A 57,671-nucleotide genomic window follows, 5' to 3' on the forward strand; every position below is an offset into this window, starting at 1 on the left:
AAAGCGTAAGGAGAGTTCAATGGCAGAGATAAAAAAAGCGAAGAATTTAGGCGAATGGCTAGACATGCGTCTTGGCACTAACAAGCTTGTTAAAGTGCTAATGACAGAATATTGGATCCCTAAAAACATTAATTTCCTATGGGCTATGGGGGTGATTTTATTGACCCTTTTTGGCGTGCTTGTGATCTCAGGGATTTTCTTGCTCATGTATTACAAGCCTGATGCGAAAATGGCGTTTGATAGCGTGAATTTCACCATCATGCAAGAAGTGGCTTATGGCTGGCTTTGGCGCCACATGCATGCCACGGCAGCGAGCATGATTTTTGTCATCATTTATATCCACATGTTTGTTGGCATCTATTATGGCTCTTACAAGAAGGGTCGTGAGATGATTTGGATTAGCGGGATGATTTTGTTTGTGGTCTTTAGCGCGGAAGCCTTTAGCGGGTATATGTTGCCTTGGGGACAGATGAGCTATTGGGCCGCAGCGGTTATCACTAATTTGTTTGGAGGCATTCCTTTCATTGGGGCTGATGTGGTGGAGTGGATTAGGGGCAATTATGTCGTGGCGGATTCCACTTTAACGCGCTTTTTCATGCTCCATGTGTTTTTACTGCCCATTGCGATCATTCTACTTGTTGGGGTGCATTTTTATTCTTTACGCATCCCGCATGTCAATAACCAAGAAGGCGAAGAGATTGACTTTGAATTGGAAGAAAAGAAATTCATTGAAGGCAAGAAGAAAGAATCCAAAGTCATTCCTTTTTGGCCGGTATTCTTGTCTAAAGATATTTTTGTGGTTTGCGCGTTCATGGTCTTTTTCTTTTACTTGGTGTGTTACCACTATGATTTTGCGATGGATCCTATCAACTTTGAAAGGGCTAACAGCCTTAAAACGCCGCCTCACATTTACCCTGAATGGTATTTCTTATGGAGCTATGAAGTCTTAAGGGGCTTTTTCTTTAGCGCTGATTTAGGGCTAATGGCCTTTGGCGTGGCGCAAGTGATCTTTTTCTTACTGCCCTTTTTGGACAGAAGCCCTGTGGTTGCTCCCGCGCACAAACGGCCGGCGTTTGAGGCGTGGTTTTGGCTTGTAATTATTGATATGATTGTTTTAACGATCTATGGTAAATTGCCTCCGCTTGGGATTGGTAAATACATTGGCTTAGCGGGTTCAATCACTTTTTTAGCCCTTTTCTTTGTGGTGTTGCCCATTATCACTATCGCCGAGAGCAAGAAGCAAGGGGGTGTTAGATGAAAGAATTTAAGATTCTAATCATCCTTATTGTGGTGATAGGCGTGATTTATTATGGGGTTGAGCCTTATGCGCATTCGGTGATGCACCCTAAAGTCGCTCCGGCAGATTTTGCTTTCAAGGATTTAGAGCCGATTGATTTAAAAAATGGCGATGCTAATAAGGGAAAACAGCTTGTAGCCGAAAATTGCACCGCTTGCCATGGCATTAAATCCCAAAACATTCCAGCCCCTATGGATAGCCTTAGTGCGAGCAACTCTTTTGGGGTTGTGCCACCGGATTTAAGCCATGTGGCGGGGGTTTTGAACGCGAATTTCTTAGCCCACTTCATCAAAGACCCCGTGAAAACGGCGAAATTGAGCCATAAATTCAACGATGAAAGGCCCTATCCTATGCCGGCGTTTTCTCAATTTAGCGATCAAGATTTGAGCGACATTGTGGCGTATCTCACTTCTATTTTGCCTAAAAGTTTGAGCGATAAGGAAGTGTTCGCGCAAAGCTGTCAAAGGTGCCATAGCCTGGATTATGCTAAAGATAAGGCCTTTAGCGATCCTAAAGATTTAGCCAATTATTTAGGCTCTCATGCGCCTGATTTGTCCATGATGATTAGGGCTAAGGGCGAACATGGCTTGAATGTTTTCATCAACGATCCGCAAAAGCTTTTGCCAGGCACGGCTATGCCTAGAGTGGGGTTGAGTGAAAAAGCTCAAAAACAAGTCATTTCTTATTTGGAAAAAGCGGGCGATAGGAAAAAGCATGAAAGGAATACTTTAGGGATTAAGATCATGATTTTCTTTGCGGTGCTGTCGTTCTTGGCTTACGCGTGGAAAAGAAAAGTTTGGAGCGAAGTGCATTGAATTAAAAAAAGGGGGGGGATGGTTTTATAATTTTTGATTCATGGTGGGTTACTTGAATGGCTTTTTCAAAATAATCTTTATTTTGGGATTTTATTATTACTAATAACCCCCTATAAGGTATTATGACTACAAAGCTTTTTGAGTGGTTTAACTAAATTCTAAAAGCTAGAGCCGGGGGCAAGGAATGTAAGGGGTTTTTTCTATGAGACTAATCATCAATTTCTTTACGCTAAAAATAAACTCGTGTTTTACAAGAAATAGATAAATGAACGCAAATATGCTAATGAGTGAGCGTTTTCAAAAATTCTAAGACATTCTGTTCTCTTAAAATGTGGTTAGGCGAAAAGAAGCTTTCAATCTGGTGGTGGTTAGAAAATTCCTTTTTATGCTCATAAGCCTTTCTGATGTAGGGGGCAAATCCAAAGGGGTTTTCTAAATCTTTTAAGGCGTTTTTCAAACTCTCTTCATCTTTATCTAAAGTATCAAAATACTTGAGTAAGACCTCTCTGGTTTCATAACTCAAAATATCTGAACCTTTAAAAAAAGTGATGTCTGCATTAGCGACTCCATATAGATAAATCGCATTGGGTTTAGGCAGGTTTGAATTCCACATGGGGCGAGAAGTTTGAATATTTTTTTCACCCTTATCGTTTTTAGAAAACTTGATTTCAATCCCCACCACATAATCAAAAATAAAAGCCAAAAAATCAGGGTAATTTTGCGAGCCAAAAGGCTGGTATAAAAAATGGCTTGTAAGGTTTGAAAAAGGGTTTTTAAGGGTGTGTGGGTGATTTTTTTCTAAAACTTGCTTTTTGAGTTGGTTAAAAGTGGTTTTGATTTCCTTATTAGGTTTTTCTTCAATATGGCTTAATTCTTCTGTTAAATCGCCGTTAATTTCGCTAAAGTGTTTTTTTAATTCATTCCTAAATTTGTTTTCAAACTGCTCCCCTGTGCTAGAACTTGCAAAAAACTTTCTTTTATTGGTAATTTCTTGGAACACTTTTTCAAGCATGCATTTCCTTTAATTTGCAATATTCTTCCACAAAATCATAAGTAGAAAACCCTAAAACTTGCGTGTTTTTATGAGCGAGTTTGTTAAAATCAATTTTATGGATAATCATTAAAGCTTCTTTGGAATGGGCTTTAATGAAAAAATATTGTCGGTTTTTAACCAGTAAATTTGCATTGGTGATCTTTTCGTTGTAGTCATAAAAGCCTTGTCTCACCACCGCAAAATCCCATTGGTATTTTTCTTTGTTGAAATATTTTAGGGTGTGTGGCGTGTTGTTATGAATGTAAGTGATAAAGTCATTATGGCGGATTTTTGGGGGTGCAATGATGCGCTCATCTTTAAGATTTAGGGCAATATTTTTATGCATATAGATTTGAAAAATGCATTTCACATCATAGGGTCGTTCATTAAAAATAAAAGCGTTTTTCTCCAAATCAGCATTTAAAACCAATTTTGCACGCTTATCAATGTGTTTTTGAATGGAATAGCGTTTGAACAAATTGGGCAAAATAAACGCTACGATAGGCGCTTCGTTTAAAGACTTGTTTAAAAAATTTAAGGCTAATTTCCCTCTATGCCCAAAAGGAGGGTTGCCAATAATAATACGCTTTTGGTTAAACTCAATCAATTCCAACAAATAATCTTTTTTTTGAATTCCTTGAGCTTTAGGGGCAATATCAAAGGCAAGACAATCAGCAATCCCTAATTCTTTTAACGCATCAACAAAGCTCCCACTCCCTGCACTTGGCTCTAAAAAATGGAATGCGTTTAAGTCTAGCCCTAGATTTTGAGCGGTGAGATCTTTTAGTAAATCCAAGCAAAATCGTGCGATTTTGGGGTTGGTGTAAAAAGCGTCTAAATTCTTTTGCAAGGTAGTATTACTAGCCATTTTAATCCCATTTTAATTGAAATCAAACCCGCCCGCTTCGCCTAAACTCATGCTTTCATAAGCCGCATCCACATAGCTGTTGCGGATCTCGCATTTTAAAACCTGCTCGCATTTCAAGCAACTCGTTACTTGCTTTTCTTCTTGGCATGCTTGTAATTTCAAAAGAGCGTCATTAAAACGCTCTTCATATTCTAATTTTTTAGCGCTATTTTGCATCATTCTCCCTTTAAATATTTTTCTAAAATCTGAGCTTCATGCGGGCTGGCTAAATAGCATTCGCTTTTTTCATGGTAGCTTTCCACGCTTTGTTCTAGCAAACGCTTTTTAACCCCCTTATCAAAATAAAACGCTTCCCCTTTAGCTTTTTCAACCATCAAGGCCAAAGGAAAGACTTCAAAAAGCTTTCGCAATTTCTTTTGCGGGTAGGAAAACATTCCGCCTTTTTTAATGAGCACATGATGGACATCAGCCACCATAGACCCCGAATACCGCAAGCGGTAATTTTCTGCAAAAAACCCCTCTAAAGCCTTTTTCAAGCCCAAAGAAAAATCCTTTTGATTGCCTCCGCTAGCGACGATTTTACCCTTATTTTCTAAAACGATGGTTTCTATAAAATGAAACTTGTTTTGGTAAAACGCGTAACGATAGACCTTGTCTAAAGCCACCACTAATTCAATTTTATGCCCAAAAACCACATAAAGGCTTGCAACTAAATTTTGCGCCTTATAATCCTTTTCATAAACCCCTATAATCGTGCCTACTAAGAAATTCGCCTCCATCACTGAGCTCCCATCTAGTGGGTCATAAGCGATCAGATAAGAGCCGTTTTCTTTAGTAACGGGCGTTTCTTTTTCTTCGCTAAAAACGCTTTTGATGTTTTCTAAACTCAAAAAATTTTCTTCTAAAAACTTATCTAGGGCTAAATCCGCTTTAATGGGTGTATCCCCGCTGCTGTTTTCTAATTTAGTGTAACTCCCAGCATCCGGCTTTTCTAAAATTTCTTGGGCTTTTTTAACCCCTTTTTCTAAAAGACTGATGATTTCTATAATGATGTTCGCATGCTTGCCTTTAAAATGTTTGTAATCCATAAAAACCCTTTTATGATTTGATTAAAGATGCTAATATTTTACTTGAAAACATTGAAAATAGGGAAGTATTTTGAAAGTAGCTCCGAGCCTTTTGAGCGCTGATTTTATGCATTTAGCCAAAGAGATAGAGAGCGTGAGTAACGCTGATTTTTTGCATGTGGATGTGATGGATGGGCATTATGTGCCTAATTTAACCATGGGGCCTTTGGTTTTAGAGAATGTTACTCAAATGAGCCAAGTGCCTTTAGACGTGCATTTAATGGTAGAAAACGCGAGCTTTTTTGTAGGATTATTTTCCCCTTTAAAACCGCAAATCATCAGCATTCATGCAGAAAATGAAAAACACCCCCATAGGGTGTTGCAACTCATTAAAAGTTCAGGCATCACGCCAGGCGTTGTTCTAAACCCCCACACGCATGAAGAAAGTATTAAATACTTGCTAGAAAGCGTGGGGCTAGTGCTTTTAATGAGCGTGAATCCGGGCTTTGGCGGGCAGAAGTTTTTAGATCTGGTGCTAGAAAAGTGTTTGAAAGTTAAAGAATTGATCAAACGCTACAACCCTAGCTGTCTTTTAGAAGTGGATGGGGGCGTGAATGATAAAAATATCTTTGAACTCCAACAAGCGGGCGTGGATGTGGTGGTTTCAGGGAGTTATATTTTTAAATCTAAAGATCGTAAGCTGGCTATTGAAGGCTTACAGAATGCCAATAAATCTCTTGCATAAAGATATTCAAGCCCTAATCGCTCGCTTAAAGCACCAGGATTTAAGCTTAAGCATGCTAGAAAAATCGCTCTCTCGCCTTATTTATGATGAAATCAATTTGGAATATTTAAAAGCGTGCGGGCTTAATTTCGTAGAAACGAGCGAAAATTTAATCACGCTCAAAAACCTTAAAACCCCCCTTAAAGATGAGGTTTTTTCCTTTATTGATTTAGAAACCACCGGCTCTTGCCCCATAAAACATGAGATTTTAGAAATTGGGGCCGTGCAAGTGAAGGGGGGGGAAATTATCAATCGTTTTGAAACCCTTGTGAAAGTCAAAAGCGTGCCTGATTATATCGCTGAGCTTACAGGAATCACCTATGAAGACACCCTAAACGCCCCAAGCGCGCATGAAGCTTTACAAGAATTGCGGCTTTTTTTAGGCAATAGCGTGTTTGTGGCCCACAACGCTAATTTTGATTACAACTTTTTAGGGCGTTATTTTGTAGAGAAATTGCACTGCCCTTTATTGAATTTAAAGCTTTGCACTTTGGATTTATCCAAACGCACCATTTTGTCCATGCGTTATTCTTTGAGCTTTTTAAAAGAGCTTTTAGGGTTTGGCATAGAAGTCAGCCACAGAGCCTATGCGGACGCTTTAGCGAGCTATAAGCTCTTTGAAATATGCCTATTAAACTTGCCTAGCCACATCAAAACGACAATGGATTTGATTGATTTTTCCAAATGCGCTAACACTTTGATCAAAAGACCCCCAAGATCCAGATACCAAGAGATCCCATCGCCGCTCCCTCTTTTTGAAAGGACAAAGGGTTTGTTCAATATCATAAAAGCGACCAGTTAAACGAAAGCTGTTTAATGGGGCTTAATAGGGCTAGGATTTTATTGTTTTTGTTCTTTGAGAATATCGCATGCTTCTTTTAATCCTAGCTTACAACTCTTTTCAAGGTTTTCTGTCGTTTGCTTTTCATCCTTTGCCACGCCTTTACCCTCATTATAAAACGCTGCTAGAGCGTAACACCCTTTAGCATCGTTCAATTCACAAGCTTTGGCAGAATATTCAAAAGCTTTTTTAAGATCCTTTGTTACGCCTTCACCATCACGATAAAACTCTCCTACAAGCGTGCATGTTAGAGCCTCGTTTAACTCGCAAGCTTTAGAATAATATCCAAAAGCTTTTTTAAGATCTTGCGTTACGCTTTCACCAAAAAAATAATCCCCTCCTAATTTAGAACACCCTTCACCATTATTCAACTCGCAAGCTTTAGAGTAATATTTGAAAGCTTTTTTAAAATTTTGTGTTACGCCTTCACCATTACGATAAATATCCCCTAAAATTTCACAGCCATCGCCATAGTTTAACTCGCAAGCTTTAGAATAATATTCTAGATCTTTTTTATCTTTTTTCAAACCCTTTATCATATCGTTATAAAAAGTTGCTGACAGCATACACCCTTCAACATTATTTAACTTACAAGATTTAGAGTAATATTCTAAAGCATTTTTAAGATCGTTTGCATTAAAATAAAACTCTGCTAAGTCCTTGCATTTTTCAGCATCGTTTGATTTGCAAGCTTTAGCAGTAGCGGTGTGTTCAAGAGCTTTTTCAATGCTTTCTCTTGCGTTTTCGCTCGCTATGGCTTTAGAATAAGCCTCTCTTAAGATCGTGCAACCATTAGCATCGTGTAATTTACAAGCTTTTTCAAAGTATTCCTTAGCCCTAGTGAAATCTTTATCCGTGTAAATAGTTATACCTGAAAATATAAGCTCTTTAGGATTGCTCTGCCATTAACCCCCCGCATAAACACAACGCCCCCAAACACAAAACCCTAAAAACCGCTTTTTTGACACCCCTTAACATGACGCATTCTCTTTTGTTAAAAATATAAGGTTCTATTATAATTGATATTGATAGCTAAAATCTTTTAATGTTTAAAAAACGGGGATTTGATTATTTTATTTTAAACTCATGAAAGGATAGGGACATTCGCGACACCCTACCCCACAATATCCAGCAAATGCTCTTCATGCCACAATTCAATTTCTTCTTCTTCCAAGCCAAACGCCTTAGCCCTTTGGCTGTTTGGATAGCGGTTTTTAGAGCCTTCTTTAGGATCTTTATCGCTAATGGCTTGCATGTTTTCTAACGCCCTTGTTTCTTGGGCTAATTCAAGCTTGCTTTGAAAGCTTTGCGCTAAATCCAGCATATCACTTCTTGCACCCTGTTGGATAGCAGAATTTAAAGGAGCGTTTTGGTTGATATAAGTTACATTGCCTAAAGCTGAAACACCCATGCTAACCTCCTTAGAATGTTTAAGTGTCCTTCAGACTAATAGTTCGGTATTTTGAGTAAATGACATTAGCTCCTTTGATGATTTTGACAAATTTTCGCTGCGTGTAGTCAATTTCGTAACTATTAAACGCATCTTTTTGCATTTTAATCAACATTTTGGCTAATTCCATAATAATTTCATCTTTAGGCGTGTTCTTTTGGCAAAAAACGATCAAATGCGATCCGGGAATATTTCTTACATGCATCCACAAATCATTCGCTCTTGCGTCTTGTAAAAGCTTGATATTCTCTTTTTGGTTTTTCCCTAAACCGATTTTAAAATCCTTATAATACAGCACTTCATACCCACTCATCGGGCGTTTGATTTTAGAATTTTTAAAGGGCATAAACATTTCTAAAACGCTTTCTTCTTGCGCTCCTTTAACATAGTTGATTTGATTTTCTTTAAAAGCGATTTTTTCTTTCAAATTCTCTTCTTCTAAATACAAGAATTGCGATTTTTGTTTCTTTTTTTTGCTGAGAGTGAATTTTTTATTGATAAAAGCGTTTAAGGGCATGCTCTTATCAATTTCAATCGCGCACTCCTTATCTTCAAAATCCTTTAAAACCACATGGCTTTCATGTTTATGGATTAAATGCTGGTAAGTGAGCAAGAGCTGGGCTTGAGTTTGCAATTCTTTCGCTTCCAATTGTAAATTTTTAGGATCTTCTAGTTTTTCTAATTTTTCTTTCAAGCGTTCTTTTTGGGCGTTTAATCGCTTGATGATTTGATTTTTTTTGTGTTCCAATTCTTTGTGTTGGTAAAATAAAAAATCTTTTTCTAAAATGCCTAACAATCCCTTAAAATCCAAATCCTCTTCTTGATGCTCGTAAATATTAGGAGGCAATGCCCCTAAAATATCGTTTTTAGCGACCCTGTCATTAAAACGAAAGGCCTCTATCACGCATTTTTCTTGATCTAAAATCATGAGATTGGCTTTTTTAGGGATCATCTCTAAACGCAAAATAAAATTTTCACTCTTATAAGCTAAATCTTTAGCGCCCTTGATTTCTAAAATCCGATCGTTATCAATGATGTTTGCTTGTAAAATTTTGGCGTTTTTAGTGAATTTATTCAAACAAAAATCTAACGCTAAAGTGTTTTTTAAAACGCTCTCTGGGGGTTTTTTGGACAAACCGATATAAGGCGCATTCAAATCTAAAACAAAGGCGTGTTTTTCTTTAGAAAAAGCCTCTAATAAAAAGCTAGACGCGCTCAAGCGTTTGAGGTTAAAATGCGTTTGGGTGTTTAAAAATTCGCTGAATTTCTTTAAAAGAAAAAATTTCATTCTTGCGCCTTTAATTTTTCTTTAGCGAAAGAAATCGCGCTCTCTATGTTTTCGCTCCCCCCTATCATGCGCGCGATTTCTAAAACCCTTTCTTCGTTACTAAGGGTTTTTGCAAGGCTTTTGTGGTTTTCTTTGAAGACTAAAATATGGTTTTTAGCGAGCGCTGGGATATGGACTTGGTGCGAAATGGCAAAGATTTGCGAATGGCTGCTTAAGGTTTCAAGGGCTTTAGAGACCGCCAAACTCTCTTCGCCGCTCAAGTTGGAATCCATTTCATCTAACACCAACACGCCTTTAAAATCCTTTAAAAACTCCATTTCTAAAAGCATGAACGCCAACCTCAAACGGCTGTATTCTCCAGAGCTTAAAGTTTCTAATTGGGAATTTTGTAAATGTAAAACGAGTTTTTGAGCGCCTTTTTCACTCATGGGGGCTTCTTCTAAGATCAAACTAGGGCTTTTTAAGAACAAATCTTTAGCCTTATCGCTTAAAAGGGCGTTAAAACCGGCTAAATACTCTTTCCTAAAGCCGCCTATTTCTTCGCACAATTTCAAGCATTCGGCTTTCAATCGCTCTATTTCTTTGTGGTAAGTTTCGCAATGATGGTCGATTTCTTTTAAGTTGTGCAGTTCGTTTTTAACATGCGCTAATCGTTCTTTAGCATGCGCAATGCTCCCGTAATCCTTAATGATCCCGCTCAGCATGCCAAGCCTTTCTAACACCTTTTCAATATCCAAACGCTCGCACTCTTCTAATTTAGCCTGCTCTTTTTCCAACAGAGCGCTCGCCTCTAATAAAGCGCTTTTTAAAAATTCAGCGCTATGGCCCACGCTCTCTAAAGCATGCGTGATTTTGTGGGTATTTTCTAGCACATCTAACGCCAGGGCGATTTTATCGTTCAATTTCTCCTTACTAGAGAGCAATTTTTTCTGCTCCAAAAGGCGTTCGTATTCGTCTTCTTTTAAATCCAGCCTCTCTAATTTCATTTTTTCAAAATTCAAACGCTCTTCTAAATCCTTTTGAAAACGCTTTTTATCCTCTAACGATCGCCTTTCTTTTTCCAGCTTCTCTAAATGGGTGAATTTTGTTTCAAGCGCGCCTAAAAGGGGGCTAAACGCCTTGTTTTTGTTTTGGATATAGCCATCTAATAAGGAGAGCATTAAAATATCGTTGAGTTCATTCTGGCTGAATCTGTCGTTGGATAGGCGTTTAATAAGCCCTTTTAATAACGCTTTGAGCGTGTTTTTAGACAGGCTTGTTTGGTTTAAGAAATAGCGCGTTTTTTCTTTTTTAATCACGCTAATGACTAAGGGTTCATGCTCATCTTCTCTAAAAATGCCATATTCTTCCGTGTCTAAAAAAGGCGCGATCAATTCCACTTCAATGTTTGCAGCGTTGCTCTCTTTAAGCCCAAACGCCCCTAAAAGGCTCGCAATAAGGACGCTTTTCCCCACCCCACTAGCCCCACTAATCGCGCTCAAGCCATCTTTAAACTCCAAATCCAGCTTTTCAAAAACAGCGTTTTGACGCACTTTTAAGCGTGTGATTTGAGCGTTATTGAAATCTCGCATGTTTTTTACCCTTTTTTATCTTTTTTTGCTAGGGCTTTCCCCCCATAATAGCTTTTCTTTAAGCACCTTAAAATAATCCCTTGAATTTTTTTGTAAGAGCTTGGTGGTGGTGGGGCTTTTTTGAACGTGTAGTTTTTGGTTAGCTTTCAAATCGTAGGTGGCTTGCCCATCAATGACTACAAGAGCGTCCTCATGAGCGCAAAAACTCAAGCAAAATTCCGCTCCTAGCACTAAAGGGCGTTGCGTTAAAGAAAAATCGCACAAGGGCGTTAAAATATAGCTCTGGCTTAAAGCATGCACAATCGGCCCATGAGCGCTCAAATTATAAGCGGTTGAGCCTAGGGGCGTGGCAATGATAAGCCCATCGCCTTTATAAGTGTTAAAGGGCGTATGGCCCGCGCATGCTTTGATGTCTAAAACCCCTAAAGCTTTTTTTTTAGCGATCACGATTTCATTGATCGCATAAAAAGAAGTGTTTCCAATACGGCCCTCCAAAGCCAAATGCTCTTCTAATTTGATCCTGTTTTGCTTGAGATCTTGTAAGAAATCTTTCAACCCGTTCAATTCAACCGCGCTCAAAAACCCTAAATTCCCAATCCTAACCCCAAAACATGGCTTATTGTAAGCATGCGTCATTCTTAAGGCGCCTAAAATCGTGCCATCGCCCCCTAAACACAAAAACGCGTAAGCTTTTTCTATCAATCGTTCGTCTTTTGCCCCATCAAGGCTATCAATCATAAAGCTTTCAAACCCCTCATCTTCTAAAAGCTTTAAAACCCATTCTTTAGCCTGCTCTAGCTCTTCAAAAAGAGCGTTTTGATAATGAGTGGGCCGCACAAACACGCCGATAGTTTGAAGTGAATCTTTCATGCGTATATTGTAGCTTAAAGCTTGAAACAAAATTTTAAAAAAGGAGGTTTTAATTGCTTTTTTATCATCTTATGTAAAGTTCATGAAAAGTTTTTATTTTTATTAATGTTTCATTCTTTAATCGTTTTTAATTATTTTTTGGGTATTCTTTTTAAAAATGTAAGCATTATGTTAAGGAATCATCCATGAAAAAATTTTTTTTTCAATCTTTATTAGCTTTGATTGTTTCTATGAACGCGCTATTAGCCATGGATGGCAATGGCGTTTTTTTAGGGGCGGGTTATTTGCAAGGGCAAGCACAAATGCATGCGGATATTAATTCTCAAAAACAAGCCACTAACGCTACGATTAAGGGCTTTGATGTGCTTTTAGGGTATCAATTTTTCTTTGAAAAACACTTTGGCTTACGCCTTTATGGGTTTTTTGACTACGCTCATGCCAATTCTATTAGGCTTAAAAACCCTAATTATAACAGCGAAGTGGCGCAATTGGCGGGTCAAGTTCTTGGGAAACAAGAAATCAATCGCTTAACGAGCCTTGCTGATCCCAAAACCTTTGAGCCAAACATGCTCACTTATGGGGGGGCTATGGATTTAATGGTTAATGTCATCAATAACGGCATCATGAGTTTGGGGGCTTTTGGTGGGGTGCAATTAGCCGGCAATTCATGGCTTATGGCGACGCCAAGTTTTGAGGGCATTTTGGTGGAGCAAGCTTTGGTGAGCAAAAAAGCCACTTCTTTCCAATTTTTATTCAATGTGGGGGCTCGCTTAAGGATCTTAAAGCATTCTAGCATTGAAGCGGGCGTGAAATTCCCCATGTTAAAGAAAAACCCCTACATCACTGCAAAAAATTTGGATATAGGGTTTAGACGCGTGTATTCGTGGTATGTGAATTACGTGTTCACTTTCTAGGGGCGTATCCCTAGAGCGCTAGCACGCCCTCAATGATTTGAATCAACTCTTCTTTTCTTTTTTCTAAGCTTTTGGGCGTCCATTCTGTGTATTGCACAACATCTATGGTCATCTTATAGCAAGTCATCACCTTAAAAGGTTTTTCCCTACCTCGCTTGTCCTTACCTAGCTTGACAGCGTTTCCCATATAGATTTCTTTTTTCTCTTTGAAATCCAAATTTGAAGCTTGAGCGTTTTTCGTGCCTCCTAAAAGCGTGAGGTTGGCTAAAGAATGCGTGTATAATCCTCTTTCTTCTTCGCTAAAGTCTTTAACCCACTGGCTTGAAGAACCAGGTTGTTGAGGTAAAATGTGTTCGATATGATAATCGTCCTTTTGAATGCGTTTAGGTTTAGGATCGTCGCTCATGGAATATTCCACTAAAATGAGAATGGGTTTGAGCCATGAATTTTTTTTAGGAGTTTTACCAGTGTAGTAGAATTTCGTGTATAAGTTGCTGTCTTTTAGATTGTCCTTAAAGCGTTGTAATACATTATAGTCATCTAAATATTTTTTCACAATAGAAGTGATGTAATCCATGCTTTTCTTTTCTTTTAAGGCAATAATAATGTTGCAACAAGTTTGTTCGATTTGAGATTTTGTCCGCCCTGCAACCCAATGTTGGTAGTAAAACTTGACCAACAACTCCTTTAAAGCCTCTATGTCTTGATCGCTATAGCGGTGTAACAAACTAGCGCACAAAATAACATACAAATAATCATCGTCTTTATACGAGAGCAAATGGGCATGCCGATCTTGCATTTCCAATACTTCACCATAAGCATTGTAAAAATCCTCTACGCCCTTAAGGTATTCTAAGGGGGTTTTGTTAAGATTGTTAAACCAAGTAACGAGCCTTTTTTGCATTTTTTCTCTAGAAGTTTTCGATTCGAGATAGGTTAAATACCAACTGAATAAGGTTTCTATTGTTAAATCATTGTCTGAACATTTTTGGCTTAAGGCGTTCCAACGAGACACAAGCTTTTTTTGATCCTCTTCTTTAGCGAGTTCTTTTAACAGCTCTCCCTTAAAAATATCTGTCGCATTCAAAGGCAAACCCCTAGCGTTTAAAACATTAAAAATCCTTAACGCCTTGTCTATGTTTGGGCAAATGATGGTGATAAATTTAACATTAGAATACAGCCACTCAATGAAATCGTTAATGTCTTCAATTTCTTTTTTCCTGAGATAGTCTTTTAAACAGATCGCATTTTTTAGGTAATTGTTCTCATTATTTTTATTCTTGCTTGCTTGAGAGTCGTTGAAATGTTCTAATGCATACGCAAAATCATCTTCAGCGTTAGACCCTATAGTGTTAAAACTCAGTCGTTTTCTTTCTGTATGCCTATCTTTCCAACCCTCTTGTAAACGTTCTAGATGCTTAGGATCTTCTAATAAACAATCATTATAAAGATCGGCTAAAACTTTTGCTAGCAGAATGAAAGTGCTTAAGCGTTGCTGTCCATCTACAATATCATAGGTTTCGGTTTTGGAATGAGGATCGGATTTGACTAAGACTAATGAACCGCAAAAATAATCGCTTTCTCTGTCATCTTCATAATTAAAAAACAAATCGTCTAAAAGCTTTTCGCAGTTTTCTTTTGTCCATTGATAAGGGCGTTGGTAGATAGGGATTTGATAATAGAGTTCTTCTTTCAAAGTATTTTTTAAATACCACTCATAGCTATCAATTTTTGCCATAAAAACCCCTTGTATTGATTAGGGTAGATTATAACATTAAAAAGTGTTTTTTTTTTTTTGAAATATTTCTACGCATTAAAACGCATGGTTTTTGTTAGAACAGACAGAAAAGAACCCCTAATTTAGGGGTTTTTGGGGTTTATTTCTTAAAATTTTCCATGGATTTTTTCATATCAATCACATAGCGGAAATTCCCTTGCCCGTTTAAGAGTTTGTCCCAAGTCGCATCAATTTCTTGACCGGTAACTAGCTCAATCTCAGGGTAAATGCCATGCTTGATGGAAAAATCCATCATTTCTTGGGTTTCTTTCACGCCCCCAATCCAAGAGCCATAAACCTTATGATTGCCTGAAAACAGCACCAAATCGCCAAAATCCAAATTCCTTTGCGGATCTTTTGGAGGGATACCCACAATCGCCACTTCACCGCCATATTTTAATAATTTAGTGTAAGCGAGCAAGTCATATTGCGTGGGAATGCTAGAAACGATTAAATCAAATTTTTCTTTGCATTCTCCCACGCTTGTATAAAAGTTAGTCGCGCCTAGTTTTTGAGCCATTTGTTTTTTCTTGTCGTTCCTTGCGAACACGCTCACTTGCGCTCCCATAGCCACGGCGTATTTTAAAGCCATATGCCCCAACCCACCAAAGCCAGCGATACCCACTTTAGAGCCTTTAGTAACTTTAGAAAATTTTAAAGGCGAATACACGGTAATGCCCGCGCAAAGCAAGGGGGCTGCTTTATCCAATGGGGCTTCTTTAGGGATAGAAATCACAAAGTTTTCGCTCACCACGATATTGTTAGAATACCCGCCATAAGTAGGCTCATTATTGTGGAAAGAATCTTCCCAGCTGTAAGTGTAAATGGTTTTGTTGTTTTCGCACCATTGTTCTTGGTGTTCATGTTTACAGGTATGACACTCACCGCAAGAATTTACCATGCAACCCACTCCAGCGTGATCGCCTACTTTAAACTTCGTTACCTTAGAGCCAACCGCACGCACTACCCCAGCAATTTCATGCCCAGGCACCATAGGATAAATTCCAGGCAACCAATCGCTATGAGCGAAGTGAATATCCGTATGACAAATTCCTGAAAAATGGGTGTCAATGACAACATCGTATTCGCCCATGGCATGGCGGCTATGCTCCCATTCGTGGAACTTCCCGTCTTTGCTGTCTATCGCAAAACCTTTAAAAGGCACTCGTTGGTTGTTACAATTGCAAGCGTTATGCATGAAAACTCCTTAAAACATCAAAGTATCATTCAGTCTTATTTGTAGTTTTAACAACAAGGAAAAAGGGGATTTTTGTGTGTTTCTGTAACCGTCAAACAGGTTCAAAAGAAGAGTGTTTGTGTGTTTCTGTAACCGTCAAAAATTTAACAAAAACTATTAAAGGCTAAATGTGAAAGGATTTTAAGGGATTTATGCTTAAAGCTTTCTTAAGCTAAAGGAAAATCTTTACCCTAAAGCGGCCTTTAAAACCCTTGCTAAAGCTTATTTTTAAAGCTCCTTTAAAACCTCTAAAGGCGATTTGAACGCCAGATTGAACGCTTTAGCGATGCCTTCTTGGGTGATATAGCCGTTATAAGCACTCAAGCCTCCAAGCGTGTTCGCCACGATTTTAGTGTTGGCTGTTAAAAAACCTTTTAAGCCATGCTCTAAATAATACAATAAATACGGCGCGCTCGCATGGCTATAAGCCGTAGAACTCGTTTTAGCAACAATCCCTGGCATGTTCGGCACGCCATAATGCAACAAATCCTCTTCCACATACACCGGGTTAGAATGGCTTGTCTGGCGTATGGTCTCTATGCACCCCCCTAAATCGCAAGCCACATCAATGACTACCCCTTGTTTTTGCATGTATTTTAAATGCCTTCTTAAGATCACTTTAGGGGTTTGGCTCGCTGTAACTAACACCGCTCCCACTAGCCCCACCGCTCCACTTAAAGCGTGAATGATATTGGCTTCATTCACGCTTAAGACTTCTAAATCATACAAATGATAATAGGGGTGGTTTTGCAATTTAGCGTAGTCTAATTCTAAAATCGTTACTTTAGCCCCCATTTGGCTTAAAACTTTCGCGCTCTCCATACCAACCACACCGCCCCCAACCACAACGATTTTAGCCCTTTGTGCACCCGACAAACCCCCTAGCATGACCCCCTTACCCATAAAGCCCTTAACATGCTCTAAAGCCAATAAATAATGCTGGACTAAATGCGCGGCCAACCTCCCAGCCACCACGCTCATAGGCGCTAAAATAGGGTAGTCGTTTTTAGGCCCGGCAATGGTTTCAGTGCAAATGGAAGTGATTTTTTTATCTATAAACATTTCGCACAAGCTTTTTTGATACGCTAGATCCAAGTAACTAAACAGAGTCGCTTTTTCTTTTAGCAAAGGGTATTCATGCTCTAAAGGCTCTTTGCATTTGACCACCAAATCCTGCCCCCATGCCGTTTTAGAATCCACGATTTTAGCCCCCACGCTTTCATACGCTTCGTTACTATAACCGCTATTAGCGCCCGCGCTATTTTGAACTAAAACCTCCACGCCCTTTTGAGCGATTAGCGCCACATCATCAGGCACTAAAGCCACTCGGGATTCCAAATCCATGCTTTCTTTGACTAGCCCAATAGTCATGTTAATCCTTTAAGTAGTAGTGTCAGTTATGATTATATTCGCTCAATAAGACTATTTGAGTGTTTTTCTGTCAAAAACTTGAATGGTTTTACTCTTTTACACAATGAAATTGTCTTATTTGTTATCCATTTGCTTATTAATAATTGATTGTTAATTTTAGTTTAGAATGGAAAATATGAGTGGGGATTTAAAAAGGAGTTATAAAATGATTTTAGTAGGATTAGAAGCGGAATTAGGAGCGTCAAAAAGAGGCACCGATAAAGGGGTTAGGCGTTTGAGAGAGGTTTTAAGCGAAACGCATGGCGATTTAATTAAAGGCATGCAAACGATCACTCAAGAGCGGTGCGTGCTTTATAAGGAGTTTAGATACGCTAAGAATTTTGAAGATTACTACCTTTTTTGTAAAGAAAATCTGATCCCTTGCATGCAAGAAGTGTTTGAGAAAAAAGAATTCCCTTTGATTTTAAGCTCAGAGCATGCGAACATGTTTGGGATTTTCCAAGCCTTTAGAAGCGTTCATAAAGACAAAAAAATAGGGATTTTGTATTTAGACGCGCATGCGGATATCCACACGGCTTATGACAGCGATACAAAGCACATTCACGGCATGCCTTTAGGCATGGTTTTAAATCGTGTCCATAGCGGGGTTAATCGCATGAGCGAGAGCGAAGAAAAGGCATGGCAAAAGCTCTGCTCTTTGGGGTTAGAAAAGGGAGCGTTAGAAATTGATCCTAAATGTTTGGTGTATTTTGGGGTAAGAAGCACAGAAAAAAGCGAAAGAGATGTGATTAAGGAATTAGAAATCCCTTTATTTAGCGTGGGCGCGATAAGAGAAAACATGCAAGGAGTGGTTCAAAAAACCAAAGAATTGTTAAAAGCGGTGGATATTATTTACCTTAGCTTGGATTTAGACATTATGGATGGCAAGCTTTTCACTTCTACCGGCGTGCGTGAAAATAACGGGCTGAGTTTTGATGAATTAAGGCAATTACTGGGCTTGCTTTTAGAAAGTTTTAAAGACCGATTAGGGGCCGTTGAGGTAACCGAATACAACCCCACGGTGAACGCTAAACACAATAATGAAGAAGAAAAGCAGGTTTTAGAAATCTTGGATCTCATCATCAAGCGCTGTAAAATTAAAGACAAGGAGCGATCTTTTGCAATGAGTCGCTGATCGCTTTTTAAACCAAACGATAAAAGGTTGAAAAAAGGGGCAGTGTTTAGATGGAAAATTAAACCGCTTTGAGCGTCAAAGAATGTCTTGTGTGTTTTGAGAACGCATGCAAGCTATCTGTGTGTCAAAAATGGGTATTTTCTACTAAAACCAAGCGAAATCAAAAAAAAAAAAAAAAGATTTTCATGGGATTAATAAAATTTTAAGAATTTTTATGATAAAATTCTGCACATTATTAAGTTTTTTTTGTTTTTATTACTTAATAGGCGTTCGTTATCAGTGTGATTTTACTTGAAAAATTTAAATCATTTTTTAATCCAAAATACAAGGAGTTGGTGTTGCATAAAAAAGTTCTGTTGGCTTTAACTGCCAGCTTGATTTGCCAAGAGTCTTTGTTCGCTAAGGAGAAAGACTACACTTTGGGCAAGGTTTCTACTGCCGGCAAAAAGGATAAATCTGATTATTCTGGGCAGGTCAATTTGGGTTATAGCGGGATTACCGCGCCTAAGAGTTGGCAAGATGAAGAAGTGAAAAAATACACAGGAAGCCGCACGGTGATCTCTAACAAAGCGCTCACCCAACAAGCTAACCAAAGCATTGAAGAAGCTTTACAGAATGTCCCCGGTCTGCAAATTAGGAATGCGACAGGTGTAGGGGCTATGCCCACTATCCAAATCCGTGGCTTTGGAGCTGGAGGTTCAGGGCATAGCGATGCGACGCTGATGTTAGTCAATGGTATTCCTGTTTATATGGCCCCCTACGCCCACATTGAGCTAGACATTTTCCCTGTTACCTTCCAAGCCATTGATCGCATTGATGTGATCAAGGGTGGAGGCAGCGTGCAATACGGGCCTAACACTTATGGGGGTATTGTCAATATCATCACTAAGCCTATCCCTACTCAATGGGAAAACCAAGCGGCTGAAAGGATCACTTATTGGGCTAAGGCTAGAAACGCCGGGTTTGCCGCTCCCCCTGATAAAACCGGCGATCCTTCTTTTATCAAGTCTTTAGGCAACAACCTCCTCTATAACACCTATGTGAGAAGCGGAGGGATGATCAATAAGCATGTGGGTATCCAAGCGCAAGCTAACTGGGTTAGAGGACAAGGCTTTAGGGACAATAGCCCCTCTAATATTTCAAACTATTGGCTAGATGGGGTCTATGACATCAATGAAAGCAATGGGATTAAAGCCTATTACCAATACTACGATTTTGCTATCGCCCAACCAGGATCACTCAGCGAGCAAGATTACAAAATAAACCGCTTCGCTAATTTGCGCCCCTTAAACCAAAAAGGCGGGCGCTCACAACGCTTTGGGGCTGTGTATGAAAACCGCTTCGGGGATTTAGACAGAGTGGGCGGGACTTTTAGCTTCACCTACTATGGGCAGTTGATGACTAGGGACTTTCAAGTGAGCTCTAGTTATAATAGCGCTAACATGGTTACTTGCTTTAGCGAAGCGGCATGCAGGGCGGCGGGACTCCCGGCAGGGTATAACTTGGCTGTGCCTTATTATGCCACTAACTACAATGGCTGGGCAGAAGTAGAAAACCCTGTGCGTTCCATTAACAACGCTTTTGAGCCTAAAGTGAATCTGATCGTCAATACCGGTAAAGTCAAGCAAACCTTTATCATGGGCTTGCGTTTCATGACCACCACCTTTTTACAACGCCAATACTTAAACACCAATGAATGCGCCACCAAAACGAGCGGTGAGGGGGCAGGATTCTTGTGTGAGGGCGCTAATGTGATGAGCGGTTGGAAACCCCACATCAAGCATGGCGTTTATAGAAACTGGAATAACTGGCGTAACAATTACACAGCAGTCTATTTGAGCGATCGCATTGAAGCTTGGGACGGGCGCTTTTTTATCGTGCCTGGTTTGCGCTACGCTTTTGTGCAATACAACAACGAAAATGCGGCCAACTGGATGCAAATCCCTGAGAAGGATTTAAGAAAAATCAAGCACATGAACAATTGGATGCCTTCAACCAACATTGGCTTTATCCCTGTGCAAGGCGATCACAATGTGCTTACCTACTTCAACTACCAACGCTCTTTCGTCCCGCCTCAATTAGACGTTTTGAGCTATGGAGGAGCGGAGTATTTCACCCAACACTTTGACACGGTGGAAGCAGGAGCGCGCTACACCTATAAAGATAAATTCAGCTTCAATGCAGACTACTTCAGGATTTGGGCGCGCGATTTTGCCACCGGGCAGTATTCAGTCTATACAAGCGGTCCCATGAAAGGCAATGTGCGCCCCATTAACGGCTATTCTCAAGGCGTGGAGCTGGAATTATATTACAGGCCCATTAGAGGGTTGCAATTCCATGCCGCTTTCAACTACATTGACACTCGTGTAACTAGCCATGGCCCTTTAACAGACTTGAACGGGGATGTGCTAAAAGGGACTAGCTATAACAAGCATTTCCCTTTTGTAAGCCCTTTCCAGTTCATTTTTGACGCTCGTTACAACTGGCGTAAAACCACCATTGGTATTTCTAGCTATTTTTATAGCCGTGCTTATAGCGGGATTAGCAACAGCGCAGCAGGAGGCTATTATGGGATGCAATATTATAGTGGGGGGAACAACTATGAAAGCGTTCTTAATAGCGGTTATCAATGCGAAGCTTGGTGTATGACCCAGCATGAAGGGCTCTTGCCTTGGTATTGGGTGTGGAATATCCAAGTGAGCCAAATTTTCTGGGAAAACGGACGACACAGAGTTACAGGAAGCTTGCAAATCAATAACATCTTCAACATGAAGTATTATTTTACAGGGATTGGCTCTAGCCCTGCAGGCTTGCAACCCGCACCTGGAAGATCGGTTACAGCGTATTTGAACTACACTTTCTAAAGGCTTTAAAAGGAGGGGGTTATTGCGCTATGATGAGCCGCTCAAATTAGCCGCTTATCGGTTTCACTAATTTCACTAATATTGTGGAGCATTCATTTAAGAGCGCTCCAAATAAGTTTCTTTGAGGCTGGCCTTAGCCCTTTGCCAATCAGGCAAATACAAACTCAGCAAATCCCTAAAATATTCGTTATGGTGGCGTGCTTTGAAATGCAATAATTCATGCACAACCACATATTCAATGCCCTTTCTAGGCGCTTTAGCCAATTCCAAATTAAAAAGTAGGGTGCGTTTAGCAATATTACAACTCCCCCATATCCGTTTCATTTTTTGGATCTTAAAGCTTTGTATGCTTTCGTTTAAAATCTTTTCGTATTGGTTGATATAGGTTTGTATTTTTTCTCTTAAAACTTGTCTGTAATAGTTTTCTAACACTTTTAAGCGGTTTTCTAAGCTTGTTTTTTTCTGGACATGCAAGATTAAATATTTAGGGCTTTGGAGGACGAAGTGTTTTTTTATAGTGTGTTCAATCTTTAACAAATAGCGTTTCCCAAAAAGATAATGGCTTTCTCTCTCTAGTATTTCCCTTTGGCTCTGTCTGTTTTGGTTTAAAAAATTTTGTTGCTGTTCTTTTATCCAAGGGAGTCTTTTAATCAAAGAAAGTCTAAGGCTCTCATCATTTAGAGCTAGGGGGCAAGACACATGCACAGAGCCATCAGGCGGGCAAACGCTAATGTGTAAATGCTTAATATCCTTTTTTTCTATAGCGATGTTGGTATTATTTAAAGTCAAACAATAAGCGTTCATTAGTGATACTCCTTTATGTGTTTGGCTAAATTAAAGACATTTTCTAACAAAACCTCATCGTTTATGATTTTTCTTAAAGCGATTTTAAGGTTTTTTTCTTTTTGATTATGCCCCACCCAACCATCTTTTTTATTACCCCTAATGCATGCGTCTATTTCTAGGGCTAAGGCTTCATTTTCGTCTAAATTATCATAGAGGGTTTTTAAAGCGTTAGTGTTGATCTTTTTAGGGTAATTTCTATCTTCTTTATCAATAACTTTTTTGGCTAAGTCGTGGATTTGTTGCAAGTATTCTAAATAGGTTAATTTCTTTTCTCTAAACTGGAGAATCAAATCGTTTAAAAGCGAAGATAATTTTTCGTAATACTTAGGATCGCTCGCTTCTTTTTCTATAATGCGTTTTCTGGTGTTGTTAGCGATGCTTTCTGCCATAGAGCTTTCATTTTTAAATACTTGAGATAACGCCTTATTAAAATCATCAATATCCATTTGGGCTAAAACTTCGCACAGCCCTTGATCTTCTATTTGGAATAACACTTCGCTATCCGTGGTTTTAATGTAAGCGTCTAAGATCCGGCGCATGTCCTCGCTATAGCTTTTTAAATCCACGCTATCCCCACTACTCAAGCCAATCGCTTTTTGTAAATGCCTGTAAAATCCCGCTTCTTGTTTGATTTGTTGCGTTTCTTCTTTAGAATGAATGGGCTTTTCTAAATTATTCAATTCCACAAACATTCTTAAAAACGCGCCAACGAGCTGGTAAAACAACCGCCTTTTTTGAGCGTTTTTTCTAAATCGCTCCCACAAAAATAAGCGATATAATCCTCTTCATCTTTTGGCTCTTTCACGCCTTCGCAAAGCGATTTTAACTGATCTCTAGTTTCTTCTAATTTTTTCTTAATCTTTTGGGATTTATCAGAGATAAACCCTTGAATGTCTTCTCTTTCATAGTTTTCAAACGCTTTATTAGTGTAATCGCTGTGCGCTTCTTGTAGGCTATCAAACAAATCCTTATAGTCTATGATACAGCCAAAATCCTTATCTTCGCTATCTAATCTATTCACCCTGCACACCGCTTGAAAAAGCCCATGATCTTGCATTTTCTTATCCATGTATAAATAAGTGAGGCTTGGTGCATCAAAACCGGTCAATAGCTTATCCACCACGATCAATAGCTTCATTCTATTAGGCTCATTAATAAAACGCTCTTTAACTTTTTCTTCAAACTCTTTAATTTTGTTAAGGGCTTTTTTCTCATCTTTTTCATCAAAAAAGTTTTGCAGCATTTTGCAATAAGCGCGGTATTGATAACTCTCTTCGCTCTCATCGCTCCCACAATCTTTCAGATCAGCGATACTGGGTTCATAGCTTGTGATCACAGCCACCTTATCCTTTAATTCTGTTTCCAAAAAGAGTTCAAAATACCGGCATGCGTTATACACGCTTTCAGCCACCAGCATGGCATTCCCCTTTTCACTCCTTAATCGTGGGAGTTTTGCCATATCCAATACAATATCTTGCACAATGCGAGCTAATCTGTCTTTAGTGGAAAAAACTTTTTGCAAATTAGCCCATTTCTTTTTAAGCTCTGTTTTAGCCGTATCATTCAAGTTTTGGGTTTTTAATTCAAAATATTCGTCTAGCTTTTCAGGACTACTGACATATTGATCCACGCTTCTGGCTTCATAATTTAAATCTAGCACCACCCTATCGCTAACGGATTCATTAAATTTATAGCAATGGATATAATTCCCAAACACTTCCTGGCTTGTCTTTTTCTCTTGCTTCAACAAAGGCGTGCCGCTAAAGCCTATAAAAATCGCATTAGGGAGCAGGCTTTTCATGGCTTTATGCAATTTAGCGCTTTGGGTTCTGTGGCATTCATCCACTAAAACAACCCATTCTTTTAAAATAGGTTGCTTTTTTAAGTCTTCTAAGTCGTTGTCATCAAATTTATGGACAAGCGTTCCAACCAAAAATTCCTTATTTTCAAACAGCACGCTCAATAAATCCTTCTTGCTGTCTGCGCGATAATAACTCTTCTCGCCTGTTCCCAAAAACACGCCTTGAATTTGAGCGTCTAACTCCCTCCTGTCCGTAACGATTAAAATCCTTGGCTGTTTGATATTTCCTCTTAGCCATTGAGTGAGCCACACCATAGTCAAGCTCTTGCCGCTGCCTTGCGTGTGCCAGATAATCCCCCCTTCTTTTCTTTGGATAAATTCTTGCGTTTTCTTAATTGCAAAATACTGATGGAACCGGGCGCATTTCTTTTGCCCCTTATCAAAAATCAAAAAATCATGGATAAATTCTAAAAACCTTTCTTTTTCTAAAAAGCATTCAATCGTCTCAAACAAATTTTTTAAAACGCCCTCTTCTTTCCAAGAAAGGTAGTATTTTTCTTTAGTCTCTATGACGCCATATTTTAGCCCTTGACTTTCATTACCCGCCATAACCAATTGGATCGTTTTAAAAAAATCTCTAATAAATTCTTTCTTCTGGTTGTCTAAATTTTGTCTGATACCGCTTTCTACGCTCACGCTGGATTTTTTCAATTCTAGCACCCCTAAAGCGATCCCATTAACGTAAAGCACTATGTCCGGCCGTTTTGCGTTTGGCCCTTTAACGCTCACTTCTTCAGCCACGCTAAATTCATTTTTAGAAACATCTTTCCAATCAATGAGATAAGTCGTTTGAGTGTTTTCATTCTGGCTTATTTTAGTTCCCACGCCATAAATCAAAAGGTTGTAAAATGTTTGATTCGCTTCGTATAAATCGTTTTTTAAAGCGTCATGGATTTTATGCTCAATTTTATGCCACCTTTCATCACTGATTTTTTGATTTTTAATTAGCCATGCCTTCAAGCTTTCTTTATTAATGTTTTCGTTATCGATCTTTGTTAAATCCCCTAAATACGCATAGCCCATGGTTTTAAAAGTTTCTATGACTTGTTTTTGAACTTCTTTTTCTGTTTTCATCATAAACCCCTTAAGAACGCTTTTTATCGCTTTATATTATAATCCTAAAAACAAAATAGGGTGGTTAAAATGGCGATCAAAAAAAGCGAATTGTATAGCTCTTTATGGGCTGGAGCGGATAGCTTAAGGGGCGGAATGGATGCGAGCGAGTATAAAAACTATGTTTTGAACCTGCTTTTTTTAAAATACATCAGCGATAAGGCCAGAAACAATAACTTTAGCGAAATAGAAGTGCCAGAAGGGTGTTTTTATGAAGACATTCTCGCTTTAGAGGGCGATAAGGAAATAGGCGACAAGCTCAATAAAATCATCGCCAAGATCGCAGAGCGAAACGATTTAAAAGGCGTGATTGACAGCGTGGATTTTAACGATAACACTAAGCTAGGCGAGGGTAAAGCGATGATGGACGCCCTTTCTAATTTGGTCAAAATCTTTGCGGATTTAAGTTTAGGTGCGCATGGGGCTTTAGACGATGATTTGTTGGGCGATGCTTACGAATACTTAATGCGCCATTTTGCCAGCGAATCCGGTAAATCCAAAGGGCAGTTTTACACCCCTAGCGAAGTTTCGCTTTTATTATCCCTTTTGCTTGGCATTGATGAAAATACCAGACAGGATAAAAGCATCTATGATCCCACTTGCGGGAGCGGTTCGTTATTGTTAAAAGCTTCTAGTTTGGCCGGCAAAAACGGCTTAACTATCTATGGTCAAGAAAAAGACATTTCCACGACAGCCCTTTGTAAAATGAATATGATTTTACACCATAGCGCTGATGCTGATATTGCTAAAGGGGGTTCTAGCACCCTTTCTAACCCCCTTTTTATTAAAAATGGCATGCTGCAAACCTTTGATTATGTTGTGGCTAACCCTCCCTTTAGTTTGAAAAATTGGACTGACGGGCAAGCATAGACCCTAAAAGCAAGCAAGTCATTAACGATAGCTTCAATCGTTTTGAAGACGGCACGCCCCCTGAAAAAAATGGCGATTTCGCTTTTTTGCTCCATATCATCAAATCCTTAAAAAACACAGGCAAAGGGGCAGTGATTTTACCCCATGGGGTGCTATTTAGGGGGAACGCTGAGGGAGTAATTAGAAAAAATCTTTTATTAAAAGGCTACATTAAAGGCGTGATAGGCCTAGCCCCTAATCTTTTTTATGGCACTTCCATTCCTGCATGCGTCATTGTTTTAGACAAAGAAAACGCGCGTGCCAGAAAGGGCGTTTTTATGATCGATGCGAGCAAGGATTTTAAAAAAGACGGCAATAAAAACCGCTTGAGGGATCAAGATGTCCAAAAAATGATAGACACTTTTAACGCTTACAAAGAAATCCCTTATTATTCCAAAATGGTGAGCCTAGAAGAAATCAGCGCTAACGACTATAACTTGAATATCCCACGCTACATTGCCTCTAAGCAAGAATTGGAAAAAGACTTGTTCGCTTTAATCAACAGCCACAAGGCCAGTTATTTGCCCAAAAACGAAATAAAAGCCTACGACCCTTATTTTCAAGTGTTTAAAGAGCTTAAAAACACGCTGTTTAAAAAGAGCGATAAAGAGGGTTATTACGCCTTAAAAACAGAATGCGAAAACATTAAAGAATTAATCACCCAAAGCTCAGAATTCCAAACCTTCCACGCTTCTGTTTTGAGCGCTTTTGACCGATTGGAACTATTTACAACTTTTAATGATTTAGAGCCAGGTTTTAACCCAAAAACCCTCATAGAGAGCGTTTGTTCAAAAGTTTTAAAAGAATTTGAAAAGGGTGAAATTTTAGACAAATACGGCGTGTATCAGCTCTTTAAAGATTACTACAACGAAGTCTTGCAAGACGATTGGTTTCTCATCTCATTCAATGGCTTTGAAAGCGCTAAAGAATTAAGGAAATTAAACCCCCTAAAAGACAAAAACAAAAAAGCCAATTATTTAGAGGAGCCGGATTTTGTCATTCAAAAAACCTACTATAAAAGCGATCTAATCCCTAAAAACTTGATCAAACAACACTTTTTTGAAAAAGAAACAAAAGAATTAGAAGAATTAGAAAACACCCTCAATGAAAAAGAGGCCCTTTTAGATGAATTGATAGAAGAGCATTCTAACGAAGAAGGGCTTTTTTACGAATTGAAAATCAACGAAAGCGTTTTGAAAAAAGAGCTAAAAAACGCCACCGATTCAGAAGATAAAAAAATCCTAAAAACCGCTTTAGAATGGCTAGAGACTAAAAACAAGGCACTAAAAATGAAAAATAAAGCTTATGAGGAGCTGGAATTAAAAGCGTTCCACCAGTATAAAAACCTTGAAATCAATGAAATTAAAGATCTCATCATCAAAGACAAATGGCTTAAGAGCCTAAAAAACGCCCTAGAAAACAAGATCCAAAAACGCATCAACGCTTTTACAAGTGCTCTTAATGGAATCATTTCAAGCTATTCTAACAGCTTGCTAGAACTAGACAAAGAAGTCAAAGAGAGCGAATCAAAAGTTTTAGAGCATTTGAAAGATTTGGGGTTAATGGGGTGATAAAACGCATGGACGCATTAATGCTGCCCTTAAATTGGCAAAGAGTGAGGCTTGGGGATGTTGCCGAAATTAAAAGGGGGGCATCGCCTAGACCTATTGAAAATCCTAAATGGTTTTGCACTAATTCTAATGTAGGGTGGGTAAGAATTTCAGATATTTCAAAAAATAGCCGTTTTCTATACAAAACAGCCCAAAAACTTTCTAAAAAAGGCATTGAAAAAAGTAGGTTTATTAAACAAAATAGTTTGATTATGAGCATGTGTGCGACAATTGGTAAGCCTATTATCACTAAAATTGATACTTGTATTCATGATGGTTTTGTAGTTTTTGAAAATCCAAAGATAGACTTAAATTACTTATATTATTTTTTATGTTATATAGAAAAAGAATGGCTAGAAAGTGGGCAACAAGGCTCACAAGTAAATTTAAATGTAGATTTAATTAAAAATAAAGAAGTTTTTTACCCTAAAGATTTAAACGAACAAATCGCTATCGCTAACGTTTTAAGCGATGTGGATCGTTATCTTTATTCTTTAGACGCCCTCATTCTTAAAAAAGAGGGCGTTAAAAAAGCTTTAAGCTTTGAACTATTGAGCCAAAGAAAACGCTTGAAAGGCTTCAATCAAGCTTGGCAAAAAGTAAGGCTTGGGGATATATGTTATTTAAAAAATGGTTTTTCTTTTAAAAGTGATTTATTCAAAAATATGGGAATTCCTATTATACGGATTTCAAATATCTCTAGTGTAGATAATTGTATCAATACGAATGATTTAGTTTTTTATGACCCTATTTTAATAGATAATGATTATATTCTAAAGCAAGGCGACTTAATTTTAGCTATGTCTGGTGCAACAACTGGAAAATCTTGTCTTTACAATTTGAACAAAATTGCCTATCTAAATCAGCGTGTAGGAGTCTTTAGAGCAAAAACTTCATTTTGCTATGATTTTCTTGTCCAATTTGTTTTTTCCGAACTTTTTACCTCACGATTAAAACTTATACTTACAGCCGGAGCTCAGCCAAATATAAGTTCTTTTGATATTGAAGATTTTGAAATCCTTTTACCCCCCCTAAACGAACAAGCCGCTATCGCTAACATTTTAAGCGGTTTGGATCATGAAATCATCAGCCTTAAAAACAAAAAACGCCAATTTGAAAACATCAAAAAAGCTTTAAACCACGATTTAATGAGCGCTAAAATCAGGGTTTTAAAAAAATAAACGCCCCAAAAGTCAAGGACAAACCCGCTTTTTAAAGGAAACCCCTAAGCTTTTAAACTTAAGGGAACGCTCTTGAAAAAATCAGCGTTTCACAGAAACGATCACTTTAAGCCCCAAAAAAGCAAACTCAAAGTATAATGATCTCCAAGAGCGTTTGTTATGTGTCTTAGGCATAACATGCTCCTTTTAAGGTAGTTTGCCCCATATCGTAACTATGGGGCGTGATGAAATCCTACAACAAACCCCCTTAAAACTCCATCTAATCAAAAACAAGGCGTTTTTAAAACATCAAAGAATGAGCGTTATTAAGCGGTATTGTTTAAAACTAATGCTTCAAACAATCTTCAAACAAATATTGATGCTCGCCAGGTAAAGCGTCAAATAAGGCTTTGGCTAAATCTTGCATTTCTTTTAAGGCTTTATTGCTGCTTCTTAAAGTCAATAAATTTTGCAAGCTCCTAGCGTTAATGCTATAGGCTAAATGCGTTTTATAGCTTTCAGGCATGGCGTATTTGGCTAAATCGTTTTTAATGTTATGCTCGCTCAATAAAACCCTTAAATTTTCCAAAGCTAAAACGCTCATTGCATTCACTTTTTCATTATCCACAAAAACTAAAAACTCTCTAGCTCTTTCTAAATTCGTTTCATTAAGGGGTAAAAAGCTCTCCACTTCTTTCAATTCCCTTAAAGTGTAACGGCTTGACTTCACGCTCAAGCTCGCTATTCGATGCCGGCTCAATTCTTGCAACGCCCCCCTACTCAAGCCCTTGATTTCAAAATTGTAATAAAGATGCTCTAAAGTGGAAGAATGCCTAAAAATATTCCCCACCCTGTGGATGAGTTCCTTATCCTTACAACCGCCATCATCGCTGTATTCAAAGCTCTGCCAGCAAGTGCGGATCGCTTGGCTTGCAATGTCTAAAGGGGTGTAATGCTTACAAATCACTTCCATTATTTGACTCCTAATATCGCTTTTTATTCCACGGTAACGCTTTTAGCTAAGTTTCTTGGGTGATCCACATCGTGATTTAGGCGCATAGCGATTTCTAAGGCTAAAAGCTGCATCGCTAAATTCATGCGGAAAAATTCTTCCATGTAGCTTTCGCTCTCTTCTAATTGGATAAAATCATCAGCGATTTCTAAAATTTCAGAGCTTAACACGCAAATCGTAGAATCCCTAGCGCTCAATTCTTCAATATTGCTTTTGGTTTTATCAAATAACAAGTGTTTAGACAATAGAGCAATGGTAAAAAGGTTAGAATCCACTAACGCAATAGGCCCATGCTTCATTTCCGCGCTCGCATACCCCTCAGCGTGCAAATAGCTGATTTCTTTAAGTTTCAACGCCCCTTCTAAAGCGAGCGGGTAAAACACATCGCGCCCGATATAAAAAAAACCATGCCCATGCAAGTAGCGTTTGGATAAGCGCTTGATTTTTTCATGCAATTTAGGCTCTACTTTCATCGCCTTCACGCTATTGAGCATGTTTTTAGCTTGGATTCTTTCTTCTTCTTTAGAGATGGTCCCTAGTTGTTTGCCTAGATACACGCTCAAAAGCCATAAAAGCATCACTTGCGAAGAAAACGCCTTAGTGGATGCCACGCTCCGCTCCACCCCCGCTCTAATTAAAAGCGTGTGATCACTAATGCGGCTCATCATGCTAAAAGGGGCGTTACACAAACTAATGGTTTTAAGCCCTTGGGCTTTGGCTAATTTTAAAGCCTCCAAAGTGTCAGCGGTTTCCCCGCTTTGAGAAATCGCTATAAAAAGCTCGTTAGGGTTGCTTTTAAAATGGGCGTAGCGGTATTCGCTCGCTAAAATGGCCCTCGCTCTTATTTTGGCTAATCTTTCAAACAAATACACGCTCGCCAAACTCGCATGGTAACTGCTCCCGCAAGAACACAGCGTGATTTCATTCACATTTTCTAAAAATTCAGGATCGATCTCGCAATACACATTCAAGGCTTCCAAACGCCCCTCTAAACACTCCAACAAACTGCTGTGCTGCTCATAAATCTCTTTTTCTAAATAATTCCTAAAATCCCCTTTAGAATGATCTTTATCCTCAAAAGCGTAATCTTTCATGTTTTCAATGTGTTTTAAATCTTTAAAATTTTCTAAAGAAATCCACCCCACGCTGTTTTCTTCTAAAATGACAAATTGATCCACTTTAGGGGCTAACACGCTCAAACTGGACGCAAAAAACACCCCCTCTTTGCCCTTACCCACGACTAAAGGCGAAGAAGATTTAGCGTAAAACAAGCTCTCTTTAGCCCTTTTATGGAGCATTAAAATCGCATAACTCCCTTTCAAAAGGCTGATGCTTTTTTCAAAGGCTTTCAATAAATCGCTCTCGCTTTTAAGCGTTTCTTCTAATAAATGCGCAATCACTTCCGTGTCCGTTTGGCTTAAAAACGCATGCCCTTTATTTTCTAATTCTTTTTTCAAACTCGCGTAATTTTCAATGATGCCATTATGCACTAAGGCTAAATTTTCTGTAAAATGCGGGTGGGCGTTTGCGCTGCTTGGCTTGCCATGCGTTGCCCATCTCGTATGAGCGATGCTCACGCCAAAATTTAAAAACTCTTTATTTTTAAGTTCTGTTCTAAGGTTTTCTAATTTCCCCTGAGTTTTAAACACTTCCAAACGATTAGCGCTCAATACGGCTAAGCCAGCGCTGTCATAACCTCTGTATTCCAATTCCTTTAAACCCTCTAAAAGGATGGATTTTTTCTCGCTATCCCCTATATAACCTACAATCCCACACATTTAAAACACCAATAACCCTTTTTTGATTTTATTTAAAGCGTTGATAAGCTCCTTCAATCGCTCCACTTCTTCGCTTAATTGCGTAAAAAACGCTTCATTCACGCCCTTTGGCATGTCCATGCTCCCTCTTTTAATCTCAATAAAATCCCCCAAACTCAAATTCGCTAATTTTAAAAGCATTTCAATTTCATTTTGCGAATCTTCAATATCCGCTAAAATCTTGCGTATTTTTTCAAACATGTGATCGCCTTTAATTTAAAATGCTCCATGATACCCCATGATAGCTAAACTATCAAACTATCAATGATGTTTTCTAAAATCTGTTTGACTTTGGCATGGTTTTCTTTAAATTCTTTATACGCGTTAATCCCCACATGATTACTCACGCAAAAAATCCCTTTAGCCTTCAAAGAAAACGCCTTAGCCACGCTTAAGACGCTAAAAAACTCCATGTTTTCTAACAAAACGCCATTTTGAGCCATTTTTTTAGCAAACATTTCATTGGTGTGGATATAGTTACTGCTATTCACGCCCACCCTTTCAAACAGAGCTTCTTCTTTAGTTTCTATGTGAATGGAATTGTCCAAAGGCGTGTAGCTGTTTAAATGGCTAAAACTCTCTTCAATTTGATAGCCTTGAACGCTTTCAAACACGCTCAAAAGCTCCGTTTCTGGGCTATAACTCCCCGCGCTCCCTATAAAAATAAGGCTTTCTGTATCAGGGTTCTTTAAACACATTCTCGTTAAATTAATCGTGCTCTCTATCAAGCCCACGCCAATAGGCACCGCCCCTTTTAAAGTTTCATTCCTTCCCGCGCAAAGCAGCATGAAAATCCTTTTCATCCATTAGCTTATTATAAAGCAAGCATTATAGACAAACCCTTAAAAGAAACACCTTAATTTTAAGGCTTCATTCACATTTCATTCACATGCTATTCCTTTTTCATTCACCACTTATTCACGCTATAATAACGCCATGGATACCAACAACAATATTGAAAAAGAAATCTTGGCACTAGTCAAACAAAAAGTTAGCCTCATAGAGTATGAAAATTACTTTAGCCAACTCAAATACAACCCTAATGCGAGCAAGAGCGATATTGCCTTTTTTTATGCCCCCAACCAAGTCTTATGCACCACGATTACGGCTAAATACGGCGCGTTGCTTAAAGAAATTTTAAGCCAGAATAAAGTCGGCATGCATTTAGCCCATAGCGTGGATGTGCGTATTGAAGTAGCGCCTAAAATCCAGGTTAATGCCCAATCTAATATCAATTACAAAGCGGTAAAAACGAGCGTCAAAGACTCTTACACTTTTGAAAATTTTGTCGTAGGCTCATGCAACAACACCGTTTATGAAATCGCTAAAAAAGTCGCCCAAAGCGATACGCCCCCTTATAACCCGGTGCTTTTTTATGGCGGCACAGGGTTAGGCAAAACGCACATTTTAAACGCTATCGGTAACCATGCCCTAGAAAAGCATAAAAAAGTCGTGTTAGTCACTTCAGAAGATTTTTTGACAGACTTTTTAAAGCATTTAGACAACAAAACCATGGATTCTTTTAAAAAAAAATACCGCCATTGCGACTTTTTCTTGTTAGATGACGCCCAATTTTTGCAAGGAAAACCCAAGCTAGAAGAAGAATTTTTCCACACCTTTAACGAATTGCACGCCAACAGCAAACAAATCGTATTGATTTCAGACCGATCGCCTAAAAACATCGCCGGCTTAGAAGATCGCTTAAAATCGCGCTTTGAATGGGGGATAACCGCCAAAGTCATGCCCCCTGATTTAGAAACCAAACTTTCCATTGTCAAACAAAAATGCCAGCTCAATAAAATCACTTTGCCTGAAGAGGTGATGGAATACATCGCCCAACACATCAGCGACAATATCCGCCAAATGGAAGGCGCGATCATTAAAATCAGCGTGAACGCGAGCTTAATGAACGCTTCCATTGATTTGAATCTCGCTAAAACCGTTTTAGAAGATTTGCAAAAAGATCATGCTGAAGGCTCAAGCTTGGAAAATATCTTACTCGCTGTCGCGCAAAGCTTGAATCTCAAATCCAGCGAAATCAAAGTCTCTTCGCGCCAAAAAAATGTCGCTCTGGCGAGAAAATTAGTCGTGTATTTCGCCAGGCTTTATACCCCTAACCCCACGCTTTCGCTCGCTCAATTTTTGGATTTAAAGGATCATTCAAGCATTTCTAAAATGTATTCTGGCGTTAAAAAAATGCTTGAAGAAGAAAAAAGCCCTTTTATTTTAAGCCTTAGAGAAGAAATCAAAAACCGCTTGAACGAATTGAACGACAAAAAAACCGCTTTCAAATTGAGTGAATAAAAAAAGGCTTATCAAAAAGCGTTTCATTCACTTTTTTTCAAATCCCACAACCCCCCTAAAAACGCGCATCCCTGAAACTTTTTAATTTTTCATTCCATCCATTCACGCCCCTACTACTGTTACTAATTATTATTAATTAAAGTGTTACCTATCTATAACCTATTTATGACTTTTAATAAACCTTTTTTTAAGATATAATCCAAAAATCTAAAATAAAAAGGAATAAGCATGAAAAAATCCCTTTGTCTGTCTTTCTTTCTGACTTTCTCCAACCCTCTTCAAGCCCTTGTAATCGAGCTTTTAGAAGAGATCAAAACTTCGCCGCATAAAGGCACTTTTAAGGCTAAAGTCCTTGATTCTAAAGAACCAAAACAAGTTTTAGGCGTTTATAATATCTCCCCACACAAAAAACTCACGCTCACTATCACCCACATATCCACTGCAATTGTCTATCAACCCCTTGATGAAAAACTTTCTTCAGAAACGACCTTAAGCCCTAACCGCCCTACTATCCCTAGAAACACCCAAATCGTTTTTTCTTCAAAGGAATTGAAAGAATCGCACTCAAACCCAATACCTTCTTTAAACGCGCCCATGCAAAAGCCACAAAATAAACCCAGCTCATCGCAACAATCCCCTCAAAACTTTTCTTACCCAGAGTCCAAACTAGGCTCTAAAAATTCTAAAAACAGCCTTTTACAGCCTTTAGTAACTCCTAGCAAAATAAACCCCACTAACGAAGTTAAAACGCCAACAAACGACACTAATCCCCCTTTAAAGCATTCTTCACAAGATCAAGAAAACAACCTTTTTGTAGCGCCACCCACCGAAAAAACGCTCCCTAACAGCACTTCTAACGCTGATGCGAGTGAAAACAATGAAAGCAACGAAAATAATAGGGACAATGTGGAAAAACAAGCCATTAGAGATCCTAATATTAAAGAATTTGCGTGCGGGAAGTGGGTTTATGATGATGAAAATTTACAAGCCTATCGCCCAAGCATTTTAAAACGCGTTGATGAAGACAAACAAACTGCGACAGATATTACCCCTTGCGATTACAGCACCGCTGAAAATAAAAGCGGTAAGATCATTACCCCTTATACTAAAATCTCTGTTCATAAAACAGAGCCTTTAGAAGAGCCGCAAACTTTTGAAGCTAAAAACAATTTCGCCATTCTCCAAGCCAGAAGCTCTACAGAAAAGTGTAAAAGGGCTAGAGCAAGAAAAGACGGCACGACTAGACAATGCTATCTGATAGAAGAGCCTTTAAAACAAGCATGGGAGAGCGAGTATGAAATCACCACGCAATTAGTAAAAGCCGTATATGAACGCCCCAAACAAGACGATCAAATAGAGCCGACTTTTTATGAAACCAGCGAATTGGCTTATTCTTCCACACGAAAAAGCGAAATAACGCGCAATGAATTGAATTTGAATGAAAAATTCATGGAATTTGTGGAAGTGTATGAGGGGCATTATTTAAACGATATAGTCAAAGAGAGCAGCGAATACAAAGAATGGGTTAAAAACCATGTGCGCTTTAAAGAAGGGGTGTGCATGGCTTTAGAAATAGAAGAGCAGCCACGAGCCAAAAGCACGCCTTTGAGTATTGAAAACTCTCGTGTTGTGTGTGTCAAAAAGGGGAATTATTTATTCAACGAAGTTTAAAATGGTGGCTTGAGGCGGAATCGAACCACCGACACGAAGATTTTCAGTCTTCTGCTCTACCGACTGAGCTATCAAGCCAAGCAAAAAACAATTATTACATAAAAAAGGTAAAATAAAGCTTAATTTTTAAAAAAATGACTAAAAAGATATAATTCACTCAAAATCAAACAAGGATTAAAATGAAATTGATTTCATGGAATGTGAACGGGTTAAGGGCTTGCATGACTAAGGGCTTTATGGATTTTTTTAATAGCGTTGATGCGGATGTTTTTTGCATTCAAGAATCTAAAATGCAGCAAGAACAAAACACCTTTGAATTTAAAGGGTATTTTGATTTTTGGAATTGCGCGATTAAAAAGGGCTATTCTGGGGTGGTAACTTTCACTAAAAAAGAGCCTTTAAGCGTGAGCTATGGTATTAATATAGAAGAGCATGACAAAGAAGGGCGCGTGGTAACTTGCGAATTTGAGTCGTTTTATTTGGTGAATGTTTATACCCCTAATTCCCAACAAGCCCTATCCAGGCTTAGTTACCGCATGAGTTGGGAAGTGGAATTTAAGAAATTTTTAAAAGCTTTAGAATTAAAAAAACCGGTCATTGTGTGCGGGGATTTGAATGTGGCCCACAATGAAATTGATTTAGAAAACCCCAAAACCAACCGAAAAAACGCCGGCTTTAGCGATGAAGAGAGAGAAAAATTCAACGAGCTTTTGAACGCCGGTTTCATTGACACTTTCCGTTATTTTTACCCCAACAAAGAAAAGGCTTATACCTGGTGGAGTTACATGCAACAAGCAAGGGATAAAGACATTGGTTGGCGCATTGATTATTTTCTATGCTCTAATCCTTTAAAAACGCGCTTAAAAGACGCTTTAATCTATAAAGACATTTTAGGGAGCGATCATTGCCCGGTAGGGTTGGAATTAGTTTAAAGGTAGAAAGTGTGCGAAATAAAGACAGAAAAAAGCCTCACAAAGGGTGAGTCGTATTCAAAAGCGAAAGGCCATTTGATCCCCACTTCAATACTAGCGTCATGGTGGAATAGCACGGTTTGGAATTTAAACCCCACTAAACCCAACATCCTGAAATTTGAAGTTTTGAGCGAAAACCCTTGAATGCTGCGCCAATCGTCAATGATGAAATTCGCGCTGTGTTTGGAAATCGTCCATGTGTTTTCGGCAACTTGCATGCCATAGAAGAGGGAAAAAACATACAAGGGGTTTTTATTGTATTCCATGATCAAATCCCCTCCAAAGCCGTAAGTGAACATGTTCGCTTGAGCGCCCGTTCTTTTATTAAGAATGACATTCCCGTAATCCATAAAAAAGTAATAGCGCGAATAAAACCAGTAATTAGTGGGGTTAATCTCCCAGCCTAAAGAAAAGCTCGCCCCTTCAATCGTGCGTTTGAGATCGTTGTATTTTTTCATGATCATTTTCCCCACCTGGTATTGAGAAGCCACATAAAAACGGCTTTTAGCTTGCGTAAGGGTAGGGCTTAAAAAACAAACACTTAAAAATAAAGGGGTTACTTTTTTAAATAAATCCTTTGAAAAAAATTTCACACTTTAATACTTCCTGTTGAGCGGAGAATTGAGATTGTCTTGGTGGTTAGTGGCTCGTTGCAAAACGTTATTCGTTCTTTTTTGCGAAGGATCAGCGTTTTCTTCATTATTGATTTCATCAATTTTATTTTCGTTATTGATCAAATCATTCACTTCTTTGGTGACTTTTTCATCTTCTTCTTCATGTTCAATTTTTTTTATATCTTTATTAGGTTGATTGTTTTGAGTGGTTTTAGTGTTATTTTGGTGCGATTGGGACGATTTTTTAACCTCATCTTTGCACGCGCTCAACAGGCTTAAAACAAAAGAGATAGCGATAAAATGAGTGATTTTAGATTTCATCAATTAAATTTCCTTAAGTCAATGTATAATTTGATTATCTTATCATAAAAATGATTAAGGATTGGCTAGGGTAAGAACAAATTGCAAGAAACAGATGACTTATTAAAAACATTGAATGTGAAATCGCTTTTAGAAGCCTTGCTTGTTTATACGCCAAAAGGCTATAAAGATTTGAATTTATTAGAGCGTTTTGAAATGGGCTTGAGCGGCGTTTTAGAAGTGGGTATTTTAGAGAAAAGAAACTACGCCAAAGTTTTAAAGATTTTTGCCTATTCCAAACGATTTTACAAAAATTTAGAGCTTGTTTTTTTCAATTACAGCGCGTTCCATTACAGCCAGTTTAAAACCGGCGAGAGTTTATTCATTTATGGTAAATTAGAGCAAAGCTCTTTTAATCAAGCTTATATCATTAACACGCCTAAAATCCTTACCGAATTTGGCAAGATTTCTTTAATTTTTAAAAAAGTTAAAAATCATAAAAAAATACAAGAAAATTTACAAAAACTCATTTCTTTAGAAAATTTAAAAAAGGAAGGCGTTAAAGAGAATATCGCGCATTTATTGTTAGAAATCTTTTTCCCCACGCCGCATTTTGTCAAGGATTTTGAAACGAATAAAAATTTTCCTTCGCAACATTTAAATGCACTAAAATACATTGAAATGTTTTTTTATATGAAAAATTTAGAGCGCAAGAAATTACAATTCAACGCTAAAATCGCATGCCCTGATAACAGCGAACGCTTGGATAATTTTATCGCTTCTTTACCCTTTAAGCTCACGCGCGATCAACAAAACGCCATTAAAGAAATCCAAAGCGATCTCACTAGCCCCATAGCGTGCAAGCGTTTGATTATAGGCGATGTGGGGTGCGGGAAAACGATGGTGATTTTAGCGAGCATGGTATTAGCCTACCCTAATAAAACCCTTTTAATGGCGCCCACTTCCATTCTCGCTAAACAGCTTTATAACGAAGCCTTAAAATTTTTACCCCCTTATTTTGAAGTGGAATTATTGCTTGGCGGGAGCCATAGAAAGCGTTCTAATTGTTTGTTTGAAAAAATCACGCATGTGGTTATAGGCACGCAAGCGTTGTTGTTTGATAAGCGCGATTTAGATGAATTTGCTTTAGTGATCACTGATGAACAGCATAGATTTGGCACCAAGCAGCGCTACCAATTAGAAAAAATGGCAAGCAGTAAGGGCAATAAACCCCATTCTTTGCAATTTTCCGCTACCCCCATTCCTCGCACTCTGGCTTTAGCCAAAAGCGCGTTTGTGAAAACGACCATGATTAGAGAAATCCCTTACCCTAAAGAAATTGAAACTCTAGTCTTGCATAAAAGAGATTTTAAAATAGTGATGGAAAAAATTAGCGAAGAAATCGCTAAAAACCACCAAGTCATTGTCGTTTATCCGCTTGTGAATGAGAGCGAAAAAATCCCGTATTTATCGCTCAGTGAGGGGGCGAGTTTCTGGCAAAAACGCTTTAAAAACGTTTATACCACTTCAGGGCAAGATAAAAATAAAGAAGAAGTGATTGAAGAATTTAGAGAGTTTGGGAGCATTCTTTTAGCGACCACGCTCATTGAGGTGGGCATTTCTTTACCACGATTGAGCGTGATGGTGATTTTAGCGCCCGAAAGGTTAGGCTTAGCGACTTTGCACCAGTTAAGGGGGCGCGTGTCTCGTAACGGCTTGAAAGGCTATTGTTTTTTATGTACGATCCAAGAAGAAAACGAACGATTAGAAAAGTTTGCTGATGAATTGGACGGCTTTAAAATCGCTGAATTGGATTTAGAATACAGAAAAAGCGGGGATTTACTTCAGGGCGGAGAGCAGAGCGGGAATAGTTTTGAATACATTGACTTAGCCAAAGATGAAAATATTATCGCTGAAGTGAAACAGGATTTTTTAAAGGCCGCTAGCGTTTCACGGGGAACATTTGAAAATTGAAAATTAAGGTGGAATTGGGTAATTTAAATCATTTAAAATAAAGGATAGAGATGCAAAATAAAGAAATGGATCAAGAAAAAAGCGTTAATGAAAAAAATGTAGAGGTTTTTAATCGTTATTTTCCCGGTTGCTTGAGTATGGAAAATGACAACCAACTCACGCTGGATACAAGAAAATTAAAAGCGTTACTAGGGGATTTTAGCGAGATAAAAGAAGAGGGCTATGGGTTGGATTTTGTGGGTAAGAAAATCGCCTTAAATCAAGCTTTTAAGAAAAATCATAAGATTTTAAAGCCCTTAAACGAATCCACGAGCAAGCACGTTCTCATCAAGGGCGATAATTTAGACGCTCTCAAAATCTTAAGACAAAGCTATAGTGAAAAAATCAAAATGATTTACATTGATCCGCCTTACAACACGAAAAACAATAGTTTTATCTATGGCGATGATTTCTCGCAATCCAATGAAGAGGTTTTAAAACAATTGGATTATTCTAAAGAAAAGCTGGATTATATCAAGAATCTTTTTGGGTCAAAATGCCATAGCGGGTGGCTTAGTTTCATGTATCCCAGATTGCTGCTCGCTAGAGATTTGCTCAAACAAGACGGCGTGATTTTCATCAGCATTGACGATAACGAGTGCGCCCAACTCAAACTTTTATGCGATGAAATTTTTGGGGAGGGGAATTTTTGTGGAAATATGATATGGCTTAAAGGTAATGCTCAAAATGATGCGCAATATTTTCAAAACAATTATGAAAATATTCTTGCTTATGCAAAACATATTGAAGCGCTCAGTCTTAATCGCATGGCTTCAAAAAAAGAAGTCAAAGTATTTTGTGAAAATGATAAATACTATTATGAAGGGGCTGGGCTTTCTATGGGGGGTGGTGATGGTGGAAGTTTAGAAAATCGTCCTAATCTTGGTTATACATTTTATTATAACCCTCTAACAAAAAATATTAAACCTATTATGGATTATGATAGAGAAGATGCCAAAAAACACACAGATATTTACAAGGATAATATAGATTTAATTGAAAAGGGTTATATCCCTATAAGACCCCCAAAAATGGGTGTTGGAAATGGGTGTTGGAAATGGGCGTTGGAAAAAAGCCTCAATGAGTTAGATAGAATTTTGATTAAAAAAGGTAAAAATGGTTATAGTGTTTTAAGGAAAGAATGGGTAAATAAAAAGCAAGTCAAACAAAATGAAAACGGCGAATTTTATGCTATTTTAGACAAGTCATCGCCCGCAAGAAATGTGATAGAAAATATCGGCGGTGGTAATGGGACAAAAGAAGTTAATGATCTTTTTAATCAAAAGGTTTTCAATAACCCAAAACCTCTAAAACTCATCAACCGACTGATTGAATTATCCACAAACGAGGGCGATACCATCTTAGATTTTTTCGCCGGGAGCGGGACAACTGCACATGCGGTGTTAGAGAGTAATAAGAGCGATTATCAAAAATTAAGTGATGGGGGTTATTTAATGGCTTGAACGCCGCATTTAAAGAGAGGCGCTTCATTCTCGTCCAGTTAGATGAAAAAATTGATCCCAAGAAAGACAAAAGCACGCATGATTTTTGTTTGAACACCTTAAAATCTGAATCCCCAAGCATTTTTGACATCACCGAAGAAAGGATTAAAAGAGCGGGGGCTAAAATCAAAGAAGCTTGCCCCAATTTAGATGTGGGGTTTAGAGCGTTTGAAATCATTGATGATGGAACGCATGTTAATGATAAAAATCTCAGTCAAGCCCATCAAAAGGATTTGTTCGCTTATTCTAACCCTGACAAAATGGAAACTCAAACGATTTTAATCAAGCTTTTAGGCTGCGAGGGTTTGGAGCTAACCACCCCTATAATTTGCTTGATTGAAAACGCCTTGTATCTGGCTGAAAATACGGCTTTCATTGTGGGGGATATAGAAATGAGTGAGGTTTTAGAAAACTTGAAAGATAAAGGGGTGGAAAAAATCAGCATGTATATGCCCGCTATCAGTAACGACAGGCTGTGTTTGGAATTGGGCAGTAATTTGTTTGATTTGAAATTAGAGAGCGGCGATTTAAAGATTAGGGGGTAGAGGTGAAAATCAAATTCAAACGATTGGATTATCAGGAGCAATGCCGGGACCAAATTTTAGGGGTGTTTAAAGGAATTGATTTGAGAGAGCCAGAAAATGACGCTCAAAGGATTGCTAACCCTGTTTTTGAAATAGGGGCGATCAAAGATGTTTTATTAGAAAATATTGAGGATTTACGATCGAAACAAAAAATAACCCAAGGAAGCGTGGGGATTGAGAAGTCGTTAAACTGCGATATTTTAATGGAAACAGGCACCGGGAAGACCTTTTGCTTTTTGGAATGCGTTTATGCCTTGCACAAAAACTACCATTTGTCAAAATTTATCGTTTTAGTGCCAAGCAACGCCATTAAATTAGGGGTTTTAAAGAGCGTTGAAATCACCAGAGAATTTTTTAAAAGCGAGTATTCTAACACGCATTTAGAAAGCTATGAAGATGCAGAAAGATTCATTTTAGCGAGCAACCATAAATGCTGCGTGTTGGTGATGACTGATGCTGCCTTTAATAAAGAGAAAAACACTATCAATCAATCATGCTTAGAAAACACGAATTTATTCAATGGCGCAAAAAGTTACATGCAAGCTTTAGCGAGTATGCGCCCTATCGTAATCATGGACGAACCGCACCGATTTTTAGGCGATAAAACAAAAAAATATTTGGAACAATTAAACGCTTTAATCACGCTCAGGTTTGGGGCGACTTTTAAAGATGATTATAATAATTTGATTTATGCGCTAGACAGCAAAAAAGCGTTTGATTGTGCCCTAGTGAAAAGCATTAGCGTGGCGTCTGTGGGGGAGAGTGATGAGTGTTTTTTAGAGCTTAAAGAGGCTAACAAAAAACAAAATGAAGCGACGATCAATTACACGAATTTAGAAAATAAAACTCAAAGCGTCAAAGTCAAAACGCATGATAATTTAGGCGTGCTAACTCATATCAGCGCTTTAGAAGATTACATTGTAGAAAACATCACTAAAAAAGAGGTGCGTTTTCTCAATGGCGTTAATTTGTTGCTGGATCAAAAAGAGCCTTTTTCTTATTTTGTAGAGGGCGAGCAAGAAGTGATGCTGAAAGAGGCAATAAAAAGCCATTTTGAAAGAGAAGAAGGGCTTTTTAAAAAGGGGATTAAAGCCTTGTGCATGGTGTTTATTAGTGGGGTGAATAGCTATTTAAGCGAAAATGAACAGCCGGCCAAATTAGCCCTTTTATTTGAAAAACTTTACCAACAAGAGCTTGAAGAAGTCTTAAAAAAGCCTTCTTTAGATGAAAATTATAGAGCGTATTTAGAGCGCACCAAAGATGATATTAAAAAAGTGCATGGAGGGTATTTCGCTAAAAGCAAGAAAGAGGGCGATGAAGCTCAAGCGATCGAACTCATTTTAAAAGAAAAAGAAAAATTGCTGAGTTTTGATTCCGATCTCAGGTTTATTTTTTCGCAATGGGCGTTGCAAGAGGGGTGGGATAACCCTAATGTGATGACGATTTGCAAATTAGCCCCCAGCCATTCTAATATCACTAAATTGCAACAAATCGGTAGGGGGCTAAGGCTCGCTGTAAATGATAAGGGCGAACGCATCACTAAAGAGCATGCCGATTTTGATTTTGTCAATGAATTAGTCGTGATCGTGCCGCAAGTGGAGGGGGATTTTGTGGGAGCGATCCAGCAAGAGATAAGCGAACACAGCTTGATCAAACAAGCATTCAGTGGGGAAGAGCTAGAAAAAAGCGGCATGGTTAAAAAAGGGTATTACGGGGCTTTATTTGAAAAGTTGGAGAGTTTGGGTTTTGGAGAAAGAACAGATGATGAAAATTTTAAACTCACCCTCAATCAAAACGAATTTTTAAAAAAAGAGCCGGAACTAGAAACATTAAAAGATGAAAAATACTTGGATTTTGAAAAATTAAAAGATTTTTTAAAAGATCGCTTGATTGGAAATTCTAGAGTTAGGAACAAAAACGAGCGAAAAACTGAAAAAATCAAAATTAATAAAGAAAATTTTAAAAAATTTGAAACCTTATGGGCGGGTTTGAATCATCAAGCCCGGATCGCTTATGCTATGGATAGCGAGAGTTTGATTGATGAGATTGTTAAAAAAATCAATTCTTCTTTTAAGGTCAGTTCAAAAAGCGTTTCGGTTACGATGCATAAAAAAGTAGAAACTATGGGGAATAACGCCAAGACAGAGACTTTTGAGCGAGAAAGCGCATGCGTGTGGAGTCTGCATGAATTTATCAGCACCTTGTCCAATAAAGTGAAATTGAGTTTCAAAAGCGTGGCTAAAGTGTTAGAAAACATTGATGAAAACAAGTTTAATGAAATTAAAAAAAACGAACAAGAGGGCTTAAAGCGCTTAGAAGATCTGTTTTTAGAAATCATTTATCAAAATATTGAAGATAAAATTTCCTATCAAATGCGCGAAACGACCATTAAAAACAGAAAAAACGATGCGTTTTATGATGAAAAGGGAGAGATTAGAGAGTTTTTAGACGGGAGTTTGGGGGCGGATAAATATGAGATTAAAAATTCAAGTGCGCGAGAAAAATGCCTGTATGAAAATTTCATGCAAGTGGATAGCGAGATTGAAAAAGACACGATTGAAGAATCTAACGACACTAAAATCATTGTTTTTGGCAAGCTCCCTAGGGTTAAAATCCCAATAGGGTTAAATCAAACTTATAGCCCTGATTTTGGGTATGTGGTTGAAAATAACGATAAAAAAGTGTTGTTAGTGGTAGAAACTAAGGGGGTTGATAAAAAAAGCGAATTACGCCCTGAAGAAGAGCGGAAAATTTCAACCGCTAAGAAATTTTTTGAAGCTTTAAAAAAGCAAGGCGTGAATATTGAATACGAAACCAAGTTAAATAAAGATCAATTGAGCGCGTTGATCAATGAAGTTTTAAATCGTAAAGGTTAGGGTTAATAAGCTCAATTACTCTAATGTTTCACATGGAACAATTTCAATTTGAATCAATTTAAACTTAATCTTTAAAAAGATCTTATTAAAATGAATACGATAAGGTTTGATTAAATTTACTAAGGAGTAGTCAATGGGGTTAAAAATTATCAATATAGAGAATTGTTATGGGATAGGAAAGATACAAAAAACATCTTTAGATTTTTCAAAATCAAACAGCTATCTTTTATATGCTCAAAATGGGGTTTTTAAAACTTCATTTGCAAAAAGCCTGACCGATTTGATAAATAACGAAATGCCAAAAGATAATTTTTATCCTAATCGTAAAAGTAAAATAGAGATTGAATTTAATGGTGAGAAAATATTAAAAGAAAATGTTGCTGTTTTTCATTCTTATGATGAAGAATTTAGCTCTGAAGACAGCGTTACAACTTTTATGGCAAAATCAGATCTCAAACAACGATATGATAATATTCTTTCAGAATTAGAAAAAGAAAAGAAGGCACTTTTAAAAAGTCTTAGAGGTATTGCAAGCGGTTTTGATTGTGAAGAAGAAATAATTAAAAATGAAAAAAATAAAAATTTTTATGAAATTTTAGATAATCATTTGACTGAAATAGAAAACAGCGAAAAACACTATTCTTTTGAATATCGTGATATATTTGATAGATCAAAAAAAGTAAAAGATTTTGTCAATGAGCATCGTGATTTGATTGAGCAGTATTTTAACAAATATCAAGAATTATTGTCTCAATCTGAGATTTTTAAACATATGGATGGTGGGGATTTTGGAACAAACCATGCTGATGATCTTAAAAAAGCTTTAGAAAATAACAGGTTTTTTAAAGCTAACCATAGTTTAAAAATTGCTAGAGAGGAAATTACGAATTATCAAAAATTGTCAGATATTTTTGAAAATGAAAAAAATAGAATTTTAAATAATGAGGAGCTTAAAGAGAGCTTTGATAAGATTGAAAAAGTCATAAATGCTAATAAGGAACTTAAAGCCTTTAAAGATGTTATCAATAAGGATAATACATTATTGACAGAACTTTTAGATTATGATTCTTTTAGAAAAAAGGTGTTGTTTAGCTATCTTAAACAAGTTATTCAAAATATTAAAAGTTTGGTTAATCTTTATAGAGAGAAAAAGCCTAAAATAGAAGAAATTATAAAACAAGCTAACAAAGACCAGAAAGAATGGGAATCTGTCATTGAAATTTTTAATCAAAGATTTCTTGTTCCCTTTAAAGTGGAGCTTCAAAATCAAAAAGATATTTTATTGAATAAAGACACCGCGCAATTTAGATTTATATTTTCTGATAACAATCAGGATATGAATGTTCAAAAAGAAGATTTGCAAAAACATTTAAGCGGAGGAGAAAAGAGAGCGTTATATATCTTACAAATCTTGTTTGAAATTGAGGCTAGAAAAAGAAGCGACGAAGTCCAACTTTTAGTTTTTGATGATATTTCAGACTCTTTTGATTATAGAAATAAATATGCAATTATTGAGTATCTTAAGGATTTGCAAGAATACAGACAATTTAAATTGCTTGTGATGACGCATAATTTTGATTTTTATCGCACCCTAGCAAGCCGTTTGGATATTCCTAGAGAACAGATTAAAATGATCCGTAAAAATGATGCCAGAGAAATAATTTTTGAAAATGGTGGGTATTTGAAGAGTTTTATTAAATGTATTAGAGACTCAGAAAAAGATAAAGACTTTTTCACACTGATACCTTTTGTGAGGAATTTGATTGAATACACAAGCTCTCAAGCAGACAAAGACAGCAATTATATAACACTTACAAATTGCTTGCACATGAAAAAAGATACAAAAACTATTCCCATTCAAGATATTTCAAAGATTTTTGATAGCGTTTTTGGCAAAGAGCGAAAAAAGAAAAAAATTGAAGAAGATAACTCAAAATTATACTTTCAAGCAATTTATGATATTGCAGAAGAAATTTATAACGATAAAGATTGTAATCATATTGAATTACAAAATAAGATTATTCTTTCAATGGCGATCAGATTAAAAGCTGAAGAATGGATGTTAAATAAACTAAATAAACTAAATCAAGAATTCAAATCGGAGAAAAATCAAACAAGGGAGTTATATGATGCCACCAAAAAAGAACTATCTGATGATGAAAAAAGGGTTATACAAAAGGTTTTAATGATTACTCCTGAAAATATCCACATTAACTCTTTCATGTTCGAACCCATTTTAGACACACCCCTTGATCATTTATATGCATGTTTGGAGGAAGTCAAAAATTTAAATTAAACAAGGATTATCAACAAACTGATTATTCTAATGTTTCACATGGAACAATTTCAAAGAAAAGCGTTTTATTTAAAATTCATGGCGCTTTTGTTATAATCGTTTTTATCCAATTTTAAAGGCGTTTTATGATTCGTTTCACTCGCATTTTACTCAAAGATTTTATTAAAAAATACAATCCCCCAACACCCACAAAAGAAACCATAGAAAATTTTGAAAAAGAAATAAACAGCTTATTAGAAAACGCGCCAAGACAAGATGATGAAGAATTTCAAAAAAATGAAATCAATAAGTTTTTAGGCAAAATCTCAAGCATTAAAGAGCGTTACGCTCATAAAAGCGCGGTGTTAAAAAACGCTTTTATAAACAATGATAAACTTTTAAAGCATGTGTTTTTAAGCGATGTAAGGAATTAACATGGATTATAAAAAATTAGATTTACCCAACACAAACTACCCAAATCAAGAGCAACTGAAAGCTTTTGAAACCGCTTTTAACGCCTTTTTAGAAACCAATCAACAAGAAAATGAAAATCACCACAACGACGCTTTTAATGATTTATTGAAAGGCGTTTTTAAATACAAGGTTAAGCCCACCAAAAAAATAGACAGCGCTATTCTTAATGAAAATAACAAAGTGGAGGTGATCATTGAATTTAAAGCCCTTAAAAACCCCAACGAATTTATTAAAAAGGGCGATTTGAATGTTAAAGCCTTTCATGAAAGCCTTTTGTATTATCTCACAGAAAGAAAAGAGGGTAATAACAACCTTAAGCATCTTATCTTAGCCACTATTAAAGAGCTTTATATCATTGATGCGGACGAATTTGAGGTTTTTAATAAAGATAAAGAAATTCAAAAAGCCTTTGAAAATTGCCATGATAAAAAGGGTAACGATCCACGCACAAAAGCGTTTTATGACGCTTGCCAAAAGCGCCTTAATGAGCTTGATCGTTCTTTGAAATACCACCATATTCCTCTCAAAAAAGAAAATTTAGCCCTAATCTATCAAGCCCTAAGCCCTAATTTTTTGCTCAAAATTCCAAAATATTCTGACGCTAACACGCTTAACAAAGATTTTTATGAAGAATTGCTTTACATTTTAGGGTTAGAAGAGCAAAATGATAAAGGGAAAATTTTAATCAAGCCCAGCCGCACCCAAAACTCCCTAAGCGGTGCTTTAAAAGGTTCATACAATAATTTAGACGATGAAGAAGTCATGGCGTTACTCATCGCTTGGAATAACCGCATCTTGTTTTTACGGCTTTTAGAAAGCCTTTTAATTTCTTTCAAGCATTTTGAAAAATCTTTCTTAACCACAGAAAACTTTACAGATTTCAACGCCCTAAACACCCTCTTTTTTGAAGTCCTAGCCAAGAAAAACAGCGAGCGTTTACCAGAAATTAAACAAGACAAGATTTTAGAAAAAATCCCTTATTTGAATTCCAGTTTGTTTGATAAAACGCCTTTGGAATTAAAGGGGTATGAAATCAAGCTTTTAGACAATAAAAAGCTAGAAATCTATAAAAATTCCGTTCTCAAAAAAGACAACCCAAAACAAGAGCCTTTACCCTTGCTAAAATACCTTTTTGCATTTTTGCGCGTTTATGATTTCACCACCACCCCTAAAGACATTAAAGATAACCAAAATAAGAGCGAAAGCCGTTTGATTAACCCTAGCGTTTTGGGGCTTGTTTTTGAAAAACTCAACGGCTATAAAGAGGGGAGCTTTTATACCCCAAGCTTCATCACAAGCTACATGTGCAAAGAGAGTATCACGCCCATCGTGTTGGATAAATTCAACGCCACTTATCAGTGGAACTGCGAAAATCTAAAAGCGTTGCGAGAAAAAATAGACAGAAATTTTTCAAATGAAAAAGCTAAAGAATACCTAAACACGCTTTTAACTTTACGCGTTTGCGATCCGGCGGTGGGGAGCGGGCATTTTCTAGTCTCTGCGCTCAATGAAATGGTGTTAATTGCTTATGAGCTAGGGCTTATTGCTTCCTTGTATCGCTATGATCTTAAATTAGAAAACGATGAAATCATCATTCACACGCCAGAGGATAAAGTCTTTAAATACACCATACCGCATAGCGAAAACGACCCCCACCACCAAATCCAAAAAGAACTTTTTGAGCTTAAAAAAGACATCATTGAAAACTGCCTTTTTGGCGTGGATATTAACCCCAATTCATGCGAAATCACCAAGCTCAGGCTATGGATAGAGCTTTTAAAATACAGCTATTATATTTTTGAAAAGGGCAAGAACACTAACAATCTTGAAACCCTCCCCAACATTGACATTAACATCAAGTGCGGTAATTCGCTCATTTCTAGGTTTGCCCTCAAAGATAAAGCCTTATTAAAAACCGAAAAAAATAAAAATCTAGAATACTACATCGCTGAATATAAAGAACTCGTTAAAATCTACAAAGACCCTAAAATCTTAGAAACCCTAACGCACCCCATAAAAGACTCTCACGCTGTTAGAAAATACGCTAAAGAACGCCTTTATCAAGAATTAGCACAAAACCCTAACAAAGATTTTAAAAAGGCTCTCAATGATAGGATAGAGAAAATTAAAGAAGCTTTTAAACTCACTTTAGAACCCCCTCCAAAAGAATTAAAATTTAAAAAATTTTTAAAAGAGCATTTAGAACTCTATGGCAAGAGTATCTTAGAGGAGGCAAACGATAACGGCTTAGAATTGGAAGCCCTAGCATTAGAAAAGAAAATGGCGCATGAAGGCCTTTTTCATGATTATACACCCTACCCCAAACTAGACAAAACGGATAAAGTAGTAGGGCTAGAACATTTTAACCGCTATGTCCTAACATCTTATAAAGATTTACAAGATGAAAACGAACGCTACGCTAACGCTCTTGAATGGCGCTTTGAATTCCCTGAAGTTTTAGACGATGAGGGGAATTTTTTAGGCTTTGATTGCATCATAGGCAACCCGCCTTATATCCGCCAAGAACACATCAAAGACTTAAAGCCTTTATTACAAAAGCAATACCAGGATTTCTATAACAGCTCAAGCGACATTTACACCTACTTTTTTGCCCTGGCTTACCACCTTTTAAAAGAAAAGGGGTTTAACGCTTTCATCACTTCCAACAAATACGCGCGAGCCAAATACGGCGCCAAATTGAGAGAATTATTACTCAAAAAAACCACGATTACTAGCTACATGGAACTAAACGCCTTAAAAGTCTTTGAGAGTGCCACAGTGGATACAAGTATTATCAGTTTCATCAAGCAAGCGCCCCTTAAAGAGAGCGTTTTTAATTATTACGAACCCACCGAAAACAATAAGGAAAATTTGAAAAGCACCCCCCACCTCTCCATGAAACAAAACGCGCTTTCAACAGAAAGCTTTATTTTTGCCAACGCCACGCTTTTGGATTTGAGGGACAAAATAGAGAGTGTTGGCACCCCGCTTAAAGACTGGGACATTCAAATCAATTATGGGATAAAAACCGGCGCTAACGAAGCCTTCATCATTCCCACTGAAAAAAGAGACGAAATCTTAAAGAACTGCGACGATGTGCAAAAAGATGAAAGGGGAATGAGCGAAAGAGAAAGGACAATTGAGCTTATCAAACCCATTTTAAGAGGGAAAGACATTAAAAGGTATTCTTATGAGTGGGCGGGGGAGTGGGTGATTAACACCCATAACGGCTACACTTCTGCCCCAAAATCTAAAATCCCACCCATTGATATAGAAGAATACCCCGCAATTAAAGCGCATTTAGACGCTCATTACGACGCTATTGCAACACGATGCGATCAAGGAGACACCCCCTATCACTTAAGGAACTGCGCGTATTTAGAGGATTTTGAAAAAGAGAAAATTGTGTATGGCGAAATCGTTCAAGAGCCACGATTTTATTTAGATAATGGAGAATGCGAATTAGGGTATTTTTATGCAGAAGCCACGAGCTTCATTCTCACAGGAGAACATTTGCGCTATCTTTTAGGAATGTTACATTCTAAATTGATCACTTTTGCTTTCAAAACTTTCTATGCTGGCGGAGGACTAGGTGAGAGTGGCTATCGCTATAAAAAGGCTTTTATAGAACGGCTTCCCATTCCTAAAATCACCGAAAAAAACCAAGAATTAGCCGATAAAATCACCGCTTTAGTGGAGCAAATCCTACAATCAAAAGAAAAAGACCCTAAAGCCAACACCCAAGAATTAGAACAAGAAATTGACGCTTTAGTCTATCAGCTCTACCACCTCACCGATGAAGAAATCAAAATCATTGAAAACGGGCAGTGAATAAAAAGCGATTCACCTTAAAGGAAACCCCTTAAATAGGGGAAACCTTTGGTTTTAATGGGTTTTTTTAACAACGATTTTAACCCTATACTTAAAAAAAGGTATTTTTAAGTATAATATAACCAAAGGCTTTTTACCATGTTTTTTGGACATAGTAATCCTTTGAAGGTAATTTACCCCCTAATCTCTAGCGAAAAACTAGGGGGTGAGTGTTATTTTATCCTAACCCTATAAAAACAAACAAGAACAATCAAGTGCGATTTAAAGATTAAAAAAGCTTTTTCTAACGCATGGCTTTGGACTAAAACCATAAATAGTAGGGATCGTAATGTTTAAAGCAAACGCCTTAAAAACTAAAAAATACCATCAACTTGCTTTTGAATCTGTATATTGGCAACAGGAAAACTTTCAAAAAGAGGGTAATGTTAATGAAAAAAGTGAAAGAAAAGACTTATTTTGAATGTCTTGATGAGATTTCTCAAAATAAACTTTTTAAGGGATTGTTAGGATATGGGATGTTTGTAGAAAGGATTCCTAATTTTCTGACATCAAAGCCTTTTTACAGATATTGCAAGAATAATGAAAATAAGATATTCCCCAAACGCAAGATGGGGTATCAGCATATTACTTACGAGAGAATAAGAGATATTGGAACACCAAGATATTTTGCTATCCCTAATCCTTTGGCTTATTACAATCAATGCAAAATTCTACGGGATAATTGGGATAAACTAAAGGAGTATTTTAAAGAAAAGACAGATGGCAATACCCATAAGATCAGCCGCATCCACATTCAAAAAATTCCTAAAAATAAAAAATTTTTCAAAACGATTATTCTAAAGATAGAGTTGCTATGAGAAAAAGTATTTTTGATATGGGTCATAAAGATATTTTTTGTGAGGGGAAATTAGGGAGGAGTATTCGTATTGGTGCGAGATACAAGCTAAAGGCTGATATATCCACTTGTTTCCCAAGCATTTATACGCATTCAATTCCTTGGGCAATAAGTGGTAAAGAAATTGCTAAAAAAGACAAAAATCATTGGAGCGATGAGATTGATACCCAAACAAGAAACATGAATCATAAGGAAACTATGGGGATTCTTATTGGACCGCATAGTTCTAATTTGATTTCAGAAATTATTTTAGTCGCCGTTGATAGGGATTTAAAAAATTTAAGAAAAGAGCAAAATAAAACAGAATATAGATATATTAGGCACATTGATGATTATACTTGCTATGTGAATTCAAGAGATGAGGCAGAACAATTTACAATCGATCTCGCAAAGTGTCTTAAAAAATATAGCCTTTCACTCAACCACAAAAAAACAAAAATTTTTGAACTCCCCTTAACGTATGAAGAAGAATGGATCAATCAGTTAAAAATTTTTAAAATGGATGAGTATAAAGGGAAAATTAAATACCCTAGCGTTGTTGCTTTTTTAGATAAATCTATTGCATTGATAAAACAAAATGATAATAAGGCTTCCATTTTAAAATATGCTATAAAAATGCTCAACAAAAAGAAGATGACAGATAACGCAAGAGAATATTATTTTAGCACCTTGCACCATTTAGCTTTGCTCTATCCTTATTTAATCCCTTGTATTGAAGAAGTGTTTGATAACAATAACTATTCGATCCAAACCAATCAAATTCAAGAAATTTCTAATGATATATTTAAAGCAGGGTCAAAAAACAATAATCATGAAGCTTGTTCTTATGCGTTGTATTTCTCTCTAAAATATGATTTTGAGATGGAAAAAACTTGCCATAGTATGGCCCTTGAAAGTAATGATTGTATTTTTATGCTTTTAGGATATTTAAGGGCAAGAAAAGATTCAGAGAGTTCTGCGATTGATGAATATTTAAAAAGAGCTGAAACGATGATTAAGTCAGAAGATGGAACATATATATTAGATGATGAATTTTGGCTTTTTGCATATGAAGTATTGAGAGTTGAAAACGAAAATGCATTAAAAAATTGCAATGGTTGGAGTGAATTGTCAAAAAAAAGGGATTTCATTCATCAAAAAAGAATTTCAAAAATAAATTAAAAAAGTTACTGAATTCCCTTAATATGGGAAATAGTTCACTAGTTGAACCATCAAGCGATTTTTGCTATTTTGAAAGGCTAAATATCCATTGAAAAAACTTGAATTATTTCTCTAGAATTAGCTTTAAGAAATTCAAGAAATTAAAATCATTGGAAAAGAAATGGTTAGAAAAGTTAACAATATTTAGTTAAAATTAGCAAAAACTAACTAGGAGGTATTAATGGTCAATACTTTGGAACTAGCAAAATATATTCTTAAGCATTCAAACAAAGAATTGAGTAACTTAGAATTACAAAAAACTTTGTATTTCACAGAGCTTGATTATATCAAAAAGTTTGACAAACACCTAGTTTCTGATGATTTTGAAGCTTGGAAATACGGGCCTGTTGCAAGAGAGGTGTATTATGAATACCGCAATTATGGTGCCAATTCCATTGACAAACCCAAAGAAGAAACTCTCTCACAAAATCTTAGAAAAGATGAACTTGAAACCATCAACCACTCCATAGAAAAATGCAACGAAAAATCCTATTGGGACTTAGCGAAAGAGAGTCATAAAGAAGATGGTGCTTGGCATAAAAGCTTCAAAGAAGACAGAAAAGAAATTATTAGCAAAGATTTGATCAAACAAGAAGCAAAGCAAACAAATGGAAACTAAAGAAGAAGATAAAGATAAAAAGCTAGAAGAAATGATTGTATTGCTGTGCGAAAAGGGGGATTTGTCTAGCCAAACAGATCAAATCATCAAAGATCTCAAAGAAATCTATGAAGGAGAATACAGGCATAAATACTCAAAAATTACAACTACTATTTTAAATTCCACAAGGGATAAAGAGCAAGCCTTTATGACGCTCGCACAAAATATAAGGACACTCAAAGAGATTCAAGATAATAAAGAAGTTGAAAACATTAAACCAAAATTAGAAAAGCTTTATGATCACATGAATTTAGAGTGTATCAGACTGCAAGATTTTGATGAGAAAATGAGTAGAGTTAAAGATGTTTCTAATAAGCTAGAAGATGATCTAAATAAAAACTATAAAAAATTAAGCGAAGAATTGAATAAACAACAAACACAATACATAACCATTTTAGGTATTTTTGCTTCTATTGTTTTAACATTTGTTGCGGGATTAGCGTTTTCCACTTCTGTTTTATCAAATATTGATAAAGCGAACGCCTATCGCTTGGTTTTTGTTATGGCTTTTATAGCTTTATTTTTTTGGGAATATTTTGTATCTGCTTTTTTCTTTTTTATCAAAAATATCCTTGTCAAAAGAGAAAAAAGATAAACAAGAAAATTTTTGCAAAAACCCCATGTTTTTGGTTTAATCTAATAGTTACAATTCTATTTGTGATTGGTTTTTGTGGAGAATTGCATATAATACAGAGATTAGTTTCTATATACAAGGCTTAGTTTCTAAATATCTTTAAATTCAATCCAACCCATTTTTTGCGTCATTCCAATAAAATTTGATGCAAATTTTTCCTAATTGAGTGTTTTTTTGCAATTTTGAAAATCTCAATACTCATTGAAAAACCTGAATTATTTCTTTCAAATTTAGCCTTAAGAAATTCAATCATGCGCTTATTTAATACCGCTCTTAGCTTAAAGTCCTTTTGATTAAGGACTCAATAAGTTTCACAGAAATCATTTCAATTCTTAAACAAAGACTCTAAAGCTTCTACCCCTACTTTTGGCGTTTCTTTTTCGCTTTCATTTTCTGCGTTTTCTTTGACGCTAGGAATGGTTTCAAACTCTATGTGATAGCCTGTAAGCATGGACGCTAGGCACACATTCACCCCGCCTTTACCGATAGCTTTAGATTTTTCAACGTCTAACAAACGCACCTTAGCCTTTTGCAAATGGTTATTGATAATGAAACGCTCTTGAATGGATTCTTTTTCTTCAGCACTCAATTCTTCTATGGGGATTTTTTTAACCTCAACGCTTAAAATTTTGGCTGGAGCGAGCGCTAAAGTGATATAAATTTCAGGCACATTAGAATACTCTATGCAATCAATGTTTTCTTTATTCAATTCGTTGCTTATCGCATTGATGCGCACGCCCTTAACCCCCACGGCCGCGCCTATGGGATCAATCCTAGCGTTATGAGAAAAAAAGCTCACTTTCGCTCTGTTGCCTGGGATTCGCGCGCAATGGATGATTTCAATTTCTTTATCTTTAATTTCAGGGACTTCTAATTCCAACAAGGCTTCAAGCATTTTAGGGGTGGTGCGGCTCAGCTCTAATAGTAAGCCCTTTTTCGTGCGTTTGACTTGCGTTAAAACCGCTTTAATGCTATCGCCTATTTTAAAACTCTCGCCCTTGATGCGATGGCGCATGGAAAGAACGCCCTGAAATTGCTGCTCAATCTCAATAAAAGTGTTTTGGTTGCTATCCACTAATATCACTTGCCCCATTAAAACGCTGTTAAGGCGCTTTTGGAACGCTTCAAAGTGGCTGTCTTCTAACGCCTTTTCTAGCTGGTATTGCAAATCTTTAAAAAGGCGGTTGATCGCTCCTTGCTTCATGCTCTCCAAACTCAAGCTATAGGACAATTCGTCTTTAATCTTAACGCTTGGATCCATTTCTTTGGCTTTAGACAGGCTGATGTATTTAGACGGATCGTTAATTAACCTTTCATCATCGTCTTCTAAAACTTCTACCAACTGGATAAGCTGGAGCTGCTTGTTTTCTTCAATTACCGAGTAACGTGCTAGGGGGTCCAATTCGTTTTGCGCCATTTTTAACAAACAGCCTTGAATCACTTTTGAAATCATCTCTTTAGGCAAATTTTTTTCATACGCAATGCATTCTATAAGGTCGCTGATTTTTTCCATTCTTAAGTTCCTTTAAATTGATGTTCTGTCGTTTTCTGTCATTCTGTTGTGGGGAGCGGTGCGTTTAAAAGAAATTTTATTATAGCGAATTTTTAAGCCTTGTTAAGGATTTCTTTTAAAACCAGAGCGATTTTTTCCAAATCTTTTTCATTCAAGCTAAAGACTTCAAGACACACGAATTCGCATGAAATTCTTGTAATAACGCCTTTTTGGAAAAGCTTTAAATAAAGTTTCTCGCAATCTAAATTCTGGGTGTTTTTGGGCTGGATTTTCACGCAAAAGGATTCTAATTCTTTGTTGGGTAAATTCCCTATTTTAGAAAAGCTAGAGGCTATGCTCACGTTCAATTCTAAAGGCTTTAAAAGGGCGTAGAGTTTGAGAGCTTTTTGCAATAAGGCGTCTTTAGTTTGGTGGAGTAGTGCATGGATTGTGATTTCTTCTTGATGATTGACCCATGCGTTTAGGCTGTGAAAAAGCAAGGTGAGGGTGATTTTACCCGCCCTCAAGGCTCTATAAAGGGGGTGGTTTTTTAACATTTCAACCCATTCTTTTTGCCCCATAATAATGCCGGCTTGAACGCTGTTAAAGCATTTATCCGCGCTAAAGCTTAAAAGCGATGGCTTTAGGGCTAAAATTTCTTCTAAAGCCGCTCTGTCTGACAAATCCACATCCCCTAAATTGTAATAATCTATCAAACCATGCTCTTTGGCTAGGGCTTGCAAATCTTTAAAGGGCGTGTCTTTTTTAAAAGTAGGGTTGTGGGTTTTAAAGAGCATTTTGCTGTTTTCATTCAAGGCTAAGCGGTAATCCCTTAAATAAGCGCGATTAATATTCCCCACTAAATGCAGCCTAGCCCCACTACTCAATAAAATATCTTTAAGGTTAAAATCCCCCCCCACTAATTCGCCATAAGAAACAACGATTTCTTTTTCTTGCGCTAAAGCGTTAGCGATGAGGAAAATCGCGCTGGTGTTGTTATTCACGATCAAAATTTCTTCAGTGCCAAAACACGCCTTAAAAAGCTGTTTTAAAGGGGCTAAGCGGTTCTTTTTTTTAGCGGTGTTGAGATCGCATTCTAAATCAATGGGTTGGGTTAAAACTTCTTTTAAATAAGGTTCAATTTTTTCATAAAATTGCGGGCTAAAAAACGATCGCCCATGATTTTCATCAAAAACGCTCGCGCTCGCGTTGATGATTTTTTGATAAGGGCTTTTCAAAAGATCCGGGGTTATTGAGAGCGTTTCTTTAGCCATAATAAGCGCGTTTGCTTTTCCTTTTTGAGAGTTAAAATAAAGCGTTATTTTAAACTAAACCCGCTAAATTTTTGATAAAACTATTTTTTTAAAATCCTTAAGAGCATTTTAATGAGTTTATTGAGCGAGCGGAACTTTTTCCATAGAGTTTGGCGGTTTCTATAGGGCTTTTTCATGTTTGTTTCCATGTTCAAAATTCAAAAAGAAATCCTAAGATTCCTTTCATTTTAGAATTGATAGGATACCTCAAAACGCGCGTTAAATCCAGGAGCCGGGAGAGCCATGCGTTTATTTTTAGGGATCATATCGCTCGCTGGAGCGTCCGCGCTCGCTTGCCACACGGAAGCCTGGCTGACATATTGCTTGTTTAAGATATTGTTAAACACGGCTGAAATCCTTAAACCCTGCCATTTTTTAGAAGTGGGGGTCCAGTTGATAAAGACATTATGCACGCCATACCCGGGTTTATGGATTTTCATCAAGCCGTATTGGGGGTAGTAGATAGAATAGCCTTCATAGAACATATTGGTTACAAAGCGTGAGAGCCAAGTTAA

Annotated in this window: 42 protein-coding genes, 1 tRNA gene and 5 pseudogenes (2 of these 48 running past the window's edge); 24 read left to right on the forward strand and 24 right to left on the reverse strand. The window is 37.3% G+C overall.

The window, feature by feature from the left end:
- The 3 genes in view from petA to EAL04_RS00345 are tightly spaced (at most 10 nt apart) and all read left to right on the forward strand, a layout consistent with a single transcriptional unit that may run on beyond the window.
- Positions 1-9 carry the 3' end of a ubiquinol-cytochrome c reductase iron-sulfur subunit gene (gene petA / locus EAL04_RS00335; RefSeq protein ID WP_000763640.1) on the forward strand. The gene continues 495 nt to the left of window position 1, outside the view, so 9 of the gene's 504 nt are visible here — the last part of the coding sequence; its start codon lies beyond the left edge, outside the window; the stop codon is at positions 7-9.
- A 10-nt stretch (positions 10-19) separates the two neighbouring features.
- Positions 20-1,258, forward strand: a complete 1,239-nt coding sequence (locus EAL04_RS00340; RefSeq protein WP_120859811.1) for a cytochrome b — start codon at positions 20-22, stop codon at positions 1,256-1,258.
- Positions 1,255-2,112: a cytochrome c1 gene (locus EAL04_RS00345; protein WP_078251466.1), complete on the forward strand. Its 858-nt coding sequence runs from the start codon at positions 1,255-1,257 to the stop codon at positions 2,110-2,112. Before EAL04_RS00340 ends, EAL04_RS00345 begins: the two co-directional genes overlap by 4 nt.
- 280 nt (positions 2,113-2,392) lie before the next feature.
- Here the strand turns inward: EAL04_RS00345 and EAL04_RS00350 are convergent, their stop codons facing one another.
- Genes EAL04_RS00350 through EAL04_RS00365 form a run of 4 tightly spaced genes read right to left on the reverse strand, consistent with a single transcriptional unit; the run spans position 2,393 to position 5,101 of the window.
- The gene (locus EAL04_RS00350) at positions 2,393-3,124 is read right to left on the reverse strand and encodes a type II restriction endonuclease (RefSeq protein ID WP_120972469.1); all 732 of its coding nucleotides are present in this window, start codon (positions 3,122-3,124) and stop codon (positions 2,393-2,395) included.
- On the reverse strand, positions 3,117-4,013 hold the full coding sequence (locus tag EAL04_RS00355) for an SAM-dependent methyltransferase (RefSeq protein ID WP_120972471.1): 897 nt from the start codon (positions 4,011-4,013) through the stop codon (positions 3,117-3,119). The genes EAL04_RS00350 and EAL04_RS00355 overlap by 8 nt, the downstream gene beginning before the upstream one ends.
- Positions 4,014-4,025: 12 nt before the next feature.
- Positions 4,026-4,229 (reverse strand): hypothetical protein, encoded by a 204-nt coding sequence (locus EAL04_RS00360; protein WP_001875801.1) that lies wholly within the window; start codon positions 4,227-4,229, stop codon positions 4,026-4,028.
- The gene (locus EAL04_RS00365) at positions 4,229-5,101 is read right to left on the reverse strand and encodes a class 1 fructose-bisphosphatase (RefSeq protein WP_120972473.1); all 873 of its coding nucleotides are present in this window, start codon (positions 5,099-5,101) and stop codon (positions 4,229-4,231) included. The genes EAL04_RS00360 and EAL04_RS00365 overlap by 1 nt, the downstream gene beginning before the upstream one ends.
- A gap of 70 nt (positions 5,102-5,171) precedes the next feature.
- Here EAL04_RS00365 and rpe point away from each other — a divergent pair, with 70 nt between their 5' ends.
- Both rpe and EAL04_RS00375 read left to right on the forward strand, forming a co-directional pair.
- Positions 5,172-5,825, forward strand: a complete 654-nt coding sequence (rpe, locus tag EAL04_RS00370) for a ribulose-phosphate 3-epimerase (protein ID WP_120972475.1) — start codon at positions 5,172-5,174, stop codon at positions 5,823-5,825.
- Positions 5,803-6,666 (forward strand): 3'-5' exonuclease, encoded by an 864-nt coding sequence (locus tag EAL04_RS00375; protein ID WP_120972477.1) that lies wholly within the window; start codon positions 5,803-5,805, stop codon positions 6,664-6,666. Before rpe ends, EAL04_RS00375 begins: the two co-directional genes overlap by 23 nt.
- A gap of 38 nt (positions 6,667-6,704) precedes the next feature.
- Here EAL04_RS00375 and hcpG read toward each other — a convergent pair.
- The 5 genes and pseudogenes from hcpG to EAL04_RS00400 form a co-directional block, all read right to left on the reverse strand.
- Positions 6,705-7,683, reverse strand: a pseudogene (gene hcpG, locus EAL04_RS00380) (Sel1-like repeat protein HcpG).
- A gap of 136 nt (positions 7,684-7,819) precedes the next feature.
- Complete coding sequence (locus EAL04_RS00385; RefSeq protein WP_000539097.1) at positions 7,820-8,116, reverse strand: hypothetical protein; 297 nt, start codon at positions 8,114-8,116, stop codon at positions 7,820-7,822.
- A gap of 19 nt (positions 8,117-8,135) precedes the next feature.
- Positions 8,136-9,443 (reverse strand): NFACT family protein, encoded by a 1,308-nt coding sequence (locus EAL04_RS00390; protein ID WP_120972479.1) that lies wholly within the window; start codon positions 9,441-9,443, stop codon positions 8,136-8,138.
- Positions 9,440-11,014, reverse strand: coding sequence for a DNA repair protein RecN (locus EAL04_RS00395; protein ID WP_120972481.1), 1,575 nt, complete (start codon positions 11,012-11,014; stop codon positions 9,440-9,442). The genes EAL04_RS00390 and EAL04_RS00395 overlap by 4 nt, the downstream gene beginning before the upstream one ends.
- A 15-nt stretch (positions 11,015-11,029) precedes the next feature.
- Positions 11,030-11,914 (reverse strand): NAD(+)/NADH kinase, encoded by an 885-nt coding sequence (locus tag EAL04_RS00400; protein ID WP_162982435.1) that lies wholly within the window; start codon positions 11,912-11,914, stop codon positions 11,030-11,032.
- Positions 11,915-12,069: 155 nt separating this feature from the next.
- Here EAL04_RS00400 and EAL04_RS00405 point away from each other — a divergent pair, with 155 nt between their 5' ends.
- Positions 12,070-12,798 (forward strand): outer membrane protein, encoded by a 729-nt coding sequence (locus EAL04_RS00405; protein ID WP_120972484.1) that lies wholly within the window; start codon positions 12,070-12,072, stop codon positions 12,796-12,798.
- A gap of 10 nt (positions 12,799-12,808) precedes the next feature.
- Here the strand turns inward: EAL04_RS00405 and EAL04_RS00410 are convergent, their stop codons facing one another.
- From EAL04_RS00410 to EAL04_RS00420, 3 genes are all read right to left on the reverse strand, one after another.
- Positions 12,809-14,536: a DUF262 domain-containing protein gene (locus EAL04_RS00410; protein ID WP_120972485.1), complete on the reverse strand. Its 1,728-nt coding sequence runs from the start codon at positions 14,534-14,536 to the stop codon at positions 12,809-12,811.
- A 139-nt stretch (positions 14,537-14,675) separates the two neighbouring features.
- On the reverse strand, positions 14,676-15,773 hold the full coding sequence (locus EAL04_RS00415; RefSeq protein ID WP_120972487.1) for an NAD(P)-dependent alcohol dehydrogenase: 1,098 nt from the start codon (positions 15,771-15,773) through the stop codon (positions 14,676-14,678).
- 267 nt (positions 15,774-16,040) lie between these two features.
- Positions 16,041-17,183 carry an alanine dehydrogenase gene (locus EAL04_RS00420; protein ID WP_120972489.1) on the reverse strand — a complete coding sequence of 381 codons (1,143 nt, stop codon included), beginning with the start codon at positions 17,181-17,183 and terminating at the stop codon, positions 16,041-16,043.
- A gap of 205 nt (positions 17,184-17,388) precedes the next feature.
- Here EAL04_RS00420 and rocF point away from each other — a divergent pair, with 205 nt between their 5' ends.
- On the forward strand, positions 17,389-18,357 hold the full coding sequence (rocF, locus tag EAL04_RS00425) for an arginase (RefSeq protein WP_120972491.1): 969 nt from the start codon (positions 17,389-17,391) through the stop codon (positions 18,355-18,357).
- A 338-nt stretch (positions 18,358-18,695) separates the two neighbouring features.
- Positions 18,696-21,221 carry a TonB-dependent receptor family protein gene (locus EAL04_RS00430; protein WP_162982436.1) on the forward strand — a complete coding sequence of 842 codons (2,526 nt, stop codon included), beginning with the start codon at positions 18,696-18,698 and terminating at the stop codon, positions 21,219-21,221.
- Between the two features lie 96 nt (positions 21,222-21,317).
- Here the strand turns inward: EAL04_RS00430 and EAL04_RS00435 are convergent, their stop codons facing one another.
- Both EAL04_RS00435 and EAL04_RS00440 read right to left on the reverse strand, forming a co-directional pair.
- Positions 21,318-22,025 (reverse strand): YgjP family zinc-dependent metalloprotease, encoded by a 708-nt coding sequence (locus EAL04_RS00435; RefSeq protein ID WP_120972493.1) that lies wholly within the window; start codon positions 22,023-22,025, stop codon positions 21,318-21,320.
- Positions 22,025-25,002 (reverse strand): annotated as a pseudogene (locus EAL04_RS00440) (type I restriction endonuclease subunit R). Before EAL04_RS00440 ends, EAL04_RS00435 begins: the two are co-directional and overlap by 1 nt.
- A gap of 69 nt (positions 25,003-25,071) precedes the next feature.
- On the opposite strand from EAL04_RS00440, the pseudogene EAL04_RS00445 reads away from it, so the two are divergent.
- Together EAL04_RS00445 and EAL04_RS00450 are read left to right on the forward strand one after the other, a co-directional pair.
- Positions 25,072-27,521: pseudogene (locus tag EAL04_RS00445) on the forward strand (type I restriction-modification system subunit M).
- A gap of 8 nt (positions 27,522-27,529) precedes the next feature.
- Positions 27,530-28,741: a restriction endonuclease subunit S gene (locus tag EAL04_RS00450; RefSeq protein ID WP_120972495.1), complete on the forward strand. Its 1,212-nt coding sequence runs from the start codon at positions 27,530-27,532 to the stop codon at positions 28,739-28,741.
- A 325-nt stretch (positions 28,742-29,066) separates the two neighbouring features.
- Here the strand turns inward: EAL04_RS00450 and thyX are convergent, their stop codons facing one another.
- From thyX to EAL04_RS00470, 4 genes are read right to left on the reverse strand one after another with little or no spacing between them, the layout of a single operon-like run.
- Positions 29,067-29,693 carry an FAD-dependent thymidylate synthase gene (thyX, locus tag EAL04_RS00455; RefSeq protein WP_077232559.1) on the reverse strand — a complete coding sequence of 209 codons (627 nt, stop codon included), beginning with the start codon at positions 29,691-29,693 and terminating at the stop codon, positions 29,067-29,069.
- 23 nt (positions 29,694-29,716) lie between these two features.
- Positions 29,717-31,510, reverse strand: a complete 1,794-nt coding sequence (gene glmS / locus EAL04_RS00460) for a glutamine--fructose-6-phosphate transaminase (isomerizing) (RefSeq protein ID WP_120972497.1) — start codon at positions 31,508-31,510, stop codon at positions 29,717-29,719.
- The gene (locus EAL04_RS00465) at positions 31,511-31,750 is read right to left on the reverse strand and encodes a DUF2443 domain-containing protein (RefSeq protein WP_000461837.1); all 240 of its coding nucleotides are present in this window, start codon (positions 31,748-31,750) and stop codon (positions 31,511-31,513) included.
- Positions 31,751-31,794: 44 nt separating this feature from the next.
- Positions 31,795-32,337, reverse strand: coding sequence for a nucleoside phosphorylase-I family protein (locus EAL04_RS00470; protein ID WP_120972499.1), 543 nt, complete (start codon positions 32,335-32,337; stop codon positions 31,795-31,797).
- A gap of 148 nt (positions 32,338-32,485) precedes the next feature.
- Between EAL04_RS00470 and dnaA the strand changes: the two genes are divergently transcribed.
- Positions 32,486-33,853 carry a chromosomal replication initiator protein DnaA gene (dnaA, locus tag EAL04_RS00475; protein WP_120972501.1) on the forward strand — a complete coding sequence of 456 codons (1,368 nt, stop codon included), beginning with the start codon at positions 32,486-32,488 and terminating at the stop codon, positions 33,851-33,853.
- Positions 33,854-34,081: 228 nt separating this feature from the next.
- Entirely contained in the window at positions 34,082-35,524 is a 1,443-nt protein-coding gene (locus EAL04_RS00480; RefSeq protein WP_120972504.1) for a competence protein, read from the forward strand.
- 2 nt (positions 35,525-35,526) lie between these two features.
- On the opposite strand, the gene EAL04_RS00485 is transcribed toward EAL04_RS00480, so the two are convergent.
- A tRNA-Phe gene (locus EAL04_RS00485) sits at positions 35,527-35,602 on the reverse strand.
- Between the two features lie 101 nt (positions 35,603-35,703).
- Here EAL04_RS00485 and EAL04_RS00490 point away from each other — a divergent pair.
- On the forward strand, positions 35,704-36,456 hold the full coding sequence (locus tag EAL04_RS00490; RefSeq protein WP_079369063.1) for an exodeoxyribonuclease III: 753 nt from the start codon (positions 35,704-35,706) through the stop codon (positions 36,454-36,456).
- Here the strand turns inward: EAL04_RS00490 and EAL04_RS00495 are convergent.
- Together EAL04_RS00495 and EAL04_RS00500 are read right to left on the reverse strand one after the other, a co-directional pair.
- On the reverse strand, positions 36,453-37,088 hold the full coding sequence (locus EAL04_RS00495) for an outer membrane protein (RefSeq protein WP_033595115.1): 636 nt from the start codon (positions 37,086-37,088) through the stop codon (positions 36,453-36,455). The two genes, EAL04_RS00490 and EAL04_RS00495, sit on opposite strands and share 4 nt — an antisense overlap.
- A gap of 3 nt (positions 37,089-37,091) precedes the next feature.
- Positions 37,092-37,430, reverse strand: coding sequence for a hypothetical protein (locus EAL04_RS00500; protein WP_120972506.1), 339 nt, complete (start codon positions 37,428-37,430; stop codon positions 37,092-37,094).
- Between the two features lie 81 nt (positions 37,431-37,511).
- On the opposite strand from EAL04_RS00500, the gene recG reads away from it, so the two are divergent.
- The 11 genes and pseudogenes from recG to EAL04_RS00545 all read left to right on the forward strand — a co-directional run bounded on the left by recG (position 37,512) and on the right by EAL04_RS00545 (position 54,437).
- A complete protein-coding gene (gene recG / locus EAL04_RS00505; protein WP_120972508.1) occupies positions 37,512-39,383 on the forward strand; it encodes an ATP-dependent DNA helicase RecG in 1,872 nt (623 codons plus the stop codon).
- 50 nt (positions 39,384-39,433) lie between these two features.
- Complete coding sequence (locus EAL04_RS00510; RefSeq protein ID WP_341352195.1) at positions 39,434-40,885, forward strand: site-specific DNA-methyltransferase; 1,452 nt, start codon at positions 39,434-39,436, stop codon at positions 40,883-40,885.
- On the forward strand, positions 40,882-41,469 hold the full coding sequence (locus EAL04_RS08235) for a site-specific DNA-methyltransferase (RefSeq protein WP_341352196.1): 588 nt from the start codon (positions 40,882-40,884) through the stop codon (positions 41,467-41,469). Before EAL04_RS00510 ends, EAL04_RS08235 begins: the two co-directional genes overlap by 4 nt.
- Before the next feature lie 2 nt (positions 41,470-41,471).
- On the forward strand, positions 41,472-44,384 hold the full coding sequence (locus tag EAL04_RS00515; protein WP_120972509.1) for a type III restriction-modification system endonuclease: 2,913 nt from the start codon (positions 41,472-41,474) through the stop codon (positions 44,382-44,384).
- A gap of 133 nt (positions 44,385-44,517) precedes the next feature.
- Complete coding sequence (locus EAL04_RS00520; protein ID WP_120972511.1) at positions 44,518-46,680, forward strand: ATP-binding protein; 2,163 nt, start codon at positions 44,518-44,520, stop codon at positions 46,678-46,680.
- A gap of 125 nt (positions 46,681-46,805) precedes the next feature.
- Entirely contained in the window at positions 46,806-47,093 is a 288-nt protein-coding gene (locus EAL04_RS00525) for a DUF7149 domain-containing protein (protein WP_000617886.1), read from the forward strand.
- A 1-nt stretch (position 47,094) separates the two neighbouring features.
- Positions 47,095-50,964 (forward strand): type IIG restriction enzyme/methyltransferase, encoded by a 3,870-nt coding sequence (locus tag EAL04_RS00530; protein ID WP_120972514.1) that lies wholly within the window; start codon positions 47,095-47,097, stop codon positions 50,962-50,964.
- 328 nt (positions 50,965-51,292) lie between these two features.
- Positions 51,293-51,424 carry a hypothetical protein gene (locus tag EAL04_RS08185; protein WP_276205504.1) on the forward strand — a complete coding sequence of 44 codons (132 nt, stop codon included), beginning with the start codon at positions 51,293-51,295 and terminating at the stop codon, positions 51,422-51,424.
- Positions 51,387-53,015, forward strand: a pseudogene (locus EAL04_RS00535) (RNA-directed DNA polymerase). The gene EAL04_RS08185 and the pseudogene EAL04_RS00535 overlap by 38 nt, the downstream one beginning before the upstream one ends.
- Before the next feature lie 225 nt (positions 53,016-53,240).
- Positions 53,241-53,678 carry a Panacea domain-containing protein gene (locus EAL04_RS00540; protein WP_120972516.1) on the forward strand — a complete coding sequence of 146 codons (438 nt, stop codon included), beginning with the start codon at positions 53,241-53,243 and terminating at the stop codon, positions 53,676-53,678.
- Positions 53,668-54,437, forward strand: a pseudogene (locus EAL04_RS00545) (hypothetical protein). Before EAL04_RS00540 ends, EAL04_RS00545 begins: the two are co-directional and overlap by 11 nt.
- A gap of 239 nt (positions 54,438-54,676) precedes the next feature.
- Here EAL04_RS00545 and nusA read toward each other — a convergent pair.
- The 3 genes from nusA to EAL04_RS00560 form a co-directional block, all read right to left on the reverse strand.
- A complete protein-coding gene (gene nusA / locus EAL04_RS00550) occupies positions 54,677-55,864 on the reverse strand; it encodes a transcription termination factor NusA (RefSeq protein WP_120972518.1) in 1,188 nt (395 codons plus the stop codon).
- Between the two features lie 92 nt (positions 55,865-55,956).
- The gene (locus EAL04_RS00555; RefSeq protein WP_120972520.1) at positions 55,957-57,117 is read right to left on the reverse strand and encodes an aminotransferase class V-fold PLP-dependent enzyme; all 1,161 of its coding nucleotides are present in this window, start codon (positions 57,115-57,117) and stop codon (positions 55,957-55,959) included.
- A 227-nt stretch (positions 57,118-57,344) separates the two neighbouring features.
- Positions 57,345-57,671 carry the 3' portion of a TonB-dependent receptor gene (locus EAL04_RS00560; RefSeq protein ID WP_120972522.1) on the reverse strand. It continues 2,313 nt past the right edge of the window, so only the last 327 of its 2,640 coding nucleotides appear in the window; its start codon lies beyond the right edge, outside the window — the gene reads right to left on this strand; it ends in the stop codon at positions 57,345-57,347.

This window comes from Helicobacter pylori, from assembly GCF_003638305.1.
Taxonomy (GTDB): Bacteria; Campylobacterota; Campylobacteria; order Campylobacterales; family Helicobacteraceae; genus Helicobacter; species Helicobacter pylori_DJ.

Coding starts and splice junctions, on each gene's coding strand:
- EAL04_RS00480 (WP_120972504.1), top strand. CDS start 34,082: ATGAAAAAATCCCTTTGTCTGTCTTTCTTTCTGACTTTCTCCAACCCT.
- glmS (WP_120972497.1), bottom strand. CDS start 31,510: ATGTGTGGGATTGTAGGTTATATAGGGGATAGCGAGAAAAAATCCATC.
- EAL04_RS00410 (WP_120972485.1), bottom strand. CDS start 14,536: ATGGCAAAAATTGATAGCTATGAGTGGTATTTAAAAAATACTTTGAAA.
- EAL04_RS00540 (WP_120972516.1), top strand. CDS start 53,241: ATGGTCAATACTTTGGAACTAGCAAAATATATTCTTAAGCATTCAAAC.
- EAL04_RS00555 (WP_120972520.1), bottom strand. CDS start 57,117: ATGGCTAAAGAAACGCTCTCAATAACCCCGGATCTTTTGAAAAGCCCT.
- EAL04_RS00345 (WP_078251466.1), top strand. CDS start 1,255: ATGAAAGAATTTAAGATTCTAATCATCCTTATTGTGGTGATAGGCGTG.
- EAL04_RS00450 (WP_120972495.1), top strand. CDS start 27,530: ATGGACGCATTAATGCTGCCCTTAAATTGGCAAAGAGTGAGGCTTGGG.
- thyX (WP_077232559.1), bottom strand. CDS start 29,693: ATGGAAGTGATTTGTAAGCATTACACCCCTTTAGACATTGCAAGCCAA.
- dnaA (WP_120972501.1), top strand. CDS start 32,486: ATGGATACCAACAACAATATTGAAAAAGAAATCTTGGCACTAGTCAAA.
- EAL04_RS00470 (WP_120972499.1), bottom strand. CDS start 32,337: ATGCTGCTTTGCGCGGGAAGGAATGAAACTTTAAAAGGGGCGGTGCCT.
- EAL04_RS00385 (WP_000539097.1), bottom strand. CDS start 8,116: ATGGGTGTTTCAGCTTTAGGCAATGTAACTTATATCAACCAAAACGCT.
- EAL04_RS08185 (WP_276205504.1), top strand. CDS start 51,293: ATGTTTAAAGCAAACGCCTTAAAAACTAAAAAATACCATCAACTTGCT.
- EAL04_RS00365 (WP_120972473.1), bottom strand. CDS start 5,101: ATGGATTACAAACATTTTAAAGGCAAGCATGCGAACATCATTATAGAA.
- EAL04_RS00525 (WP_000617886.1), top strand. CDS start 46,806: ATGATTCGTTTCACTCGCATTTTACTCAAAGATTTTATTAAAAAATAC.
- EAL04_RS00490 (WP_079369063.1), top strand. CDS start 35,704: ATGAAATTGATTTCATGGAATGTGAACGGGTTAAGGGCTTGCATGACT.
- EAL04_RS00390 (WP_120972479.1), bottom strand. CDS start 9,443: ATGAAATTTTTTCTTTTAAAGAAATTCAGCGAATTTTTAAACACCCAA.
- EAL04_RS00405 (WP_120972484.1), top strand. CDS start 12,070: ATGAAAAAATTTTTTTTTCAATCTTTATTAGCTTTGATTGTTTCTATG.
- rocF (WP_120972491.1), top strand. CDS start 17,389: ATGATTTTAGTAGGATTAGAAGCGGAATTAGGAGCGTCAAAAAGAGGC.
- EAL04_RS00360 (WP_001875801.1), bottom strand. CDS start 4,229: ATGCAAAATAGCGCTAAAAAATTAGAATATGAAGAGCGTTTTAATGAC.
- EAL04_RS00510 (WP_341352195.1), top strand. CDS start 39,434: ATGCAAAATAAAGAAATGGATCAAGAAAAAAGCGTTAATGAAAAAAAT.
- EAL04_RS00350 (WP_120972469.1), bottom strand. CDS start 3,124: ATGCTTGAAAAAGTGTTCCAAGAAATTACCAATAAAAGAAAGTTTTTT.
- EAL04_RS00420 (WP_120972489.1), bottom strand. CDS start 17,183: ATGACTATTGGGCTAGTCAAAGAAAGCATGGATTTGGAATCCCGAGTG.
- EAL04_RS00465 (WP_000461837.1), bottom strand. CDS start 31,750: ATGTTTGAAAAAATACGCAAGATTTTAGCGGATATTGAAGATTCGCAA.
- EAL04_RS00500 (WP_120972506.1), bottom strand. CDS start 37,430: ATGAAATCTAAAATCACTCATTTTATCGCTATCTCTTTTGTTTTAAGC.
- EAL04_RS00415 (WP_120972487.1), bottom strand. CDS start 15,773: ATGCATAACGCTTGCAATTGTAACAACCAACGAGTGCCTTTTAAAGGT.
- EAL04_RS00520 (WP_120972511.1), top strand. CDS start 44,518: ATGGGGTTAAAAATTATCAATATAGAGAATTGTTATGGGATAGGAAAG.
- EAL04_RS00435 (WP_120972493.1), bottom strand. CDS start 22,025: ATGAACGCTTATTGTTTGACTTTAAATAATACCAACATCGCTATAGAA.
- EAL04_RS00355 (WP_120972471.1), bottom strand. CDS start 4,013: ATGGCTAGTAATACTACCTTGCAAAAGAATTTAGACGCTTTTTACACC.
- nusA (WP_120972518.1), bottom strand. CDS start 55,864: ATGGAAAAAATCAGCGACCTTATAGAATGCATTGCGTATGAAAAAAAT.
- EAL04_RS00395 (WP_120972481.1), bottom strand. CDS start 11,014: ATGCGAGATTTCAATAACGCTCAAATCACACGCTTAAAAGTGCGTCAA.
- EAL04_RS00340 (WP_120859811.1), top strand. CDS start 20: ATGGCAGAGATAAAAAAAGCGAAGAATTTAGGCGAATGGCTAGACATG.
- EAL04_RS00375 (WP_120972477.1), top strand. CDS start 5,803: ATGCCAATAAATCTCTTGCATAAAGATATTCAAGCCCTAATCGCTCGC.
- EAL04_RS00530 (WP_120972514.1), top strand. CDS start 47,095: ATGGATTATAAAAAATTAGATTTACCCAACACAAACTACCCAAATCAA.